The sequence below is a fragment of the Saezia sanguinis genome, assembly GCF_963921665.1.
Lineage (GTDB): Bacteria > Pseudomonadota > Gammaproteobacteria > Burkholderiales > Burkholderiaceae_C > Saezia > Saezia sanguinis.
The window spans coordinates 402,826-460,496 of sequence record NZ_CAWUGC010000001.1 but is presented as its reverse complement, the minus strand read 5'-3'; the positions used below and the strand labels follow the sequence as shown (position 1 = coordinate 460,496).

Here is a 57,671-nt window from a genome sequence, read left to right as displayed (position 1 = left end):
ACCATACAGGCCAACACTTGGAGCATTTGCACGAGCAGTTCCATCAGGGTAGCCTGAATTATGATGTCTTATGTTGCCTGTATAAATATATCCAGCCATAACGCCTGCGTAGTACTTATTATCATCGTTTCCATACACTTCCTTGTCATACCCTATTTCAACACCATATAGACTCATCCTTGAGTCAATTGTGTCATTGACTCTCAGACGTTTGCCATATGTACGAACCCAGAGTTCGTTGGGATGAAAAACATCATACTCACGGAGCTCCGTAATACGATGGCGGAATTCATTCAACCCTGTTTTAACAATAGAGAGGTGAATAGCAGGAATATTGATGATTGTTTTTGCTGTTGTTGTAGCCCGATAGTTGGTCTGTAAGTAATAGTTATCATCTACAGCCCTGTAAAGCTCATACTCATAGGCCCCGCTATCTACAACGCCACCAAATAAAGTGAAGTCGACAGACTTGTTTGTTGCATTATCAAGATTGACAACTTGTATACCATAGCCGTTTATCACACTCGTACCGGCCGCATATCCGGTTGAATAAACTTTGAGTATATTATTTGTGCCGGTTGCATCATCACCATCAACGATAATCTTATCCGTACTCAATCCTGGAAAATCAAAATAAGTATTGATAAGGTAAGTCGAATCGTTGGATGTCAGTCTGCTCAGAGTTAAAGTGTTATAGCCACTGTCACCGCGCATATCTATGATTGAGTCGCTTGTGGTCGTCAGGTTGGTAATATTACTGCTGCTTTTCATTACCCATGTTGAATCATCCAACGATACTGTTGACGTTATTCCTGCGCCAGTATCAGTGACAATAGCATTTTCCAGATACGAATCTGTTGCTTCCAGCACCCCGTTATGGGAATTAAAGTATGCCAGTTTGGTTCCATTACCAATAGCAACGGAATTATCTAAAATGAATTGACCGGTCTGGGTACTGCTATCACTCCAGGTATAAAACAAGGTATCCGTATCGGTAGTAATGGTGCTGTTTGCAAAACGAATAAGTCCATCGCGCTCTATTCCCACAAATGCATGGTCTAAAGAATCACCGGAAACAACCATTCCGGTTATATCCGCACTGCCGCCATCTTTGGCCAGTAAACCGTAACGGCCATTACCATCCAAATCCAGTTTATGTGTACCATCACCTTGTATATTAATATAACCGCCTTCAGACAGAACCCCATAAGAGCCATTATTTTTAGCCTCAATATCCAGCCCTATCAAATTTATGGTTGAAGCTGTTGGGGTAGCAGCCCCATCCGTCCCGAAAGCCCATATACCAGCACCTTCATTAAATTGGGCACCATGGTTGTCATTGTTGTTGGCCTTAAGCGTATTTGTACCAGCATTGCTGATAACGTTAACCAGACTGCCACCGCTTGCCTTGATACCGGCATCTGGGTTGCTGTCAATGACAATATTCATATCTACAATATCCAGCTGCGACCTGATCCCATTGGAAACATCCGCAACACTTATACCTATACCTTCATTATTAAGAGAGGTTTGGTTGCCGATAACGTCAAGTGTATGGGAACCGTCACCGGTGATGCTTATTAAGCCGCCATCGCGCACGTATATCCCGTACATACCATTATCATTGGCTTCAACGTTCATATTTTTGATGATAATAGAAGCTTGCTGACCAGGAGCGCTGGCAGAAATACCATGGGCGAGAAGCCCAGCACCATATGTCCAGTTGCCAGGAGTTGTTACCGTGTAGTTTCTGTTTTCGTTAGCGGTTAATTTGTTATTACCAGAGCTGCTTTCTATATAGATCACACCACTATCAGCAGCTACCAGTCCTTCAAGTTCGTTATCATTTGAAATGATATTCATATCCTTTATGACAACAGTGGCTACTGCTCCCGTACCACTGTCTGCTTCTTTCGCATGAATACCCTTTCCGAGATCTTGCCCTATATTTGTGGTCATTCTCGTGTTATAAATTTCCAGCGAATTTGTGCTACTGGTGCTGGTGATATTGACCAAACCACCATTGAGTGCAGCAATGCCCTGATACGCTTGATCTTCAACAAAAACATCCATATCTTGGATAATGACAGCTGATTTAGATCCATCTGAATCAACAAAATCTGCGACGATTCCATTGCCTGTGCTTCCATCAGAATTATTGTTCGCAGTAACTTCCAATTTGTTGTTATTGGTGCCGGCTATATTTATAACACCGCCTTCTGTAGCGCGTATGCCATGAAAATCATTTTCACTGACATTAATATTCATGCCTACTATGGTTATAGTACTTTTCATGGCTGGATTGGCACTGTTAGAACCATCAGCATATATGCCAGCACCATCAGCCCAAGGATTAGCCGTAGAGGTCACATTTCTAAGCGCTTCCAGTGTATAACTGCCATCACCAATGATATTGATAACACCGCCGTCCGTCGCTGACAAACCATACTGCCCATTGTCATTGGCTTCCACATTCATATTCTGAATGGTCATGGTCGATGCGGACGTACCAGAAACGCCCTGTGCAGCAAGGCCTGCACCTTCAGTCCAGGAAGTAGTATTGTTTTTGTTGCTGCTGGCAGATACAGTAAAAGTGTTCGGGTTGGAAACGTTACCAGCAATGATCGTCTTGCCGCCATTCTGAGTCAAAATACCATAAGCACCTGTGGAAGAACCATTATCATTGGCCTGTACATCCATGTTGATGATAGTCAGCACAGAATCCGTATCCATGCTCGCAAGTCCAGCGTATTGATTGTTATCGGCAGTTAAACTGTTCTGAACGCTGTTGCTACCTGTAATCGTCGCTACACCTGCTGTTGAAACCTGCAAGCCATACTTGCCGTTACCATCAATCTGTACTTCCATACCGCTTACACTCAGATCGCCTCCCAGTGCAACAATCACGCCGCCATCAGCGCTATTAACACCATTATTCGTTACAGCTAAATACTGAGTACCATCCCCTGCAATAGTTATATCGCCGCTCCGTACCATGATGCCGGCAAGTCCATTACTATCAACCTCTATTTTCATACCCTCTATATTGATTGTTGCGCCACCTTCTGACCAAATACCACCGCCCCAACTGCCAGATGAATTATTGCCGCTTACAGTTAAAAGAGGATTACCACTGCTACCAATAATGTTCAAGACACTATCATTATTGAACGCAGCAACACCATAATTGCCATTATCACTGGCATTTACCTCCATGTTAGTGATAGTCAGGGTCGAACCGCCAATACTCTCAAGACCCGTCCCAGCATTGTTATTAGCCGTTAAAATGTTCTGAACAGCATTGCTGCCTGTAATCGTCGCAACAGCGTTATCTGAAACCTGCACGCCATATGAGCCATTATTATTGGCCTGCACATCCATGTCGACGATAGTCAGCACCGAATCCGAATTCATACTCACAAGGCCAGCATATTCATTGCCATCAGCGGTCAAATTATTCTGACCGTTGCTGCTGCCTGTAATCGTTGCTACCCCTCCTACAGAAGCCTGCAAGCCATACCTGCCGTTACCATCAATCTGAACATTCATACCGCTTACATTCAGATGCCCACCTTGTGTAACAATCACGCCACCATCAAGGCTACCAACGCCGTTACCTGTCACAGTTAAAGTCTGATTGCCATCCCCCGTAATCGTCACATCGCCGTTGCGTGCCATGATGCCGGAAAGTCCGTTACCAATAACCTCCACGTTCATATTATCTATATGAATGGTTGCGTTATTTTCCGACCAAATACCGCCACCCCAGCCGCCTGATGGATTATTATCATTTGCCGTTAAAAGAGAACTGCCGCCGGTGCCGCCAATACTCACGCTACCGTTACTGGCAAAAATACCTTGAGAGCCATTGTTGTTAAACTCAACAGTAGTCGCGCCGATAATGTTTACCTCTCCGTCCTGAGCCCGTAAACCATTATTCGCATTATTATTGGCGCTGACATTCATGTCATTGATCGTTAGATCTGAGCCACTCTCAACCAGAAAACCTTCCCAGGTGTTGTTATTGACTGTAAAGTTTTTTGTCGGGTCTGAGCTATTAATGGTAACTGACGTTCCACCTGAGATAAATACACCACTCTCGTTAATGCTGGAATTAATGTTTCCATTCGTATTTATAATTCCCGTTATGCCGCCCTCACCACGAATCCCGCTATTAGGCCATCCAGACGAAACGCCAGTGATTGACACATCACCAGTCCAAGTAGTGGTGCCATTCACAACATTGTAGGTGGTTTGTGCCCATGCACTTCCGCCAACCACTGTTGAAAAGAGCACTTTTACCATAATTATTTTTTTATAGTCCATTCCGCTCTCGAATCAAAAACAATACAGTAAATGTAAAGTAATTTGGCTATGATTATTTGTTATAAATCTAAATGGTTTTCTTTCAATAAAGAAAAACAACAGCTTGGCGTGATATTTTTTTACTTTTGCCCATTTATTGATAAACAAGGTTTCAATATTCTGCTTTTTACCACGAATAACTTTGCACAATAAGCGTCATCCTGATAATTTGCACCTGAGCAAAAACTTGAATCCTTTGCTGCTGCACATCGGCACGTGTATGAATGATATCAAGCATCACCCTGCTGCTCAATTGCTTCCATTTCCAGCCGAGCACCCGTACATTTTGGGTACAGGAGAGCTTGTTACAATCACACTGCCCTGATGACTAGGGACTGGATTGTTGTGGAATTTGGACTGGAGAATAGAACGCGAAGCTACTTTTTCCTTTCTTGAGGAGGGTTGGTTTTTTATTGGAAAACCTTCCAACTTCAGAAAAATACTTTGGATTGCTTTGCCGTTTATGCTTGTTGCGTTCGACGCTATTATTTCTTTTATCTTACGATCTTGATTTGTAGAAATAACCGCATTAGCGATGGCCGACTTGCTTTGGGTGAACGTGCGTTCATGACACGCAGTCTCCAACATGAAAATATGTGAACTAATAAAGTCTGTAATAAAAATCCTTTCTATTCATTTTTACTTTTTATTGGTGTCTGTTTAGAGGAGACATCTGGCGAAGCACTTGGTTTGTCCACATGGGTACTGTTTACTTCCATTTGGAAATTAACATTAACGGCATCGATTGATAACGCAGGAATAGGAACAAGACCCAATACGGGGACTTTTAATGTTTGTTCTACTGCTGTCGTTGTTTCACCTTGCTGCACAGTGCGAGTAAACGTGAATTGTTGTGCATGAACTTCCCTGCCGTCTTTATCTTTATAAGTTACTTTTTGAATAAAATCCTGTGTGGCTGACACCAATTGCTGTTGTGCTTCAATAGCGGCATGCAGGGGTGCGCCAATGGGCTCACACATAGATAAACCTTTGAAACTATCGGCAATGCTCACATCAGACACATTTGAAACCGTTTGTTTCTCATCAATATCGGGATTTGTTTGTTGAGCAGGAGCGTCTTTTTTAGTAGTCACCGTAATTCTCCTTATCAAATTTCCCTGATCCTGAAACATCACAGCAAAACAAAGATTTTTAGGACGTTTCTAGGACGCGAAGCCAGAAACGACAAAGGCCAGTCATTGCTGAACTGGCCTAAGTGTTTGAATTTATTGGTCGGGGCGGCGGGATTCGAACTCGCGACCCCTTGCACCCCATGCAAGTATCGGTATATTTCAGTATCCATCTGTATCTATTATATATCATAACAAATCAATTAGTTACATAATTCATTTGTATCCTAATGTGTACCATAGTATACTTAAATCAACCCGTATTTAGGGCCTATTTAGGGCCTATTCTATCGAAGGATTTCTCAGCATGGCAACTCTAACTGCTCGCGCAATTGAAGCCGCGAAACCAAAACCAAAAAAATATAGGCTCACAGTGGATGTCGGTTTACAACTACGTGTCTATACAACCGGCCTCAAAAGGTGGGTAGTAAAGTATTCAGTTAATAACAAACAAATTGAAGCAACTTTACCTCGCCCATATGGAACCACTGGTAACGGCGACATGTCTTTGGCTGAGGCTCGGATAGAGAACGAACGTATTCAAAACCTCGCAAAAAACGGAATTGATTTTCAAGAAGCTGACCTGATACATCAAAAAGAAAACGCTGAGCGGGAAGCATTGGAATGTAAAACATTTAAAGAGATGTTTGATGAATGGATCGAAAATGGTGTATCCAGAAAAGACGACAATGCAGAACTTAAAAGAACATTTGAAAAAGATGTTCTGCCTACTCTCGGTAAAAAACGGGTAAAGGACATTACTGAAGCAGATATTCGCAATCTTCTTAAAAAAATTGTGAAAGAACGCGATGCCAACAGAATGGCTGTCGTGGTTCATAAAGATATTGTCCAGCTTTTTAAATGGGCAGAAGACCGACAACCCTGGAGGAAATTGTTGTCCGAAGGTAATCCGTCAAAACTCATAACCATCAAACACATCATCTCACCGGATTACGACAACATCTATGGGGAAAGACTCAGATATTTATACGATGATGAACTCCGTGAGTTACGAGATAAATTTGTTGCCATCGAGACCGAATACCAGAACGCTTCTTTCAAAGATAAACGTGCCTTGCCCTCCCCTATATCAAAAGAAGGTCAATTGGCTGTGTGGATTTGCCTATCAACGCTATGTCGCATCGGTGAACTTCTGATGGCTGAATGGAAACATGTTAATTTCAATACCGGAGAGTGGTTTATCCCCAAACAGAACGTGAAATCGACCAGAGGGCAGAAACAGGACCATCTGGTGTTTCTCTCCCCGTTTGCGTTGGGGCAATTCAAAGCCCTCCATAGCCTGACGGGAAAAACAAAATGGTGTTTCCCTAATGCTGATGGAACAAATCATCTTGATGAAAAATCTGTCACAAAGTCAATTAAAGACCGACAGGTCATGTTCTCGAAAAGAAAAAACGAAGGGTTGTCAAAACGTAAGAGCGATAATTCCCTGGTGCTTTCCGAAGGTACTAATGGCAAATGGACACCGCATGATATGCGGCGTACAGGTGCGACCAATATGCAAAAGCTGAAAATAGAAGCCCGCGTTATTGACCGTTGTCAGAACCATATGCCTGACAGCGGCAATAAGATCAGAAAGGTCTATCAGCTTTATGACTTCGCAGATGAAAAGAAAGAAGCATGGGAAAAATGGGGAACACGTCTGGAGGAGATATTGTCAAGGTGAATTGATGTCAAATTAATTCCTGCCTGCTAGGTTATTGGTGTTCTCAATATTCACCTAGATGCCATTAGATTCCCAATGATCGCTGCCATCCATGTGGTTGTCGATGCTTTGTATTTGTAGCTTCAGCTGCCATGCGACCTGGCTTTGGTTTTCCAAAGAGATTGTGGCTAGCTTCGTCCAACAAGGTTACGTCATTAGAGCTGTAGCTTTCCTTGCCGCTCAGCATTTCACCGCTGCTGGTATTGCTGCCCGGCGCGATGCTGCTTGGCACCGCTGTGACGATAACGGCGGCGAGTTTCAAGCGGTATTTATAATAATCCAACATTTTTTTGTGCACGTTTTTGCCAAGCAAAACACATAATCCAAAGCAAACGCCTTGAAAATAAAGTATCCGCAAATCAGCTGAAGCGCGCTAACATTGATTTTCACAACAAAGCAATCAAAGACAATATAAGTTAATAAAAATGGAAAGCTTATTTATAATTTTTTTATCCGTTTTCGGCTCATTTCAAAAGCTATGATCCTATAAAGATTCCCTGACCCTATTGCTTTTATATAATATTTATGAGATGGATTAAATGAATATAAATCAATCTGTCATTCATCTTTTTTTTGTGAATGACATTGGTTGTACAACAGTATTTCATGGAGATAAAACGGGTATTTCACTCCTTTTTCATTGTACAGCGGAATTTCGTCACGTTGACTTCTTTCGTGACGGTATCCTGGAGAGCTGATTTCTAGCCGTCCTGCAATACCCTCACGCCCTTGAGGAAGATCGTAGCAAAATCTAATATGCGTAGGCCCCATACATTCGTTAATAGCATCAATAAGACTTAGCTTTCTAAAAGTCTTTTGATCGATATCATTTATTCCAATTATGGTCTCGCCGGTATTTAAGAATTTATTTTTAGATAAAATAACGCCAAAACAAAAGAGATCGTGAAGCTTAATAAAGCAAATCAAACCCAACTCTGTATTGATTAGCACTAAGTAATGTTTTTTACTTGACAAGTCTAAGTAATCTGCAAAAGGTTGAAATATTTCTGCCTGAAGTCCAGATGTTCCGATCTTCACATATTCCTCTACCCCATCATAGTCTGCCCTTTTAAGTATTCCAGAAATTTTAATAGCATCAGCATCTTGAAAAAAATCATCTATCGAATCAACAGCAAATTCATATGCAATTTTTAGCATTCCTATTTTGAATTTCCAGAGATCTATTTCCCATTTTCCTCCTATACCTTCTGTCCTTACTTCGCGGCGTCTTTCCCCTTTAATAATTGCAGACTTAGGAATCCCATTGCGCTTCAAGATTTTCTGTAAAATTTCATCAATCTGGCTCTCATTTTTTGCGTCAACCGCAATCTCAATAGACTGAACAACTCCTGCATCCTCTTTTATTTTGATGACTGGATGGTATAAAACGTCTAATTTACCATCTTGGTTTAAGTTGACTCTAGCCTTAATCTCAGGATTATCTCTCCCTATAAAAATACCAGAAAAAGGATTTGGTATATGATCACGCTTCCCTTCGATCTCTCTGGAAAACCGATATAGTTCTGTTAATTTATGATTGATTAATGGAGAATCTACTTTCCCGCCCATTTCTGAATTACAGATCTTACATACACTATATATATGATAACCCCCCCCCTAATGCCTCAGGTATCACATGCTCATCGCTCATATTTTCTTTATCTTCTCGACAAATAATACATTGCATAATTTTTCTCAATATTTCTAAGTGACCCGGGCGTCGATTTTTATGCTCTAGGTAAAAGGGACTACCCTAGATGCAAATCATCCAAACGTTTTTTAAGCGCTGTTGCTTCTACTGGATGAAGCCTCTTTAACCTTCCCACTTTTCCAGCAGCCCGTCTTAAGTCTTTTTCAATTTCTGTTCCTGCCTCACCGCGTTTAACACGCTGTTCGAGCTGCAATACCTGTGCCCGAATAGCTGAACGCTCTTTTGATGGTAGTGTTGGGTACCTACGACTGTTCGCGTTAAGCCCCATGATAGTGATTGGACCTCGCGATGTTGCAGAAAAATGTTTATTACGTTTCGGTTTAAATCCTGCCCCACCTACCATTGCATAAACCTGAGCAATAATCCAGCGCTTGGTCTCTTCATCCATTTCACCTGGAGAAGACATACTCAAATCGTCGACATACCGACTATACCGGATACCCTTCTCCTTTAAACGCATAACCAAAGCAGGCTCTTTGTCCCAAAATGCTAAGTTAGCTAGATATGAGCTAGTGGGTGTTCCTTGAAATACATGACCATCTTTTGTTGTCAATCGAGTAAGAAGTTCAGATACCTCTTCGGAGAAATTAAAGAAGTGATGCCATATATGATATACATGAGAAGATGTTATGTGATCAAAAAATGTTGCGATATCCTCGGCAACGATCCTTTTTGCACCTTTGTGAATATCTACGTTCGCAACAAAATCGCGACCAACTAACGATCCGGTCAAATATGGCGGGAAATCGACATGACAAAAAATAACCCTGTTGATTGTCCTAAGAATTTGTTTCAGAGGTGGCTTCGTATCAAAAACATAACGAACCCCATTGTTTTTCTTTGGCCTCGGCATAGGACCGATATAAAGTCTATCGGCACGAGCAGCCACAGCCCTCAACATTGGCTCCTGAAGTCCCAAAGCCTTGCAAAGAGACTGAACATTATATATGGGTTTGTGAGTATAAGCTGGTCGATCCATACGTGTTGTTATGCGCGCACTACAGCAAGTGCCGCATCAGAAAGACGACGAATTGTTTCCTCATCAAGGCCTGATAACTCATCTTTCTCCGCAGCAAGAAACAACACGATAGGCAAAGGAATCTCAAGCCCTTTGGCAATCTTTTCAATACTCGGTAAAGTCGGCAATCTTTTACCCGATTCGATCATTGATAAATAAGATTGCGAGAGACTCACTCGTTCCGCCAGTTCATCCAGAGATATATTTCTGGCTGAACGGCAGACCTTAAGTGCATGTCCAATTTCCATAACCACCTTTCCAAAAGGTTGGGCTTCTTGCCCAGCAATACTCCTCACCGCAAGAGCGTCATCACGTTAGTGATTACACTAAGCAGAGTAGCCAGCATGTTAAGTGCGTCGTAACGCAGTTTCACCATCTGAGCACTATCTGCTTCATCCACAGCCTTTTTGAGGCTGTTGAGTTGCGCCTGGAATGCTTCCCGAGCAGGGGCATCAAGCGAACCACCTCGTTCAACTAGAACTCTTTCGAGTTCATCAACGAGTTTCTTTAAATCTTTGGACATAATCGTCTCCATTTAACCGGGCACATGCCCAGTCGCCAGATAGCAAGGCCGGATAGGAGTTGCTGATGCCCCGGAAGCCCACCACCGTCTACTCAGTTCGAACAGTCGCCCTTATACGCAACGTGCTTACTGCTATCGGCTTAGAGCGAAGAGCAACGTGCATGAATGTGCATCGTTACCGCAGCCTTGGGCCAATGAAAGCCGGATGTTGGCTGCATCCAGCGCCGGGTTACACTTACCCCGGCTACTGCAAACCAAGCTTTTCTGACTTGAGATATCCTTCGATTTAAAGAACGTGTGAGCGATAACGCTCACCCTTGAGTTTGAATATATCGTAACCGCCACGCCTTGTCAATAAATATCACTCAAAGTGATAATATTCTTGTGCGACAATTACAACAAAAGCTCCGGCGCCAATATATTGGCGAAGACAATCAATCGTTGGTATAAAGCTGAAGCTATCTCTTGCATGAACGATTTTTTGTCAGGAAACCATCCATAAGTTGTGAATGATCGAAGCAAAGTCCTGAAATATGTCAGGGACAAATACCAGACGCAGCCGGACTACCCATGGCGTCATCACCCCAACTATGCCGTTCTGCGACATGCTGGGCACAGGAAATGGTATGGTGTGGTAATGAAAGTTGCCAAAAGCAGCCTGGGATTACCGGGTGAGGGGCAGATTGAAGTGATGAATCTCAAGTGCAGACCTGAACTCATCGGAGCATTAAGGCTTACTCCAGGGTATTTACCGGCGTACCACATGAACAAGGAACACTGGCTTACCGTGGCTCTGGATGGTTCTGTTCCCGAAGAGGAGATTTTTGATCTGGTCGATCTGAGTTTTGCGCTGACAAAGTGATGGCAACCATATCTAATCATAATAATTATGACCAAAAAAATAATAATCAGCTGGTTTTGCATTTATTGAAGTCAAAGGGTAATCCCCCCATTTTTAGCGTGATTCAGAAGTAGGGACACTATGCGGCCATGGCCAACCGCTGTTTAGGGGTAAATCCACCCAAGGCCATATTGGGACGTTCATGATTGTAAGACCACATCCAGTCTGTAGCCATACGCTGGACATGATCCAGGTCTTGCCAGTGATATTGGGATAGCCATTCATAGTGCACCGTCCTGTTGAAGCGTTCGACATAGGCGTTTTGCTGCGGCTTGCCCGGCTGGATGTATTCAAGCTTGATGCCCCATCGAGTGGCCCATTGCGTGAGCGCAGTGCTAAGGTACTCCGGGCCGTTGTCGCAGCGTATCGCCAGGGGTCGGCCTCGCCAGCCGATGATCTGCTTGAGCGTACGAACAACGCGTTCGGATGGCAGCGAGAAGCCGATCTCGATGCCCAGAGCTTCGCGGTTGAAGTCATCAATCACGTTCAGCACACGAATGCTTCGCCCGTCAGCGAGTTGGTCATGCATAAAGTCCATTGACCACACCTGATTGACGCCAGCAGGCACCATCAGTGGCTCGGGCGCCTGCCTGACCAACCGTTTGCGTGGCTTGATACGCAGGTTCAGTTCAAGCTCGCGGTAGATCCGATACACACGCTTGTGATTCCAGGCGTAGCCCCTGACGTTGCGCAAGTACAGGAAGCACAACCCAAAGCCCCAGGTGCGGTGGTTGTCGGTCAAACGCAGCAGCCAATTGGCAATCTCCTCATTCTGGGTGCCTGTCCTGGCGACATAGCGGTAGCAGCTCAGGCTGACCTTGAAGGCCGCGCAGGCCAGTCTGATTGATACGCATCGGCTTTGCACGGCATGCTGGGCCATCTCGCGGCGCTGAGATGGCCTCACCACTTTTTTTCGAGTGCCTCAGACACAATCTGGGCCTTGAGCTTTTCCTCAACATACATTTTTCGCAACCGCGCGTTCTCTGCCTCCAGCTCCTTCATACGGGCCATCATCGAGACGTCCATGCCGCCGTACCTGGAGCGCCACTTGTAGAACGTCGCCGAGCTAATGCCCAACTCCCGGCACAACTCGGGCACCGCAAGTCCCGCCTCCACGCGCTTGATCGCCTCGATGATCTGGCTGTCTGTAAATCTTGATTTCTTCATGCTGTAGAACTCCTTTATAAGAAAATTCTACTTCTCAAGCCTACGCTTTTGCGGGGGGATTACCAAAGAGCAACGCAGACTTCATCATTGGCATCGCTATTTTAAATTAAAGCGCCAATGAAATGATCCCTATATCCAACAATCCCTTTGGCTCAATCTACCAAACATTGTTCACTGAAAGTCAGTCTCTTGAGGGATACACTCCCTGCAAGGCAATAACATACTGGAGTCCTTCTGGTGCTTTATCCTTTAAATCCGGTAAAGCAAAAGTTGCCATTCCATTGCCACCAAATTTGTTTCCAAGCAATGAAAATAAGGCTTGGTTGCTATTAATCGCCATCATTCGACCGTCACAAAGAGCAAATTCCCTTGGCGCAAAACCATAAGGAACAAGAATAATTTGGCCTAGAAAGACATCACACATTTTATTTCTCCTCAAATTATCATCATGTAAATAATACTATCATAATCAAAAAAGATTTCACTCTAGTTTGCGCCAAGCTGCATAAGTCACTAAAAGAATGACCAGTTTGCTCCATTATTGATTTATGTTTTTTTACAGAAAAAAATCTGCACCAACTCAAACCCTTTTCCTGAGTACATGAACCGGCAAGATCAACTTCAATCGATCCTATTAATTGCCACTTCATTCGCTCATGCGGCAGTATATCGCCCCACTCACCGTTGTCCTGAAGCATCGGCACGACAGAAATGTGCCGAGATCGGCAAACAGGTTTGCGGTTGCTGCATCAGCTACCTGTATGCGTCGTATTGAATTTTTCTTTTCCTGAATCAGTCCGTATTTTTCAATCATCGATGAGATACCTGCCATCTGGTAATACCAGATGGCAGGTCGGTTATTGAAGTTTCTGTTCTCTATCCCTTTACGATAAGCAAGGCTGAATCGGGTAAGTAAAGGATGTACGGATGAAACTTGCCAACAATTTGCTCAGATTCCTTGATCGCAACGGTCTGACAGTTCATTTCAATGGCTCCCGGATTGCAGTGCATGATCGGGAAGGAAAAGTAATATGCACGGGCGCGACGGTGCATACCGCTGTGAGAAAAGCCGTATGGCTTAATCCCTGCTCTTGCAAATGGATGGACAAATCCGGTTGACGCGGTTCGGACAGCCTACTGCTGATTTTGTGTACACCACATTGAATTCTTATGATGCCGAACCAAGCAGTGCTTTTATTGTCTGTGGCTTGCTACCGGGAAGTCCCGCTCACTCGAAAACAAAACACTGCTGAGAATGTGAATACCCTGGTATTCAACACGATATAATTAAATTTTCATGAAGACAGCACTATGGAATTTATCAAAAATCTTTTAATTAACATAATTTTCTGGCCTATATTTTTGGCTGCATTGTATTTTCTTCTACGCCACGTGTATCTGGTTGTTACACAATCCTGGCGTACTGAGCAATCAACACTGACATTAGAACAGTACTTGGAAAACTACCCTCATTGCGCCACAAAGCGTGGAATTTGCTGCGCTAACTGCAACTCTTCGAGCATTAAGAACTGGGGTTTTGATGGTGCGAATGATCACCGTCGCGTGTTTATCTGCAACCATTGCAATACGAGGTTATACCGCAATGACGACTGGTAGGATAGTATTTCTATGATGAAAATAACCAGCACTGATACTGTACCCTCCCCCAGCCACAGCGCACATTCACAAAGGACATTACACATCACTACCTGCTTACTCTTATCCCTTAACTGGGAAGACAAATGCTTCCAATATCATCTTATCCACGGTAGCATCAGAAAACATCCAATGCCCGCTGAAACGCTTCAGCAAAACAAGAATTCTCTCCATGTGTCAAGACCAGTTGTCTGGTTGCACGCGTCATGGCAACATAAAGCAACTGTGCTTCATCTTCTTGTGATTGCATATTGGAAAAAGGTTCTCCTGCCGCAGGTAAGCAGACAATGGGAAACTCCAGACCTTTACTGCCATGGATGGTAAATAAATGGACAGCATCATCTTCCGTAGAGCTATGCGTTGTTGGAATATGGCACTTTTTGAGATATTCTTTAACCTGATTTCCAATATATTTCCGACGGTAAATTACTGCCATTTCATCCCACGGGACACCAGCTTCATGCTTTTTTATCAATAAGTCAATGATACAACTCATCTCATCATATAAGGAATTTTTCTCGATGACTTGAGGTAATAGTCCATTCCTACCCGCACAGATCGGTTCAATAATCGGTACGTGGTCTTCGTCACACGTTTTGTTAGCGATCAGGTCGGCTGCAAATGCTTTTGCGAAAGTTAAGATTTCAACAGTATTGCGGTAATTTCTTCTGAGAATATTGGTTCGTCCACGCGCATTAATACCAACACTTGAAAAAGAAAATTGTTCTTTGTCTTTATCGTAAATAGCTTGTGCATCATCGTATAAAACTAATAAGTTGTTATTTAACGGGTGAAGCATCTGCACAATCAATTTAAACCAGTCTTTTTTGAAATCATGCCCTTCATCAATTAAGATGGTCTCATATTGGCCGCAGGGAATAAGTGTTTTCTCAAGGTTTTCAACGGCGTTTTTAAAACACGCCTGAGCAAACTGACCGCTATCTTCATCGCCTTCCGGTACCACACAATAGAACTGTTCAAGCTGATGCAGACACCATTGATGAAAAGTCATGACGGTTATTTTTTCTTCCAAACCCATGTCCGCAAAATTTTTATGCAATCTATTTCTCAAAGGCCGACCAAAGCAAAGCACCAAAACGGTTTTATTGGGGAAGGATGCTAAAAATTTAGCACGGTATTCCAAAATTTTTGTTTTTCCAGAACCTGCGGCACCATGAACAATGCGATGCCCGTCTCCCATTCCCCGGGCAAGTTGCTCTTGCTGTTCGTCCATAACATTCAAGATAGAGAAATCATCTACTTCATCAAAGAGGTTTTGTTGCGTACCAAGACAAATATCTGGAAAAATCGTTCCCCTGATCTGCGTTATCTGGCTTGCTGACAAAGCATGTTGAAACGGAACTCTAAACATTGACCATAATCGCGTTTGCAGTACTTCGGCATCCATGTTTGCCGACATCTCATCTTTACAGATAGTCAAATTTTCCGGGAAAACTTTATCAAACCCCTTATCAAAAAATTGTTTTCGGGTAATATTTGAAAATACGACCCCATAGGCATAAGGACATATCAGCTTTCCCTCATACTGATGCCCTTTGGGGTTTGTCAGCAGCGGATCGTCTTCCAACAAACGAACCAGCTTGAAAGCATTGTTTTGCGCTTGGGTTAAAGGATTTTTCTCTCTAGAAATTTCTCCATTTCTTTTACGGATACAAGCGTAGTCCATGCCAATTGACCATATAGTGTCCATCCTCCAGTCCTTAACCTCAATAACCAGCAGACCACGCTCAGGATGCAGGATGATAAAGTCAGACCTGAACTGCTCATCTCCAGCCGGGATGTCATACCAGCAAAGGTAACGGTCATTCAATTTTTTTAGTGCTGTAATGAAGCGTTTTTCACCTGGCTGGATATTATTTTCTTGTGTCGTTTGGGAGAAAAGTATCATGATTTTATTTCTATTTGGGAAAGATAGATGTACACAATGCCAGGCCTCATGACAAGCTTGTTATCCTGCAACGTCGGATTCGTAATTTAAAACATCAATGTGGGCAAAACCCGTTGTTTTTTTAAATATCATCTGATGCTTAAAGTTTTTTAATGCATCAGAAGGATCAATTGCCGAAAGGTTCAGTTTTTGGATGGTTTCTTCAGGTATCAAAACCGATAGGATAGCTTTGTCATCCAGATGTCCGGTAGATGAATCCAAAAGAACATCAAATACGGTAATGATCACTGTTTTAACAGGAAGGAATGCAAATACCTCCTTGGCTGTTCTGAGTGCCACACTGCACACGTGGTCCTGATACAGCTCATAGTATTTTGTCTTGGGCATTGCTTTGACAGATATATCACCTCTTTTTAAGAGACTTTTGTTTTCCGTAGGAATGGTTTTCTGTCCATTGATAAAAATAGAAACTGAAAGGACATTATTAGCGTCTAGATGTAGACTGGATTTTGATGAAAACGCCGAAAAAGCTTCTACTCTTCGAAGAATTTCTTCATAAGCTTTTTTATCCCCATGAATAACACGCTTGGCTAACTCAATATCCTGTTGCCATTCTTTCATATCTGCTTGGTATTGCTGCAAAGCTGATTCACGATTTTTTTCGTCTTTTGCCTGAGCAAGTTGGATTTCATATTTCAACGCTGCTTTAATTTGGGGAGTCTTTTTAAGCAGTCTTTGTAGAAAACTAGGTTTAAAGGTTTTATAGTGCTGAAGGGCAGCTTCTTTATTGGGGTAAATAATAGCAGGCTCATCAGGTGCAGGGGAGTCTTTTAACTCCAACCAATTGATCTTGGTGAGTTCTACCTGATGCAGCGAAATCAATTGCTGAATGTAAGCCTCAAATGCCTGTACTTCTTCCTGAGCGCTTAACAAGGTTTCTTGGCGTTCATAAGCGACTTGCATGATGAACTGTTGTTTTTCTTGTCTTTGTAGTTCTTTGAGCTGCGCTTTTTTTTCTCGCTGCGATTCACGCTCATAGCGTTTCAATGCCGCATTAAATGTTCTAAGCGTCCCTTTCCAGCCCATATATTCTCCTCATTACACGTTATTTGTCTTGTATTTCGCCAACATGTTAATGTACAGCAAAGGTGTAATGCAAGTTTCAACCTTTATCTAGATTATTATACAAACAATCGTAAGTTTACCCATTCAGAAAACAGTCTAAACTAGAGACTCTTATCTTCAGGCTTTGATTTGGGACTTTCTAGATCCAAAATCTTCACCCGCATACTCTGAGAGTTAATCTTTATTTCAAGCTGGTCAAGAGAACAAACACCTGCTTTACGTAAAAGTGTTATGAAGCCTGTAACGCGGCACGGTGCGGACGGAGTAGTTCCAAAAGAAAAACTGCCATTAATAAGCCCTTCTGCTTGATAAACACCCGCCGAAATTACTTTTGCGATACTAGAAGGAAAATCTATCACCCCTGTTCGCATATTGTATTCTTTCAGTTCCATCTTAAAACTGTGCCATCCTTCCGAATCAGCTTTACTGGGCGGGGCAATCGTATTACCAACATTTGCATAGGCATCGAATAACGCTTGATCGGACACGTCCACACCTCTGAGGCCGTAGACTCCAAAGCCAAGGATTTTAATGATCGGTGACGAGACTAAAACAATCTGTAAGTTGGGGGCAGAAAATATACCTGTTTCCACAAACTCGGTAATTAAGGTTTTTCTGGCAACCGCTCCACCACTTTGAATGATCAGTTTTGCAACAACCAATTCGCTGTTATTCAGGGCATCTTCCATGGGAATAGGCGCGGTCAACATAAAATCATTATGCTGAACTGCCGTCAGCCAAGACACGCGTGCATATATTTCTTGCAATACGTATTGAGGTGCCTCAACAGCAGGAGGGAGACTCTGGTTTTCAGGATGAAGTCGGTGACTGCGAGATACCGCCTGATGCAATTCTTCAATATACTCTTTTCTCTACCATCCATATCGCTGTCAATGTTATCTTTTATCTCAATTAATAAGCCCTGAGCCTAGGTTCGATAATTTCACGAATTCTAAAGCAGTTATCGTAGTCTGCAAAAGAGGTGGGCACGAATGTTGGGCATCCCTCTTCTGTTGGCAACTGTTTGCGGTAAGTCTTATCATGCTTTGCAACCGTATTTTCAGATTTGGGTTTTGGGGAATTCTATTGCATCTGGCGCTGGATATTTGTTGTACACGCATTGTTTATTGATCTGAGAGGGACAATATCAAGCAGCAATTGTGAACCGTCACAAAAATATTTAATCTCAGTGCCTCTGCGGGTCTGCCTGATTCTTAATCTTCGCACCCAGTTTACAACAGCCAGATTAGCGTGCTTTTTTTTCGCACCATAACTGTAATGCACTTTTGAGTCATGATTGACATATTAGCAGCTTGCATTGCTTGGAGCCTTAATCCCATTGAACCTGCACATTTCAAATTTGGAGTATAGTGGTGCGACTGTTCCAATCTCGCGGTATCTTCTGGATATATGTTCAAAGGAGTGAAAATGAAAGCAGCAGTAGTAAGCAAAAATAGTCCCAACCACGTAGAAGTTAAAGACGTAACCTTACGTGAAATTAAAGATCATGAAGCTCTGGTTGACGTGGAATGTTGTGGTGTTTGTCATACTGATCTGCACGTTTCCCATGGTGATTTTGGAGATGTTGAAGGCCGGGTACTGGGACACGAAGGCGTTGGTATCGTCAAAAAAATCGGTAAAGATGTGGAGAACCTGAAAATAGGTGATCGCGTTGCCATTGCCTGGTTTTATGAAGGGTGCGGTATGTGCGAATATTGCATCAGCGGCAGGGAAACATTCTGCTTGAATGTAAAAAATGCAGGTTACACTGTCGATGGTGCAATGGCTGAGCAGTGTATTGTCCCAGCCAAATATGCGGTCAAAGTACCGGACGGTCTGCCTTCTGCTGAGGCCAGTAGTGTCACCTGTGCTGGAGTGACCTGCTACAAAGCGATCAAAGTATCAAACGTGAAACCCGGTCAGTGGATTGCAATTTATGGTCTGGGCGGTTTGGGTAATCTGGCGGTACAGTATGCCAAGAATGTGTTCAATGCTAAAGTGATTGCAATTGACATTAATGATGACAAACTGAAGTTGGCTAAAGAAATTGGCGCGGATTTGACATTTAATTCAAAAACAGAAGATTCCGGTGCCTGGATTCAGAAAACCATCGGCGGAGCACATGCTGCAGTAGTAACTGCAGTATCAAAGGTAGCATTTAATCAGGCGGTTAACTGCGTACGCCGTGCATCACGTGTAGTAGCTGTTGGTCTACCATCTGAAACCATGGATCTATCAATTCCCAAAACCGTACTTGAAGGTATTCAGGTTGTTGGTTCGCTGGTGGGTACACGGGAAGATCTAACCGAAGCCTTACAGTTCGCTGCTGAAGGCAAGGTGAAGCCGATAGTGCATATGCGTTCGCTTGACGAAGTCAATGCTGTATTCACTGAGATGGAGAAAGGTCAAATTTTGGGGCGTATGGTACTGGACATAAAAAAAGGTTGTGGCTGCGGTTGTCACTAATTCCTGCTGCGATTTATTGTTAGAACGCGTACGGTATCGAGATCTGTATGCGTTTTTATTCATTGGGTCAAAAACAAATAACAGCGTAAGAGTGATAAAACCAACTATCAGATGCTTGCCTTATGTGTCTTACCTAAACTTGATCTGACAGACACTGATTTACAGCGGAGCTGTAATTTATTGCTCAACTGTAGGCATTGTCCGATTCAGTTTTGACATTGCCCGCGCCTTGATAGTATGAATCTCACGCTTCATGACTGAGCGCAAAACAAGAATACCGCTCATTACGTTACACTGTTAATTTGCAAGATATTTCAAAAATCCCCCGAATGAAAACTTTCACGCTTAAAAAAGATACGGTCACCGGAGAACTCCACCTGTTTGAGGGTAAAATTCCTGCCACACTAAAAGGCAAATGCATCGCAGCCAGTCATTCGATCTGCGGCAAGAGGGAAGATTCTGAACACGCGGAGAATATCTTCTCCTGCGCCAGCGCAAAGCTGGCACGGCAGGAATGTGCAGAGATCGGTGAACAGGTTTGCGGTCATTGTGTCAGTTATCTGTACGCGTTGTACTGAATTTCTTTAATTCCGAACCAAGTCTGATTTTCAGTTTCAGACATCCGCCGGAAAATTTTGCCATGCATATTTCGAGGTTGGCAATCTGGTATGACAAAATTGCCTTCGCAAAAACTCAGGATAATTCATCCTTAATTATTTTCATTCTGAAAAAAATCAGAAGCTGTATTTCAGTCCAAACAATGCTGTCGTGTCACGGTAAGAGTTGGAACCCATCTGATGTCCTACATTGAACCATAAAGTAGTGTTTCTGTTTATATTGGCTTCCATGCCGATTCTTACTTCTCCCACATCCTTGGCACCATCCGCCCGCATTTCTGTACTGCCCATATCAACATTGAAGCGTTTGGTATTGTGTATCCAGTTGAGTTCAAGATAGGGTTGCACCATATTCTGGTCTGTTCTGCTGCTATTGAGATTGCTCAGATAACCTCTGACACCTAGACGGGTTTGCACATTACTGTCATTGCTCGTGACAAAGGTGCCGTTATGCTCAATATGGTCGTCTGCTTTAGCCCCCATCCAGATCACCTGGGCCTGAGGCTGAATCCACACACCATAGTCTTCATTCATCTGGCCAATTTGGAATGCGTAGCCAGCCTCCAGCGAAGCGGATATTCCTTTGATGTCATAGCTTTCACCTGATACGCCGTCGCCATGAACTTTGGCGCTCATGTCGTTCCACAAAAGCCAACCGTCCACATAAAGGCCAGACTTATCTTCCTGATTAGCATACCAAGTACCATATACCCCGACGCTATAGCCATCCACTTTGCCCGAAGAGTGATAACCGCTCGTATCAGAGTCAGTATCACTGTCGGTACGGCCATAACCACCCATCACACCAATATGAAAACGATTGCGTTCGTTACTGCTCCACTGGGCGATATCACCGCCAATTTGGACTATGCTACGATCTGACTTGGTTGACAGCTGACCACTGCCGTCTTCAAACCGGTTATGTCCGTAGTGGTAGCGTATCCACAAACTGGTGGCTTTATCCTGCCCACTCAACAAATCAGTATATTGCGGCTCGCTTATACGGTCATGCAAGCGAGTGCTGAACATGGTATTGGCTGCAGACAGATTCGCAATATATGAACCGCCTTCGGGGCGCATGACGTGAATACCCGTATGATCTGTGCCACCACCTGGCTCCTTCAAAAGATATTCACTGGTTAAATACCAACTTTGTGGGTTAAGGCCGTTGGCGCTACCCTTGACCAAGCTATATTCATACGCACCAGCAACAATACGGCCGCTTTGTACAAATGCGGTATCAGTTGAAGTGCCAATGACATCAATGATCTGGATGCCTTCAACTGTCTGCCCACCTAGCCCCCCCATACTATTGACATTAACGTAGGTGGTTCCAGATGCATTACCGTTAATCACCAATTTGTCAGTTATTGAAGTGGTATCACCTGCCAAAACGGCGTTCAGACTCAATACACCGCTGTTACCAACATAGCCGCCGCCTATATTCAATATATCTCCCGCAACAGCGCCATGGCCTATTGTCAATGTACCAGCATTGTGTACGCTACCACCAAACGCGTAGGCGCGTGTGGTTGCAGCACCATCGTCAAACACTGCAGCTGCACCGCTATTCACAACCAGTTCACCACTGAAAGCGGGCTGATTGTTGGTAACATACAATGTGCCGCCTTGCAAATGGATCTGTCCAGCCCCCTGTAAGGTACCAGCCAGCATTCCACCATGGTCTACATTCAGAATACCGCTGCTATTAATTTCTAACGAGCCTGGCAATTGGAGGTTTAGAACTCCTGTATTACTATTGGCATTACCAACTGCCACCAGCCCGTTGGCAATATCCATCTGTTCAAACTGAATCGGGTTATTAAACGTCACCGAACCTGATCCATCTTTGGACAATGCGCCCTGGGCACCTGTGAGAGTAGTTCCATAGGCACTGGCAGAATCTCCAGTAATAGAACCGCCACTAAACACATAGTTCAGTGAGCCGTCTACCACCATGTCAGAAACTTTGACCCCGGAACTGTTCACTGCGATGTTGGTATTGGCATTACCTGTATCATCGAAAACAACTTTGTCTCCAGTAGCAAACTGGCGAGTGGCTACTCGCCCATAGTTTGTATAGGCATTATCAGGCGCAATGATTGCACTACCATCGGTCCAGTTACGATTGTGATAACCCCATTCAGCAGGATTACTTGTGCCACCATCATTCACACCTTCCCAGGTCAGTTCCTGACTGTCCATTTGCTCGACTGTCAGTATGTAGTTCCCAGTAGAGCCAGAAACGAAGTGAGAACCTACGACTGTATAAGACGCACCGGTCGCTAGCACATACACAAAACCAGCATCACGGATATCGCCCGTCCAATATCTGCCCGTATCATCGTCCCCAATCAATACATTAGTCAATGAGGATGCAGGGTTAAAACTGTCCGCATACAAATACATGGTTGGATCGCTCATAGCGCCGGTGACCCCAACCCTTGTCATCAAAAATTTGTAACGCCCGCCTTCAGTTGAGCTGATATTATGGCTGTTATAGTAAAAGCCCGCCCCCCGATCGGTTGTTGGGTTAAAGCTGTTATTGGGCTCCCTCCAAGTCGGGCTGGATGTGGTTACACCAGATTCAACCGAGAGAAGCGAGGTCTGGGCTGATGCAGTAGCAGCCAACCCAGATAATCCAAACAAGGCTAAAGAGATTGTAGAGAGTTTCAGGAGAGGCGGCCTAACAGCAAATGCATGAGTCTGACTCATTATCTCGCGCTTTTTTTGCATGAATGCTTTAGAGAGCAGGTTATCGTAAATCATAATCCATCCTTTGAAAAACACAACAAATGCCCTGACCTCGTTTGAGGCACAAAAATGCACCAGAATGCACCGGAATTGGTATGGCCTTGCTTTGTCGTTTCAGGTACTCACAAAACATCAAATTAATGCGCTTGTGGTTACTTGATGGCTTTCAGGTCGTTCTTGCTTCCGCTTCCAATACCCATTTCATGGGTAAAGTTATTATAATAATCAGGAGTCGTACTCAACGCGATAATGAGGTTGTATAAACTTCTCCATTTTTTGCGAATTAATTTGTAAAAATATAACCTGTCATTCGAAAATAAAAAATCCTATTCAAAATAAATTGTATTAAAAACATTTTTCTTGCAAAAAAACGGGACGGTAGGTTGTTAGACGAATTCCATATATCGTGTTATTTAGCGGCACATGACATGAACCACCTAGCTGTCGGTTGAAAGATACGCTTAAGAATGTACTGAATTTGATCAACAAACTTAAGCTCGATAATGAAAACAAAGCTCAAAAACCAGCTCCCAAAATGATCAAGCATGACTTGGTTATCTTGGATAAGCTGGGCTATCACTGCGATATTGTCAAACAACTGATAAATCTTATCTCTTTAAACATCGACCTTAAAGTGGCGTACTTTTAGTGCACAACCATGGTGCACTATCCTAAAAATTATTTGACAAGCAGGAAACAGTAAATACCAAAATTAATTTATGTGCCCACATAAATTAAAAATATAAAAGCAATTCTGCTGCACATCTCATCTACAATGTAATGCTGGCTGCTTTGGGCCAAGTAAATACTCATATCAGTCTGGGTTCAGCTAAAAGTCACCATTTAGATTTTTATAGATTATCTGATATGAAAAACTTAAATACGCACTCAAAATAGACTGCATTACAGAGACGTTACGAACCTGGGGCTGGCAAGCAGAGCGGGATCAGGGGTTGCGTGCTAGTGTCTGACTAACTGATAAACGCAAGCGGATGAAGTGCTAGAACGTGAAAATCGTAAACTGCCCCGGTAAAAACTCGTTCGATGGTTGATCGAATGATCCCTCGCCACTCCCTCAATTTCCCTGCGTCAACTCCCACGCATAGCCCTGCACCACCAGCGTCAAGCGTGCCGACTGCCACTTTGCCTGTGCCTGTATGCGCTGCAGACTCGCCTCCACCAGGTTATTCTGCGCCTGAATCAGTTGTGTGATATCTGCTGCCCCTTTGTCAAACTGGCGCTGGGCAGATGCAATCGCTTTATCGGACGCGACATAAAGCGTCTGTGCCGCATCCAGGTTCTGCCAGGCAGCCTGTGCGTCTGCATGTGCACGGACCAACTCCAGCAGAGTCTGCTGCTCTACTAGCTCCATTTGTGATCTTTGCTGTTGCGCTTGTGCCTGTGCTGCACGTACCCGGTAAGTATGGTCAAAGCCGCTGAACAAGGGGATGTTCAGTGTGATGCCGATGTTACGCTCTGAGCTGCGCGTGCTGCTGACGGCATCTGTCGGACGTCCATTGCGATAGTAGTGTGCTGAAAGGTCTACAGTGGGCATACTCTGGGCGCGTACCGCTTGGACGTTGGCTTCCCCAGCCTGCCATTGTGCCCGTGCTGATGCAATAGCAGGGTGATGCTGTTTAGCCTGTTCCAGCCAGTCCTGCAAAGCTTTTTCCACTAAAGCACGCTGTTTCGCCCGGTTTTGTGGGTCGGATATTTCACCCATATCCTGCTCCAGCGTGCTGGCTAGAACTAATGGGGTATTGGCAGGCAAGCCCACCAGATAGGTCAAGGTCGCCATGGCCTTGCGATATTCTCCTTGGCTTTGGGTTTCTTCCAGGCGGGCACGCGCCAACGCTGCGGTGGCCTGTAATACGTCGTTTTGTTCTCCTGCCCCGCGTTCTACCCGCCGTTGGGCTGACGCCAGTGTCTGCTCAGACAGCTGCGTCATCTGCCTTCGTGCCTGCCAGGTGGCTTTAGCGGTTTGCGCATCATAATAGGCCTGCACAATATCAATAATGGCCTGTTGCAAGGTTGCACTCTGGTTATAAACAGCCGCAGCCAGTTGGAAGTTGGCTGATTCCAATGTTGCACTGCGCGCCCCAAAGTCCAGCAAACGCCAGCTCATACTGATGTAGCCGCTGGTGTTTCTGGCGGTTGTGTCGCCTGAGTTGATATAGCTGGTTTCGCTGCTCTGGCGGGTTATCGCCGCACTCAATGTGGGCAAATAGGCTGCACGGGCCTGTCCTACATTGCTGGCCTGCAAGCGGATCTCACTCCAGGTGCCGCGCACCTGCGGGTTGTGGCACAATCCCAGATCGAGCGCTAAAAGCAGGGATATCTCGGGTGCATTCTGTTGACCCGTATGGTCTTGTGCGCTTTTCTCCTGGCTTACTTGCGTACTCTCATATAAACGCTGTGCAGCCAGTTCAGGGCTACGCGGCTGCGCAGCATAGTCTGCCGTTGCGCAAACCGCTGCGGCTCCTGAATATACATTCGCAGGATATTGCATCGCATGGCTCAATACAGCAGGCTGCGCCGACAATGGGTCTTCAATCGGAGCGTCCCAGGTTGTCAACTGTGGCGGTGGTGGTATAGGTGGTGACATGCCCTGCGCCTGAACCGTACAAACGCCCCAGCAACCCAGCAACCCGACTGCAATGCATTTCTTCAGATCAGCGCTCATTGAGTGCCTCTCTGGAGTGTCGCAACAAGGGGCTGAGCACGTATTCAATGATCCGGCGGTCTCCGGTTTTGATTTCGACATTGACCGACATGCCCGGAGTAACTGGCATGGGCTTGCCATCGACATCCAGTGTGGTTTCTCTCAAGCGTACCCGCACGGCATAGATCAACCCGCGTTTTTCGTCTTCAATGGCATCATCCGATACATGCACCACTTCCCCGGGCAATGTGCCGTATTTGGTGTACTGAAAGGTGTCCACCTTGACCGCGGCTGCCTGTCCCACATGGACAAAGCCCCGGTCTTTGTTTTCGATAAAGGCTTCGACTTCAACCGGCCCGCTGGTGGGCACAATCTGCATCAAAGGCTGTGCCGCTGGCACTACGCCGCCAATGGTATGGATCGTCAGCTGCTGCACGGTGCCGTCAATCGGGGAACGTAAAACGTACAGTCCCATCATGGCGTTATAGCGTTCAACATCCTGGCGAGCCGTACTGACACCCCGGCGGGCCTGGGCCATTTCGTCGTATGCGGTTTTCTGGGTTTCTGCAATCAAGGCAGCGCGCTGGCTTTGTGCCACCTGCAACTGCCCGACCATCTGTACACGTGCCTGTTCTTTTTCCAGATAGGTGTTGCGCGGTACATCACTGGTCGCAGCCAGTGCCCGGTAGTTTGCAGCCTGCTGACTCAATAAAGGCAATGTTTTTTCGTAACTGGCAATTTCGTCATTCAGCCGTGTCAGCTTGGCCCGGTAGTCCTGGTATTGTCCCTGCACATGCAACACTGCGGCCTGCCATTTGGCCGGGTCGATTGAGATTTTGTATTGTTCATTAAGGAGAGTCAATTCCGGCAGCTCTGGTGGCTGCTGCTTTTCAATGGCCAACAGCAATGCCTGGTTGCGCTCAAGCTGCAGGGCTGATTCTGCCAGTTCGCCGAGTGCCTTGTCCCGTTCGGCTTCAGTGGCGTCATCATTGAGTTCAACCAGGATATCTCCTGCCCTGACGGTTTTACCTTCGTGTACATACAATGCCACCACACTGGCCGTATCAACCGATGCAATGGTTTTGGTGTATTCGCTGGGAATGACTTTGCCTGCGGCGTTCACCACAATATCCATACGCCCGAATATGGCCCAGCAAAAGGCTATCACAATCATGGCAATCAATACCCAGGCAATGACCCGCGCTGTTTTGGAGGGCGGACGCTCCTGCACCGCCAGCGCAGCCGGCAGGAACTGGGCTTCATCTTCGGTAAACATGCCAGTGCGCATTTCATGGCGATGGCCCCAGTAGTAGCTGAACGCCTGGCGGTAGCGGCTCCATAGCTCCTTATAGGCCTGCCAGCGGTAGTTGGCGCTCATGTCTTTTCTCCTTCATCTGAAGGAGGGTTTGAAGCTGCCTGATCAGGTTGTTGTTCCGGCTTTCGCATGGTTGGCGATGATAACGAAGTCATCGTATAGCGTACTGAAGGTAATGCTGTACGCCATTTTTGTCCTTGTGTTCCAAAATCCCCAGAGGGCGACTCAGGTGCAGTGCCACCACCAGCACCTTTGCCTGCCTGTGGCTGTGCAGCAGGAGGTAAACGCCGCTGTGTTTTTTGTTGCGTGTCGGCAGAAGAAGGCGGAAATGTCTGCCCGACCTGCAAGCGGTACAGTTGTGCGTATATGCCCTCCTGATTTTTGAGCAGTTCATCATGGGAGCCCACTTCAGCAATCTGGCCACGCTCCATGACCACAATGCGGTTGGCATCACGTACCGCAGAGAGCCGGTGCGCAATGATCAGCACCGTGCGTCCCTGGCAGATATGGCGCATGTTATCCTGGATGATTTTTTCTGACTCATAGTCCAATGCGCTGGTGGCTTCGTCAAAGATCAGGATGCGCGGGTTGGTCAGCAGTGCCCGCGCAATCGCCACCCGCTGGCGCTGCCCGCCTGAAAGGCCTGTGCCGTGTTCGCCGACCATGGTGTCATAGCCTTCAGGCATTTCGCAGATGAAGTCATGCGCCCCGGCCAGTTTGGCTACCTGAATGATTTGCTCAAACGAGGCGGTGGGGTTAGATAGCGCAATGTTGTCGCGGATGGAGCGGTTAAACAGCATGTTTTCCTGCAACACCACACCGATCTGGTGCCGCAATGATGCAGTGTCAATGATGGCGATGTCCTGCCCGTCAATCAGTACCCGGCCCCGGTCCGGCACATACAGGCGCTGCACCAGTTTGGTCAGCGTGCTTTTGCCGGACCCCGAACGTCCGACAATACCGATGATTTCTCCAGGCTTGATTGCCAGTTGTACACTACGGATCACATCCGGCGCATCCGGCCGGTAACGAAATGAGACCTGGTCAAATTCGATGGCCCCGGCCAAGCGGGGAATTCTGGTTTTATTGCCCGCCACTTCGGTTTTGGCATTCAGGATATCACCCAGGCGGCTCATGGATATGCCCACCTGCTGGAAGTCATTCCACAGCTGCGCCAGGCGTACAATCGGTCCTGCGATCTGTCCGGCCAGCATGTTAAAGGCAATCAGCTGGCCTACCGTGAGTTTGCTTTCAATAACCAGCGTGGCACCCATCCACATGATGCCCACCGTGACCAGTTTGCTCACCAGGGTAACCCCGGCATTGGCTGCGGTGGAGATGTTGGTGGTGGAAAGGCTTGCGGATACGTAGCCGGCCAACTGTTTTTCCCACTTCTGCTGCCAGCGTGGCTCCACTGCCATGGCTTTCACGGTGTCTACCCCGGTAATGCTTTCCACCAGAAATGCCTGGTTTTCTGCGCCACGGTTGAATTTTTCGTTGAGCCGGGCACGTAATACGGGTGTAAAGAACAGTGACAGTAAAAAGTAGACCGGGATGGAGGCCAGCACGATCAGCGTCAACGATACGCTGTACCACAGCATAACGATGAGAAATACGACCGAGAACAACAGGTCCAGCACCACCGTCATGGCGTTGCCGGTCAGGAAGGATCGAATGTTTTCCAGTTCACGTACCCGCGCCACCGAGTCCCCGACCCGGCGACTTTGAAAGTAGGCTATGGGCAGGGCCATCAGGTGTTTAAATAGTCTTGCGCCCAATTCAACGTCTATTTTGCTGCTGGTGTGGGCAAATACGTAGGTGCGGATTGCGGTGAGGATGACTTCAAATACGGTGGCGCACAGCAGGCCAATGGCAATGACGTTGAGGGTCTGCATGGCATGGTTAACGAGTACTTTGTCCATGACCACCTGAAAGAACAGGGGTGTGATCAGCGCAACCAGTTGCAGTACAAAGGAAACGATCAGCACTTCGCCCAGCAGTTTGCGGTATTTGACAACCGCCGGTATAAACCAGGTAAAGTCAAATTTGGCGGTATCGCGTGCAAATGTGGCTTTGCTGGTAAAGAACAGCATCTCTCCTGCCCAGTGCGCCATAAAGGTCTGCCATGAGAGTACCTGCGGCGCCTCGCCCGGACGCTGTATCAGCAGGCGGGTTTTGTCGGGGTCTGGTTGCGATGTTTCCTGAGACTGCGTATGTTGTGCAACATCGCGACCTGCATCAACTTTAGCCAGAATGTAGTAGCGCCCCTCCTGGTCAACGGCAATACAGGGCAAGGGGGCTGTGGCCAAGCGCGCAGGGTCTTGTCTGGCAACTCTGGCGGTCATGCCAAGCGACTTGGCTGCGAGCATTATGGTGGTGTTGTCAAATGGTTCTTCGCCGAACTCATGCTGAAGTTTAGCCGGGTCTGCCACGATGTCATGAAACTGGGCCATCATCAGCAAACAGGCCAATCCGCTGTCTATACGATCTATGGCTGGTGTTTGTGAATCGGGTGTGTCTGACGATGTATTTGAGTCTGCGGTTGGAGGAACGTTTGGCGTTGCGGGTGCCGCCTGCGGCTCACTTGACGTACTGCTTGTCATTTGGTGGTTTCAATGGAAGGATATGAGAAGGAAGGGAAGGTGTTTTTCCTTCCCTTCTGTTTCTTAATGTTCCTGGCTGTCGCTTTGTTTACTGCCAGTTGGCTGCGATGACAGGTGCCAGTGCAGCCTGCTGCTCTGGCGTCAGGCTGGTCTGCCCGGCTGCCGGAGGCGCAAAAGCGGCCATGGCTGATACCAGTGCATCAATCTGGCTGTGCGCCAGAGTCTGTCCACTGCTGGTCTGCATCTGCTCTATGTGATAGGCATCTCCGCTATACCACGAGGATATGGTGATCTTATCGTCCGTACCAATCAGGCTGATTTCCAGGTTGCTGCCACTGCGCTTGAACCATAGCTGGTCTGCTGCGATGCCTTCTCCAAACACAAACTTGTCATTCCCGCCATCATCAAGCACGATGTCATAGCCATCCCCTTGACGGAAAAGATAGGTGTCGTCATTATTACCTGTACTTCTCATATCATCGTTACCAGTACCGCCATCAATGATGGAATTGTTTGTGCTTAGCAATGTATTTACATCGCTCCTGACAGTAATGATGTCATCTCCGCTGCCGCCACGAATCGTATTGCGTTCCCCTCCAGCATAGATATTGATCAGATCATTGCCTTCACCACCATCAAATAGATTGTCGCTATTTGATTGCCCTCCACTAATGGGCATTCCATTAAAAAAGATCTGATCATTACCATCCTCACCCATGACGGTAAGATTTTTGATGGAAAAGCCATTTATCTGGAATTGATCAACTCCGTCACCACCATACAGTTTTGATGATTCAAAAACATTTGAAAAGGGACTTTGTGCATACACAAAACGATCATTCCCTGCGCCTCCAAAAAATGTATTGAAGCTGCCGTTAGACATGATTTGATCATCACCGTCACCTGCGTCAATCGTCACGTAATTGCATTCCGCATCTGTAGGCACCCTGCGGAAACTCTCAATATAGTCATTCCCATCACCGCTAACAAAGGTGTTATGGCTTGCATAATTTCGAATACTATTGGGCGTACTGCCAGTGACAATGTAGTTATGCTCCGCTCCTGGGCGAATTTGAATCTGAGCTACACTGTCTTCGTAATAGATCGCGTTATAGCTTGTGGTGATGGTACTGGCCGTTGATCCAGTAAGTACCTGTTCTTTGACATTAATGATCAATGCGCTTGAAACTTCATGCCCATTACCATCATTGGCTGTGATGATGACTTCCAGGTCCTGTAAAACATCTGGTTGGCCCTGGAAAGTGCCGGTAGCCGGATCAAAGGATAACCAGTCAGGCAGTTCACCCCCATTGGCTAAACGGGCGCTGTAGGTCAATGTGTCTTCATCAGGATCGGTAAATGTTCCCGCAGGAATTGTGAAGTTAAACTGTTGCTCTCGTGCGATATACAGGTCTGATAGCGGAGTTTGAACTACGGGTGCTGTGTTGGCATTTTCTTCAACGGCAATATCAAGGTTTGCATTAGCTGTCGCCCCTGACAAGTCTGTCGCAATAATTTGAAGCGCTAAATGACCATTTGCCCCACTGGGAGGAGTGCCGGACAGTAAGCCGGTTTGAAGATCAAATGTTAACCACGATGGTAAAGCCGAATCATCAGCCATTGTGATGTGATAACTTAGAACATCGCCTTCATCAATGTCTGCAAACAGACCTGCAGGCAAAGTCCAGCGAAATACATTCCCTTCTTTGGCATTAACTGCATCAACGACGCCAGTCACATATGGAGCGTCATTCACGTTTTCGATATGGAGGGTAAAGTCTTGACTAGTCGACAGTCCACTTGGATCTGTTGCCGTCACTTTAAGGCTGAAGTTGCCTACATCGCCATTGCCCGGTGTCCCGGATAGAGTTCGTGTCGCTGCATCATATGTCAGCCAGCCTGGCAAGGCGCTGCCATCTGCCTGTGTGATGCTGTAAGTCAAAGCATCGCCATCCGGGTCGGTAAATAAGCTAGCTGGCAGTACCAGGGTAAAGGGCTCTCCCTGCCTGCCTTGCTGGTTAGTCACTGTTTCTCCGGTCACTGGTGCCTGGTTAGTTTGCCCGCCTCCTTCTACCATATTTCTGATCGTCTGCTGATCCCAGGCTGTTCCGTCTGCAAACTGGATGGCATTGATGCTGTCATCCGGGTCCATCCATTCGCCAAAAAAGCCGCTGACCATGATCAGGTCTGTGCTGTCTTTACGCCGTATCACGAGGTCGTCGTTCCAGCGGCTCAGGTCAATGTCTCCTGAACTGATGTCTTGTGCAAAGCGGATGGTGTCAAACCCTGCATCGCTGTTGTTGATGTAGTCCTGACCCCAACCGCTTTCAAAGTGATAGATATCATTTCCGGCTCCGCCGTCAAGCGTGTCGTTTCCTGTACCTCCTACCAGCAGGTCATTACCATCGCCTCCCATGAGGGAGTCGTCTCCAGCCCCACCATAGATGTTGTCGGCCATGGAAGATCCATTCAGATAGTCCCCTTCTTCCGTGCCGTGTATGGTAAGTGCACTTCCTGCAATGGTAGTTTGTGTCCACACCGTTCCATCGGCAAAGCGGATCTGATCCACTTTGCTGGATTCATCCCATGAGTTGAAGTAGTTTTCGATGGTGATCTGGTCTGTGCTGCCCTTTAGGCGCAGTATCAAATGGCCTCCAGCACCATCCCCTCCCATCCCTTCATAAAGGGTTTCTATGTCTTGTGCACTGATGCCTGCTCCAAACTGAATAACGTCAAGTTTGTTTTGCCCGTTATCCCAGTTGTTGATGACATCCTGACCCCAGCCGCGCTCAAAGTAATAGGTGTCAGATCCGGCTCCACCTTCAAGAATATCATTACCTGCGCCTCCTGCCAGGTAATCGTCACCATCTCCACCAATCAAAACGTCATCACCTGCATCACCAAACAGCCTGTCGTTGCCTGCGCCGCCATGGATTTCATCATTACCTGCCAGGCCATGCAACTCATCATCGGCCGAAGTACCCATGATGACATCATCTCCCTGCGTACTTTGGGGTATCAGCTGCCGAATAGTTTCTGTACTCCATATCGTTCCATCAGCAAACCGGATTTCATCAATCTGGTAGCGTCCAGCTTCGTCATCTCTGAAGTAGTTTCTGACGGTAATCTGGTCATCACTGCCTTCCAGTTGAATAATCAGGTCATAGTAATTCTGACTAAGCCGGAGATCGTTTACGCCAATACCTTCTGAGAACCGGATAATATCTGTGCTATTGCCTGAATCGTCATTACTGATGACGTCCTGGCCCCAGCCACGTTCAAAGTAATAGGTGTCCGAGCCCGCACCTCCAACCAGTATATCGTTGCCTGCTCCGCCGTTTAAAACGTCATCCCCAGCGCTGCCAAGTACAATGTCATCCCCAGCAGTGCTGTGCGATGCCATCTGGCTGATCATCCCCACATCCCATGCTGTACCATCAGCAAAACGGATCACATCAATCTGGTGCTCTGTAGAGCTAAAGTACGGATCAATGAACGATCTGAAATGCCCTTCTACGGTAATTGTATCGCCCGTCACATGATGACGAATCAACAAGTCGCCATTAGTTTGTGCCGTCAGAGTCAAATCCTGCGCAGTAATGCCTGCGCCAAACTGAACCGTATCCATACTTTGATCTGCCAGATAATCCTGGTTACGGATAATGTCATGCCCCCATCCGGACTCAAAATAATAGGTATCCGAACCGGCACCTCCTCGCAATTCATCATCACCTGCCCCACCTATTAGGACATCATCCCCTGCATCTCCTGAAAGTGAATCATTACCTTCTTCTCCATAGATAATGTCATTGCCATTGCCTCCTTGCAAACCGTCATCACCGCCCCGACCATACATCAGGTCGTCCCCTGTTGTTCCCCAACTGATATCCCCTTCCTCTGTACCGATGAATGGTACAGTCCCTTGGGCCAGTTGCTCTGCCGTCCAGACGGTGCCATCAGCAAACTGAATCTCTTCAAGTTTATAGCTACTGCTGGCGTAATCAAAAAACCGGGTTACACGAACCTGGTCTTGCGCCCCTTTGAGCATCAGCACCAGGTCCACCCCGTCCCGGCTGATCTCAATGTCTGCTGCCGCAATGCCTGCACCAAACCGGATCACGTCTTTCTTATTGGCACTGATATCGTAGTTATTGACCGTATCCTGGCCCCAGCCGCGCTCAAAATAGTAGGTATCCGATCCGGCACCGCCGCTCAGCCAATCATTGCCTTCTGCCCCAACCAGCAGATCGTCTCCTGCCTCGCCAAACAGCACATCATCACCCTGGCCGCCATACAGCACATCCTGCCCCTGCGCGCCATACAACGCATCAGCCGCCGCTGTGCCATGCAGTTCGTCATTGGCGTTATGCCCATAGATGTTGCTCTGTGCCGTATGCAAAGCTCTTTGGGAAATCATTTCGTAATCCCACACCGTACCATCCGCAAACTGGATCTGCTCCACAGCACCATAACCTTTAATCCGACTTCCTGTCTTAAAGTGGGCCTTCACATTAATGCTGTCGTTTGAGTCCTGATAGAAAATTCGCAGAACATTGTCTAAGGTGTAGTCACCCTCAAGCCACGCCAACCCGATATCCCACGAATAAATACCATCTCCAAAGCGGATAATGTCTATACTCTGATCTGCATAAGAAGAGTCTCCCCCATCATAAATCGTGTCGCTCCCCCAGCCTTTCTCAAAATAATAAAGGTCTGAACCATCGCCACCTTCCAGGTAGTCATTGCCCGTACCACCAACCAATACATCGTTGCCATTGCCCCCGTAAAGCTCATCATCCTGTGTGCCTCCATACAGCACATCATCCCCGTCTTCGCCGTAAAGCTTGTCGTAGCCGCCATCACCATACAGCACATCGTTGCTTAATCCACCGTACAGCCGGTCATCCCCCCAGCCTCCGTGCTTCACATCAGGGAAAATAGTACCGTACCAGGTATCGTTTTGCGCCCAGGTAGCCTTGCTGTCAATTTCAAGCCTGGACCAGACGACATCTCCTTCAAAGCGTATCTGCTGCAGGTTCCACCGGGTTCCATCTTCTGTTGTCGAAAAGTAATCCTTGACCGTAATGCTGCCGCTTTCATTTTTGGCGTATATCACCAGGTCCTTGTCGCGCCGCTCCAGCGAGATATCGTCCGGCGTAAAGTGTTGCGTGAATTTGATGAAGTCCACCGCACTTTGTGTATCAACACTGCTGCCATCAACCATCGCATCTCCCCAGCCAGGGCCTATGCTGTTGGCCGTATCTGCACCATTGCCAAAAACCTCATCTGCAGGCGATGAGTCCTTATCCAGTGTTTCTTCTGCATACTTTTCATCAATATGCAATACAAAATACTCATCCGTATCCTCCTTATAAGTAATCTTATACTTCCCTGCTGTAATCTCACTGACCACAAAAGGCATGGCATTAATTTCTTCTGGTTCATCACGGTTCTCACGATCTAACCATGCCATGTTAAATTGGATAGGAGCCATCCATGGACGTGATTTGGGTCGATAATAAATTACTGAATTTATATCAGCCTCACCAATAAAATCACCAAGCGTCACATGATAGGTATCTACACCTGCCCCACCGTTAAGGGTACTGCGTCCCCCATACGAATAAACGGTGTCATTGCCTTCTCCGCCCGAGAATTGATTACCTAGTCCGTAAAGATAGACGGTATCCTGACCCTGCCCACCATAAACATGGTTTTCGGCTCTATCCCTGAGGCCAAAACGAAGTTTTTCTTCTCCGATACGAATCGTATCGTTGCCATCACCACCATATATTTCATTATTAGTTCCCAGAACGGTGATGGTATCGTCACCCGTGCCGCCATATATCCGGTTATTACTGGCTTCACTCAGAATCTGGTCTTTGGTCCCTATATAAATCTCATCGTCACCTTCGTTGCCCGAAATGTCGTTATCAACACCTTTAATGAGGTAGATCTTATCCTTCTCACTCCCGCCATTGACGGTATTCTGGCTTGAAGTTTCCTGCCCCCATTGTTGAGACCCGGCCACTTCCTGCGAAAACTTTGCGCCAACGGTAATCTGGTTTTCGCCATTGCCTGCGTTGATCACCACATGGCTGCCATTGGTCGTGATCTCGTCGCCCAGGTCTCCACCGATAATCGTCGTATAGTTGCCAACAGCCTCAATCAGGTTTTTACCACCCGTACCATCAATCGTAACGTGATGGCCCCATGAATAGATATCGTTTTCGCCCAGGCCACCATACATCTGCACATAATCACCACGGTTCATCATGAGGTCATCCCCATCTTCACCATGCATTTCGGTTTTTTCTTCCGGCTCTTCGGTATACGTAACCTCTGCAGCCCAGTTCACCAGAACATCTGAATCTGCCCCGCCATACAGCTTGTTATTCTCGCCATACGTCACCAGATAATCGCTGCCGGCACCACCATACAACTGATACCCACCCCAGCGCCCGCCAATGATGGTGTCGTTTCCGTCCCCTGTGTTATGCAAACCAAAGCCACCACCATAATAGCTCCAGACAAAATCATCCACCGCATTTTGCTCATTGGTATAAAACCCGCCACTGTGTTCCACATAATCGCTGACGGTAATCATCGTGGAATTTTCCAGGCGCTCCAAAATAGGTTCGATCAAATCCGGCATATCGACAAATGTGGACAGCCTCTGGCGTAGTTCACGTATACCAAAACTGTCCCTGATTGCAGATTTCACCAAATCCGTTCCCCTGTGGTCCGAATCTGACGCAAATTGAGTCAGATCCAATTGCACCCCATTGGGAAGTGCTGTAAAAGCAGACTCTAAGTTACTGGCAGGGTTTGAATACCAATACTCCGTCAGTGCCGTAATCAGAGCATTTTCCTGAGCCTGAATATCCTTCTTATAAGCCGCCATATAGTGATCATAAGCAATCCGGTAATCGCCGCCTTTGGACGTGATATAGCTAAACTCCGAAGTTGAAACATCTTGCCACACACCAATGCTGTTCAGATCTGCTGCGATCAAATCCAGCCATTTGTCACCCTGAACATTGTTGTTGATGTTTTCTACATGTGTCTTCAGAATGTGGCTCAGAAAATCTTTTTCGTCATCTGTATTAAGATCCTCAACCCCATACAGTTGGGGATCAAAAAACACATCTAGTGCATGGTTATGTTCAAAAAGTGCTTGCTGAAATTTGCGGGATTCCAACACAGCACTCAGTAACACAATTGAATGTAACTGCGTCCCGCGAATAAGCTGCTCAGTAACAGAAAGATAAGTATTCAAAACATCTATCGCCTCTACCTGATTACCAATTGTCCCAACACCTATCGGAACATTCCCTCCTAATTCTGCAAGCACATTTTGTATACTTGAATACAACTCTCGATAATCAGAATGAATATAAAGACCTCCTACAGCCAATGCATCCAACAGCGAATCTACAACATCAATTACAGTTCCCTTAAGCCCGGGGCCAATATTGCGCAAAAGTTCTAAAATTTCTCCTCTTACATAGTAATTGCTAACCTGGTCAAACCTTTGCTCATACATTGATGGTTTATAGTATTCGTTTTTCCATGAATAAAGCTGCTGATCCTCCCCCATATAAATTCCATCAGCAACACGATGATAATCAAGAATATCATCGCCATAGGCACTATTAATCCGTGTGATAGCCAGATCTTTTTGAACCTGCATTTCGTTCATGTAATTAACGAAACCCGTAGGCAAATCACTTGTTATCAGACCATCACGTATCCAGCCTTGCACATCGTCCCAGTATTCACATACAGCCCCCAGCCTTTGGGCGCTCATGGCAAATGGCGCTTCGTCAAACACAACGGCTTCCTTGCCAAAAAACATCGCCATTAATGATGCCAGCCCGCCGCCCAGCGAATGCCCTGTAAACGTGATATTGTCCTCACCATATTTTTGTATGGTTTGCAGAGTCAGCAAAAGCGCACGGCGCACCTGCTCTGTGGGAACACCCAGCCCCGCCGGTATGTTGGTATTCAAATGCTCATCCAGCGTCGTATTGGTTCCGGTAAACGCAATGACGATCTCAGTGCCCTTGGTATACACCCCAGCTGAGAAATGCCCAGAATCGGCTCCTGAATACTCTAAAACACCATCTGGGGACGATGCCCCTATATCTTTGAGATGGTCGGAGATGATTTTGACTGCTGTCCAACCTTTAGCCTCTGCTTCTATTTGATTAATTTGTTGCCTCCGATAAGCTGCTGCTGAGAGCCATGCATAATCTGTTAATTCAGCCATTTTTATCTCCTTGGTGCGTAATCCCGACAACTATTCCAACTACCATCAATTTTTTTGTAAACATCTCCAGACCTCAGTGCCATCCTCTTTCGCTCAGCAGCTGTCAACCGGGATGATTGATTACGTACGATTGCAGAAGTCAAATTCGACTCACGCCCGATCAACTTGTCATCCAGCGGCACCACCACCCACTGACCGTTCTGTACCTCATACTGGCGGTACGGCGGCATCGGCCACCCCCATTGCACCCAGATGCCACACATATAAAACGTCGCTACCACATACCAGGTCTGTTTTTCTTCGTTGTAATCCATCAGAATCGGCACCGCATCCTCAAAACGCCATACCGGTGGCGGTAGCGCTACCGGGTTGTCTTTCGGCACAGTAATCGTCGTTATAACGCCATCTATTGTGCCGCCGCCCGTGCCGGACATGTCTCCCATCCCGGTCACAAAGCTCGCGGTACGGTGCACCCAGATCACCGTACCATTGCCCATAACAAGTTCTTCATCCCATTCGCGCTTGCCCGGGCCTGCCTTGTCGCAGCCTGCTAGTACCAACAGCATGGCTATTAGCAGTGCCAGGCCGATGTACCGGATAAGGTTTTGATCTGGATCTCTGGTTTGCTGATAATGGGTTTTGTTCTGAATCGCTGTCATTCGTTGTCCCCGTGTTTCAAATATCACAAAACAGGTATTTTTTACTGCTTCCTGAAATGCCTGTTGTCTGAGATCTGACAAAAAGTTTTTTACTCTATCTTTTTTTCTACCGACTGTATTTAACTGATGTATTTTGTATGCTTTACAGAGCCAGCAAATGTACACGGCGCACCTGCTCTGTAGGCACACCCACCCCAGCTGGCATATTGGTATGCAGATGTTCATCCAGCGTCGTATTGGTTCCGGTAAACGCAATGACGATTTCATTGCCCTTGCAGAATACCCCGGCTGAAAAATGCCCCGAATCATCGCCTGAATAGGTCGCAACATCATTGGGATTATCGGAGATGTACTGGACAACATCCCAGCCTTTAACTGTGGGATCTATCTGATTTATATTTTGACGGCGATAAACTGCGGCTGACAGCCATGAATAATCTGTTAAGTTTGCCATTGTTAAATCCTTATCGATAATTTCCACAAGAGTTATTCCATTTGCTAACAACTCGGCGATACATATCCCCAGCTGTGAATGCCATCCTCTTGCGCTCAGCAGCAGTCAGCCTTGGTAACTGATTGCTCACCATACCAGCTGTCAGATTCGCCTCGCGTCCGATCAACTCTTCATCCAGCGGCACCACCACCCACTGACCATTCTCTACCTCATACTGGCGGTACGGCGGCATTGGCCATCCCCATTGCACCCAAATACCACACATATAAAAGGTCGCCACCACATACCAGGTCTGTTTTTCTTCGTTGTAATCCATCAGAATCGGTGCAGCACCCTCAAAACGCCATTCCGGCGGCGGTGGTGCTACCGGGTTGTCTTTCGGTACAGTGATCGTCGTTATAACGCCATCTATTGTGCCGCCGCCCGTGCCGGACATGTCTCCCATCCCGGTCACAAAGCTCGCGGTACGGTGCACCCAGATCACCGTACCATTGCCCATAACAAGTTCCTCATCCCATTCGCGTTTGCCCGGACCCGTCTTATCACAGCCTGCCAGTACCAGCAGCATGGCTATTAGCAGTGCCAGGCCGATGTACCGGATAAGGTTTTGATTTGAGTCTCTGGTTTGCTGATAATGGGTTTTGTTCTGAGTCGCTGTCATTCATTGTCCCCAGTGGTCTCATTTTTACAGTTAATGCCTTTAGAGCTTTTAGACCATTTACCAGTATAACGATGCCATCCATTGAATCTGGTATGACCAGATTTTCAATCAGGTACTTCATCTCTAGGCAATTTTGCACTTTGGGTCACCCGCCTGGATACGGATTTCGCCGCCTGCAATGAGTTGGGCATTCTGGTTGGTCAGCATCTGCGCGGTGATACCCAGGTTACCACCCGCCTGTGTGGTCGCGCGGTTGTTGAAGGTGTCTGCTGCAATCGCAGTATGGCCTGCACTGAGTATTTCACCCTGATTGGTCAAGGTCTGCGCGGCCTGCACATCCAGATTGCCGCTGCCGGTAAACTGGCCGTTGTTGTCCATGCCTGCGGCAATCAGTCCATCCGTGGTGTTCTGGATGTTCTGCGCATTTAGGCTGACATTGCCAAGAGCCGCAAGAGTCCCCTGGTTGGAAAGTGTGCCGTCACTGTTGAGGACAAGTTGCCCTTGTGTATATAAATTTCCGGTGTTTTGCACACCACCCACAGCAGCAACCATATGACTGCTGTTGATGGTGCCGCTGTTAACCAGCATACCATCTGCGGTGACGGTGACCTGCCCGGCGCTGGCACCGATGTGTCCGGCGTTACGTACGCCCACACCGTACTCATTGCCTATGATGAATATTTTATTTGCATACATCCCGCCAATTTGGGCCACGTCAATGGCAAACAAAGGCCGTCCGCTGGCGTCTTCTTCAGTGGGTTGAAGGGGGGTGCCCTCCGGTGCAAAGCTGCCGGTGCCCGCAGCCAGCGTGAGGTCGTTGGCCCACAGGCCTGAGTTGATTTCAACGGCACGCGAGATGATGCGGGTGTAGTCGGCGCTGGAGGTATCCAGCCCCGCCCCATTGATGGCAATTCTGCCCCCTCCCAACGCTGCAACGCGATAGGATTCGAGATTGCCGCTGTTGTTAAAGACCGGGGTGCCAGTGGTCAGCGTCACGCCTGCGGCGTTGATGAAACCGGCACCATCAACTGAAATTCCGGCCGGATTGGCAATAATCACTTCGGCCCGCTGCCCACCGACTTCTATGTAGCCTTGCAGCAGTGAGGGGTTGCCCGAGGTGACTTCGTTCAAGATGACACGCGCTGCGCCATAAGGCAGGTTCGGATTTCCCTGAACCCATCCGCCCAACTGCGTCTGGGTATTGACAGCGCTGTTATTAAGAATGACGCCCTGTTGCTGGACATTAAACTGGTGATACTAGTTGCGACTCACACCTGCTGCACTTGGCGTGGTGATGTTGACAACCGGCACACCATTACCGGCACTGGTCTGACCAGGACGGTACTGCCCGGCATTCGGGTCAGGCACCACTTGCGCAAAAGCGGTACTCAGAGGCGTAATAGCAACAGCGATGGATAAAGCAAGGCAGCCTAATTGTTTAAAAGGATGGTACTTAACCAACTGACTACCGTAAATGGTGTTGCCCAAAAAAAAGGAACGAATTGGATGTTTCATAGAGAAATAGCTCTGATGGACGCATTGACCGGCTTGTTTTTGTTTGCGCCGGTTCAATAGCAGCGTCCTATTGGCTGGAGAGTTTGCAGGCAATATAAAGTGTTTTTATTGTTTTATTCCTAATAACCAACCTGCACTCTGGTATTACCAGATTTACAAATCATCATATGTTTATTAACATACATCGTGAGATTTCACTTTTGTACCCATAAACTGAACCAGCAAAGAGTCCTGCAACTCATTTGCCCGCTCCTCCTAACCCCCTTACTGACATGCTTATGCATAACTAAAAAGAAAACATGGTGGTAAAACAACCAACACGATGTGAAATGTAAAAATGGCATCGCGCGTACTACTTTTACTGATTTATTTCAATGAATCAATAAATATTCTATATTTCTTTTTGATCTAATGAAAATTACCTGTATTTAAAATACAGCCACACAATAACATATTGATTTATATCAATATTGTTGAGTCATTAACAATTGATCAAGAATTGCTCACAATATCAAAAGCCCCTTTGTACAATTCATTAATTGCAGGGGGTATTCATGACAGATCAGAATATCAGAGGTATAGAAATACGGCATATTCGGGCATTCGATGCAATAGTTAAAACCGGCAGTTTTAGCGAAGCAGCAAAAATACTCAATACAGTCCAACCCGCCTTAAGTCGATGCGTTAAAGAACTTGAAAATGTTTTGGGCGCAATACTGATCGACAGAACAACCAGACCTATCAGATTATCCTTGGCTGGAGAATCGTTTCACAAACATGCCAAAGCAATAATCCATCGTCTAAGGATCTCCATTCAAGATATTCAAGAGATTTCCAAAGGTCATCATGGAACGATAAAGATTGCCTTGTCTGATGACATCAATATGTCGTTAATCTCAGACTTATTGGCACAGTTTCGTGAAGACTCACCAGGCGTAGAAATTCAATTTTTAGAGGTTGATTTGTCAACCTTGCTAACCGGGCTCAGAAAAGGAGACTTTGATTTAGGCTTTTGCCGTTGCCCAGTCGCTGACGATCCGGTGATTAAATCCATATGTACTTATCAGGAAGAATTTTTTGCTGTCCTTCCTAAACGGCATCCACTTCTTAAAAATAAAGCTATCGAGTTAGACCAGTTTCTAAGCCAACCCCTGATTTTTTACCATCCTCAGCAACTCCAGGGAAGCTATCAACAAGTCAGCAAAAAAATCAATCTCTGCGAAACTCAACCAATGATTGTTCAATACGCCAAGTCTTTTGAACTTATGCTATCTTTGGTTGCAGCAGGATTTGGAATCAGTTTGATTGGTAGCAGCCGTAAAGAAATAGCGCACTCTGTTAATGTAGCAACGCGCCCATTTGCCACTCGTTTGACGTTGGAAACGTATCTTTTACACGCAAGCGCTTCTTCAAGCGCACTGAGATCGTTCATTCATCGTACCCATACATTACAAAACAACATAAATACAACAAATTGAATTAATATTTCATTATATTAATATATTCATGACATATATCAATATTAATATAATAGAATATGGTAAAGGGGTCCTGCGCATTTATACAATCCTATTCTTCAAATAATATAACAAAATTGTTATAAAAAGAGTGTGAAGCAAGGCTTTCTACTCCAGGATTCATTCGCTATATTTTGTGATATTCGAAAACAAATACGACCAAATCCGTATTTGTTCCATATTGTTTTTACTTTTTTTCTATTATTTTAAAAAATAGTTTTGAAAGTTCTGCATCATGGGGCCTCGTTATTATGTATGGACATAGCCATCAATGTCGTTTAGTACAGCGAATTTATTACCGCCCCATCGAGGCAGCAATTTTATCGTCCGGGCTAATTGATAAAGAAGCGGATATTCTTTTAAAGATTAATTATCAATCAAGACCAACATATGACGAGCTCTGCGAGTGGCCATCTGTCTTTAACTATAACGAGAGAATTTATGATGCCATCATTAATAAAGAACTGCCAAGTGGCAGAAAAGGTGTGACCTGCGATATCGATCCCGCTGACCAGGAATTAACGGTTCGACATATCGATCTGAAACGCTGGATATCAGACAACTACCCTTTTGAAAAGCCTGCCTTCTTGTTCAATGAAGAAGAAAGAAGAATGCATGTTGGCATTGACATTCACGCCTTGCAGTTAATGTTAACAAATAACAGCCTCCTGAATCAAAGTATTGATCACAAAAACCAGGCGATCGCAGACCTTGAAACAAAATGCAAAGCGATCATGGAAAATCCCCCCGTACTCAAGGAAAGAAGCGAAAACACTTATCTTTGCATCATCGGAGCGATGTTGGATATATTGGTTAACGACATCCATGCAAATTTTCCAAGTCAGGAATCCATCATTGACGCTTTGTTAACTCAGTACCCCGGCCACCCGGGTCTTTCCGAGCGAACGCTGAAAAGCAAATTTGCTGCTGCAAAACGCAAGATATCTACCAAATCTTTTTAGGTTTGTCAGTGCAATTGCACTTTGCTGATATGCAATTGCACTGACATAAGATGAAATAAACGTTTAAATCAAAGCACTCTCTTTTTTACACCTTAGTAACTGTCAGGAGTGTTTTGATGAACAAACAGCATATCTCTCATGGACCAGCCAATCCCGTCACAGTGCAGGCAGTTCCCGAAAAAACGCCAAAACGCTTTTTAAGAATCCATGAAGTCGAAGCACTTGTGGGCTTTAAAAGCGCATATATCTACCGGCTCATCCGGCAAAAGAAATTCCCGCAACGTATCCGTATTGGTATTCGTGCTGTCGGATGGGATTCAGAAGCGGTCAACGCCTGGATCGAAGAGCGAATGAAATCCTCCGTTTTGTGATTTTTCTTTTTCTCATGAAATATCGCAAAGGAGAACGCCATGCTAGTCGCATCTGTTATCAGTACCAAAGGTGGTGTCGGTAAAACCACCATCGCAGCCAATTTGGGTGGGTTTATTGCTGATGCAGGGCTACGTGTCCTGCTGGTTGATCTGGACATACAACCTACATTATCAAGCTATTTCAAACTCAAAAATATCTCACCCTTTGGCACTTATGAGCTGATTGCCTTTAATGAATACGATATACATAAAGTCATCAGCCGTACCTCTGTCAATCACCTCGATCTGGTTTATTCAAACGATGACCGGGGTCAGCTTAACACGCTGCTCTTACATGCGCCGGACGGACGGTTCAGGTTGCGCAATATTCAAAAAGCTTTCAATGACCACTATGACTTGATGCTGATCGACACGCAGGGAGCAAGAAGCGTCCTGCTGGAAATGGCAGTCATTGCCTCCAGGATGGTTATTTCTCCAGTAACGCCAGAAGTACTGGCAGCACGGGAATTCAGGCGTGGCACGTTGCAGCTGATGGAAGATATCGCGCCATACGCACATCTTGGCATTACGCCTGCTCCGCTGCACATGCTGGTCAACCGTGTTCCGACCGTTTCCAGCAGTGCCCGCATCGTACACAAGTCGCTGAAGGAGGTTTTCTGCGACCAGCAAGAAATTCAAATTATGGAGACGGCCATCCCTCAAATAGAAGCCTATACGCGGGCTGCAGCCCTGGCCCAGCCTGTGCATCGTATCGAGCGTATCAAGCCTTATGGCCGCATAACACCTTCGGCACTTGACACCATGAGGAAATTGGCGATTGAACTTTTTCCGCAATGGCAGGAGAAATTTGATCTCGTCACCGGCAAGGCAGGACATTGAAATGCGGATACAAAAAATGCATCGGCGACATAAGCGGCTGCAATTTCTGATTGTCTACCTGCTGCGCCATGGCTGGATTGTCAAACTGCACGCCAACGGATGTTTGCGTTTCAAGCAACCTGGTAAAAGATCAATTTATTTAAGTTCGCTTAGATACCAAGGAAATCGAAGGAAATAAGAATGACAGAAAAACAAAACGATATTTCAAACTCCTTACTGGCAGGAAATTTCGAGCGCCGCAGCCCTGACGCTAAAGCGCTCAGCGACCCAATCGTCGATACACCGATGGTGCTGACACTTGATCAGCTACGCCCCTATGAGCTCAACCCGCGTCTGACACGCAACCCTCTGTATGACGAAATAAAGACATCCATCCTGCAACGTGGCCTGGACACCCCCCCTTCTGTCACCAGACGCCCTGGCCAGGAACATTACATCATTCACAATGGTGGTAACACACGGTTAAAAATTCTCGGTGAACTCTGGTCTGAAACCAAAAATGAGCAGTTTTTCAAAATCCTGTGCATTTTCAAACCATGGAAAAGCGAGATCGTTGCCTTAACCGGCCACCTGGCTGAAAACGAACTGCACGGTAAGCTCACTTTTATTGAACGAGCCCTTGGCGTGGGCGAAGCACAAAAAATCTATGAACAGGAAAGCCAGTCGTCTATTAACCAATCTGAACTCGCAAAACGGCTAACACAAGATGGATACCCTTGTGAGCAGTCTCAAATCAGCCGTATGCAAGACACAGTCAATTTTTTATTGCCTGCAATACCGAATGCTCTTTATAGTGGATTAAACAGCCGTCAAATCAGAAGGTTGCTCTCACTGCGGCTATCAGCTTTTCGATTTTGGGAGCAGCATAATTCACACCCTGATAGTAAAGAATATTTTTTATCAATATTTCAGGAAACATTATCATCTTTTGATGCAGAACCTACAGAATTTGACTTTGAGCGCTTTCAGGATGAATTAGTTGGTCAACTCGCGCAAAATACAGGTCTTGGCTATGATCTGGCCGCTGCCGAAATAGTGTATGGCAACAAACGTCAAAACAAGACAGAACCGGTTGATGCCGAACCAGTGCCCCTCAGCGAGCTAAGCAATTCTGATCAACAAATCCCCAAAGACTTCATAAAGCCCGATCTGAGCGACGTACTGGCACAGGCCCAAAGTCATACCAGTAAATTTGTCATCCCCAAAAGGGGAAATGCAACAACCGGCAATACCGCCCCTCTCAAACAGCCTGCTTGTGACAATGAAAGTTCTCCTCCTGTGAGCACCAATGGAAAAACGCTCATTGAAGCACATATCGTCTCTCCTGATGAAACTTCTGAAAGGGTGCAAAACATACAACGGATGGTGGCTCACCATGTGGGCGAAGAAATTAACGATTTCAGTGAAAACGTACTCAAAGCCATTCCCGTGCAAGCTGGTGGTCTGTACCCGATTTCAGATGTGTGGTATATCGAACCCGCCATTGATATCCCAGAAGTGCTACGCACCCATATTGAGCAGCTTGCAGTAGAAATTGCAGATGGGGTTGGTTGCAAAGACCAGATTGAGCAAGATGAAGAAGGCATTGGTTTTACCTGTGTTGGTGATAGCGAGAACGCTATTTTGGCTTTACTTGGCGCAATCAGCCAAACACCTGCTGTTGAAAGCACTTGCGCATTGTCACTGTATACACAACTTCCCTGTTTGCTACTTGGCCCTTCTACCACAGAGCGGTTAAGCGATGAATCGCTTGTCAAGCTGTTTCGCCTAATCCGCCTGGCACGCAGACTGATTGAGTTGACGGTGGATGAAACTCAAATGTAATTACTAATAGAAAGGAGACGCGATGTCACTGAACCAGTCAATCATCACAGAGGTGCTCAATGAGCTTAAAAATGGCAAATTACGTAGATGCCTGGATATGGGTTTTACACATGAGGATCTGGTAGCACTCAAAAACCCTGAAATTCTAACACTGCTTGTCAATACATCTGTGCCCTGGAGCCGCATTATTGTCAACCCACCTCTTTTGCGAGGGCTCATTAATTCTTCCGGATCGTTGTTGCAGGAAGCCTTTTTGATTAACAGGATGCTCAGACTGTGCGCCAGCAGCAAAATGATTTGTGAAGTCTTTGGTCTGACACAGCGTGAGGTAGCGTTCAGGCGCTCCTTATTAGGGATGGAAAAACGCCAGGGTCGTTGGACAGAGCTCACTGAAGAGCAGGAAAACGAACTGTGGCGTTACTGGCTCACCCTCATTGACAAATACCATTTTGATGTACATAACGAACATGATCTGGCCAAATCCTGCATGTGGCTGGCTGAAGAAAAAAATCTGACAATGGCACAACTGTGGATGGCCATTCAAAAATGGGTAAAAGAAGGGTTGCACTCATGACGCATGCTCAATCGATACACTCAAAGGCATCCCCCACTCTTGCCGATCTGTTTGAACAGGCTCATGCGCTTTCTGCGGCTCCGCCAACGGACGATGTTTTTCTCTTTGCCGGGAACCGTCAGGAAAGCGTCCCCAGGACGCTTTTTTTTGATCGTCGCTTAACCCCCATAGAGCGCAACACATGGCAGATCATCAAGATGCTCATGGAAAGCGGCAGCAAGACCTCAATGCCCACTTATGATCAGCTGCGTCCCTTTCTGACAGCAGTGCCATGCGCAACACAGGCTTCCTACGAAACTGTCGCCAAAGCCATTACCCTGTTGCGGCTCACCCGCTGGATGACGTTGGTACGTCGCCGCCGCTTGCCCAATGGACAAGTGCAGAGCAATATCTATGTATTGCATGATGAACCGCTCTGCCCGCACGAAACGATACAACTTGACCGTGACTATTTTGCACTGGTCAGCAAAGCAATGGATCATTCCAGCAAGGCTATTCGTCGAATTGGTGAGCTGTGCTTTTCAGAAATTGTCAATGATCCAACGATGGGCACAAAATCCCTGCCAACGCGCCTGTCTGTTCTGACTAAGCGTATTACAGAGACCATGGAGCCTGAAAACCAAAAGTTATCCACAGAAAACCCGGCTTCGGAATCCGAAGACAGCAAAATGGTCTCACTTCGGAATCGCTACGGGCTGACTTCGGAATCCGAATCACGTGGGAAACCCGCTCAAAGTCAGACTTTCACAAATCCGAAGTCAGTACGTAGTAGTAGTATTTTTAATAAAAAGACTACTACAGAACAAAAGCGTGTGCATATTCAGCTACCAGAGCGTTTTAAACGGTTGTCACCCAAACAGCAAAACCTGGCGCTTACTGCTGTACAGCACCTGGATATCGGTATACAGCAACAAATTTTCATTGAATGGGATCGTCGTTGCGAAACCATGATTATCCGCAAACCACCGGCTTATCTACTCGGAATTATTCAAAAAGCACTGCAAGGTGAACTCAATGCGCTTAATGAATCCCCGCTAACCGAGCTACAACCATTGCTTAAAAAAAGTGAAGTTAAGCAAGAAGCCAAACCGCCACAAGAAACACCACAAGAAAAAGAAAAATCGTTGATGTATATCCAGCAGCTTCGAGAAATTGTCAGCAAATCAAAGAACACTTCATTCAACGGAGGAAAACAGGTTTAATTATTCTGTGAATCAGTGCCAGTCAGTAGCCCTCAGTAATTATCAGTTTATGTCCGTATTTTTTTATGGCCGCGGCCATAAAAAAATACAGACGAGTACTGAAGAATCCTATAAATAAAACCTCTTAACAGCAAAATCGCATTACTGGCAGTGATTTGGACCGTTTGCCTTGACGATCTGATTTCCAAAACATCAGGAATCATCTATGGCAAATGTTGAAAATACTTTTCTCAATTTAGGTTCATTACGAAGTCAGATGCGTCTGACACTTCATACTCATCACGCTGCTCGTATGTGGAGAGGCCGTCCACCGAAGGATGATGTACCGGGCATTATCGGACTGAACGGTTTTTTAGCCATTACCAACAAAATGGCGCGTTATGCGTCGCAGGACGATCCGTACTCTGACTGGTGGCTCATTCGCATTGAAGAAAAACTCAGCGATGTCAAAGCACGCCTTGCTGAGGTCAAGGAGCAGTTAGAGGCAATCTATGTCAACGTCCCTGCGGCAATGTCTCTTGGTGAAAACCTCAACCTGCAACCAGCCAATATCGCCATCTTTGCAAATTCACCGCTTGGGTTCCTGGCGATTTTTCTATTGGCAGAATTTGACGAAATATCACGCCAGCTGGTGCTGGCGCACCATACTGCACTGATTGACCGCAATACACTGGATCGCTATCTGGACGATTGTTCGCACCACCTCAGAAGCCTGTTTACCCTGGTCCAGCGCTATCGTCACTCAGAAGTCACTCGCGAAGATTTTGCTGCAGGCAATACTGCAGCGAGCACTGCTATCGAAAAATTCGGGGAAATCCCTGCAGACATCCTCAATGGCACACGCCGCTCGCGCTTTGCCCCGCCGATTTATCGACGACAGGAAAGCGTTCTTGGTGAACCATCACCAGATCATTTACCAGACCAGCCACCTGAACCTTCTGACGCTGATTTGAATGGTGATCCGGATAGATATGCGCTGGGCAATGACGAACCGGTTGACCAGTAAATATGACTACACAGCACTTCAAACCTCTGGAGCACACAGCCTTCCAACGCCTGGATCATGCCGCCTTTCTAAAAGGATTCCTTTTTCCTTTTAAGGGTAAAGGACCGTTTGAGGCATGTTCGAACCGACACGAACAGTTGCGCGACAGCTTGATCAGTTTAGCCCGGCATGAACTGTTGCCGCAAAGCCGAACCTTTCCGCTGGCGCTGCTGCCAATCCATTTCGGTATGCAATCGACTGGCGCAGGCACATCCTTTTTACGCTGGCGCAATCTGGATCGATCTGCCATGGGGGTGTCTCTTTGGGCCGATGTGATCCAGCATCCTGCCACCCCTGCACATCTGATCGCTGACCTTTATGCAATGGAGCTCCAGCGCATTGCCATCAACATGCAGATCAGTCTGGTTCATTTGATTTCAAAACAGGCCCGTGAATGTGCGCACAAAGCTGAATGGGCCCAGGCGATTTATCAGCAGCGCATCCACTCTTAACTTAAACTATGAGGAAACCAACTATGAGTACTCTTTTTATTGGCGAAGGTAATATCGGTTCCGAGCCGCAGTTTCACGAATTCCCGAATGGCAATGATGAGCCACGTCGGTTGTTGAAACTCAATGTCCGCTTCGACAACCCTGTTCCTGTGAAAGGCAAGGATGAATATCAGGATCGGGGAGGCTTTTGGGCGCCTGTGGAAATCTGGCATGCCAATGCTGAGCATTGGGCCGATCTGTATCAGAAAGGCATGCGCGTGATTGTACACGGGCGAATGATTTGCCAGGAATGGGAAAACGCTGAAGGCGAAAAACAAGTCACCTTTAAGGTCGAAGCCCGCAATATCGGCATCCTGCCGCATCGCGTACTGAGTATAGCCATCGAACCTAAAGGAGGTGAAAACCTGCCTGAACCACCAGTGGAAGAATAATCCACCATAACCGGCAATTCACTGCCAGCACAAGCGGATGTGTCATTAGTACATCCGCTTTTTTATTTTATTATCACTCCATGTTGCAGTGGCTACAACCATCGTTGGCAATACATTCAGTTCTATCTGATCATCAAAAATTTATGGTATACTCATAAAAGGTGCTTCTAGCAGAAGCCTGCTACCCGTCATTGCAAAGCTGTTGACAGCACTGCTAATTCAAACTTTCTCTTTTCGCACATGTCATGTTCTAGTTCGAGAAGCGGTAGACGGGTGACGTTTCGTCATGAACAAGGAGAACAGTCATGTTGACTAAAGTCATTAAACCGTCTACCTTGGACGGCATTAAACGCCTAGCCAGATCGCTCAAAGTCGAGCGGAATATCCAACACACCTTAGCTTTAGATCTCGCTGCACAGGCAGCTGGATTCCAGAATTTTCGCCATGCGAAAAATGAACTGCGCACAGAACCTAAAACTAAACATCCTCCTTTTGGCCACTGCATATTTTTGACCGCTTATTGGAAGGACCGTGAGGAAAGTGGTCGTGAGACGCTGGCTATCTGGCTGTCCGCTCCATGGAGTGATTTGATAACGCCTCATCAGCTCCAGAACCATCGCGCATTGAAAAATTTCCTCGCAGAGGGGCCAGACCATCTTGCACGCCAATATGTACACAGTACGCAAACTGAAGCCCGTCGCTCGGTGTGCTCCGCTGCGCGTACCATGCAATTTATGGATGCAACAAAACTGCGTCCATCTAAAAGCCATAGCCGCGCTTATCCCAAAGGCCGTTCGATCAACGCCATCCCTGGTTGTGATCACTACAGTATCTGGTATGACCGCGAGACGAAGCGCTATCTGTTCGCGGATGAGCCTTATGAAAAAGCCGCCAATAGCAGGATTATTAAACGTGAACAATGGGCTCAGCAACATGGTTTCGTCATTGTTAAGCCCAAATGGGCTGGTATGTACGCACCAGATATCGGCTCACGTCTTTATCTGATTGCTGACAGCATAAAGGGAATTCCGCTGCAACCCATCGCTGCCGCGCTGGATAAATTACCTACGCCCATAGTGGAAAGTACATGGAGCGGCGAATCCGCACCTATGCTTCCACTCTATGTGAGCCCCGGCACCCTCGCGAAAGCTGTAGTTGCAAAGAATGAACCCAAAACGCCAAGAAGATCGAATAGTGAGCGCAATTCGGTCGGTTATGTGCGAGCTTTTGTCGGCCCGCAGCACCGTCCAAAGGCTCGTATGTCAATCGAGATGCACGCAGAAGTTGGTCGACTGCTGAAATCTGTATTGTTGGACACCTATCATCGCAAGGGAGTCTACAACCGTGTAGATGCAATTCGAAGTGAACTCGACGAATGGATACAGCGGGAATACAGTCCTGCTGAACTGCCGAACGAACAGTTTTTCGAGTTGTACTATCGCGATTCTGGCTCGACATTCTCACGTTCACTGACTGAAACCAAGCGTAAGCAGCATATGGAAAGTCTTGCGCAGGTGAGGAAAATCTTGAGTGAACACTATCCTGATTGCCCACCGTTACGGATGCTTCTGAAGAAGACGGATGCCGCTGTCAAGTCGTTGCAAAACTGGAGGTGATGGATTGGTAGCGACGCGCATGCGCGTCGCTCAATGAAACTGAAAAAACATGAGCAACAATAATAATCTTATTTTTATCGCAAAACCATTTTCCTACTTTGACCGCAAAGGTGAATGCAGTTTTCCTAGCCCAGATTTCATTCATTCCAATGCAAAGCAAGGCATTGATACCACTCTGGTTTTAGATGCAAATATTTGCCTGAGCCTTTCCAACTACGCACGAGGTCAAAAAGACCCTATCAAGGAATCTATATCCCGTCAATTCTTGTTGGCAGTCGAGTTGACCAAAGTGAGTGTCGTTCCGTACTTTGGTTGCCTAGAATTGGCATCATCCCGCGGCAGCGATCAACTCAATACAATCAAGCTCTCAAGCATTGCATCGAATGTTGCACGTGCATTGACACAAAGTGAAGAATCGCTGGCATTGGGCTGTAAGGCATCTACTCGAATTGCTGACGAGTTGGAGATGACTGACAAGTCTTTATCAGTATTATTTCCAATACTGTGTTATGCGTACTGTTGTTTTTTGAAGATCTTTGAGATTCGCTCACGAGGGTTCTTAAAAGATCGTGCAGTAAAACATTTCATCGAATTTTTCGATTGGTGCGAAAACATGGAGTGTCATATAGCCCTGATTTCACAAGCAGCGTTCGCTTTGTTCGGCGGGACCAAAGAAGCTGATAAACTTCTGAGTTTGCGAGAAGGCAAGACACCACTCGATGCAGCGTGGGGTGCTGCCTGGGATATCTTTCATTGTTGGATGGTGCAAAACTATTTGCCAACACTGCCAGTGAACGGGTTCCAACAGCATTCCATTTTTGTCACTGATGACACTGCAGCAGCCTATGTTGCTGGCCAGTGCTTGCCCCATGCAATGTTTCTCAATGGTGGCGAGCCTTTTTTATCTGCATCAGCTACGAGCTACAACTTCCCATTCTATATAGACAAACAAGAACGCCTTAATCAACTTTTAAAGGAGAGAAATTCGAGGCAATTCAATCGCATACTTTCCAACGTATTTAACGCCAGCAAAATTAATCACACTCGTGTCCAAACTGAAATCGAGCTATTGGAGAACACGATCATGTCTACTTGGGAAGGCTCCGTACCAGCATAGTAATACAAGTTCACTCATTAAGGGACGTCTAAGTAAATCCTGCATAAACAACAAGCTCTCAACCAATTGCTCTCGCACAGCAACGATCCATGCCTCCCGGCACAATACACACTCATTGTTGACACAGGTCACAACGCATAAAGCTAATTGCCTAAGCACAAGCAGCCATACCGAAAACTGCTTGTGCTCATTTCGGTTAATTTCGCTATCTAATTGAACACACTGCGATCCTTGGGTTTTAGCGAACTCGATAAGGAAAAGCCAGTGCGTTTATTTTTATGTGAAAAACCCTCTCAAGGCAAAGATATTGCAAAAGTCATCGGTGCCACTCAACGGGGTGAGGGGTTCATTGCTGGTCATGGCGTTACGGTCACCTGGTGTATTGGACACCTGCTTGAAACAGCACCACCCGAATCCTACGATCCGGCATTCAAAAAATGGGCACTGGAACATTTGCCCATCCTTCCTGCTACATGGAAGGTTGAAGTCAAGCCTGCTGTTTCCAAACAGTTTCATGTCATCAAAAAATTGCTACAAAAAACCACGGAACTGGTGATTGCAACCGACGCTGATCGCGAGGGGGAAATGATCGGGCGTGAAATTGTCGACTTCTGTGGCTACCGTGGCCCCATAAAGCGCCTGTGGCTGTCGGCACTTAATGATGCGTCGATCCGTAAGGCACTTGGACAATTAAAGTCTGCAGAAGAAACGTTACCACTGTACCACGCTGCTCTCACCCGCTCCAGAGCTGACTGGTTGATCGGCATGAATCTGAGCCGTCTGTTTACGCTGCTTGGCAAAAATGCTGGTTATCATGGTGTATTATCAGTGGGTCGCGTGCAGACTCCGACCCTGGCTTTAGTCGTTCGGCGCGACCGCGAGATCAGCAATTTCGTACCGGTTCCATTCTGGAGCATTGAAGCCAAACTGTCAGCCAATAACCAGCGTTTCACCGCACAGTGGATCGCTCCGGCTGATTCGACGGATGATGCAGGCCGATGTATCCAGCAGACCGTTGCACAGGCAGCCCACCATACCATCAAATCTGCTTCGCATGCTGTTGTAAAGAAGGTGCAAACCGAACGGTTGCGTGAAGGTCCACCACTGCTGTTTGACCTTGGTACACTGCAGGAAATCTGCTCGAGACAACTCGGACTGGATGTGCAGGAGACGCTCGATATTGCCCAGGCTCTGTATGAAAAATATAAAGTCACCACCTATCCACGTACCGACTGTGGCTATCTGCCGCAATCCATGCTTGCCGAGGTGCCTGCTGTCATGCAGGCCATATCCAGAACCGACCCATCCATTCAGCCGCTTCTGGACAAGCTGGATCTGTCACTGCGCTCCCGCGCATGGAACGATGAGAAGATCACAGCGCACCATGGTATTATTCCGACAATGGAACCGGTCAACCTGTCGGCGATGAATGACAAAGAACTGGCTGTCTACAAACTGATTCGCACTTATTACCTGGCGCAGTTTCTACCAAACCATGAATATGACCACACTGTTGCTGAATTTGATTGTGCGCAACATTCTTTACGTGCCAGCGGCAAACAGATTGTAATCATGGGCTGGCGTAGCGTTTTGGTAGATCAGGACAATGAAGAACACTCTCCAGCATCCCAGATATTACCGCCATTGTCGGATGGCATGCAATGCACAGTCACCGACACTGAACTCAAGTCGCTCAAAACCATGCCGCCCAAGCCTTTCACGCAAGGAGAACTGGTTAAGGCAATGAAAGGTGTAGCGAAGTACGTGAGTGATCCGCGTTTGAAGCAAATACTGAAAGAAACTACCGGAATCGGCACAGAAGCCACGCGTGCAGGCATCATCAAGGGTCTGCTGGCCCGAGGCTATTTGGTCGCCAAGGGACGCTCTGTACGGGCCTCGGATGCGGCATTTACATTGATTGATGCGATCCCTCAAGCCATTGCCGATCCCGGTCTGACTGCCGTGTGGGAACAAGCGCTTGGCAGCATCGAACAAGGCCAGATGACCTCAGAAGCCTTCATTGCCAAACAAAGCGCATGGATTGACCAACTGGTCAAACAATATGCTGCCTCCAGCCTGTCAATCAAACTGCCCGATAGTCCAGCCTGCCCGTTGTGCAAATCCGCGATGCGCAGGAGAAAAGGCAGGAACGGCGATTTTTACTCATGCACGCAATATCCTAATTGTTCTGGCTCAATGCCCATTAATGGTCAAAAATCAGGCAAGCGTCAAAAGAGTCCGAGTCGTTTCCCAAAAACTACTGACTCATAAGATTTTGCCCCCCATTGGGGACATGCCAGCGCACCTCCACCCTCCGCATTGGTGCGCGACTGCCTATACCAACATGGCAGCAGGAAGGATTTTAATTCACTGCTGAAAAGCATTTATTTTTTAATTGTGCGCCCTTGACGGGTTTCCTGGTGCTTTACTGTCCAGTGAGGTACCCGGAAACCCGTCAGGGTTGCAAGTAATCAGGGCCAGTACCCGCTGGCGAAACAATCGGGTTCCATTTGTGAGCGGATGCCCGCCTGCAGTTACAGGCTTAAACCACGATAAAAGCCTGATGAGAGCTGAATGAGGATAGGTTCTACCGACGAGCGATTCCATCAAACGGTCCATGTGTGGTTAATTGTTCAAAGCCGGGTTTCCCCGGCTTTTTTTCGTCCCGGTACTGATATCTGCCGCAGCCAAAATCACTGTCACTACTATAACGATAACGGCATATTTTATCAATGCATTAAGAATTGATTCTGCTTTTATGGCCTATACACCAGCAACATTCATAAAAATACAACCATGCTCTGCTGGTTGTTGACCAGCGACATCCCAGGCAGCCAAGACCTTTAAGGCTGCGGTCCGAAACATTCGGGTTGCTCATTTTTTATCAATCACTGCAAAAGCACCAATCCGCAAGGGCTGGTGAGTCAGCACTCATTTTAGGAGCTAATATGGCAAATTATTACATCACAGGACATGGCGTTATTGTTCTAAATAAAGTTACGCCGGTTATCAATGCACTCTTCAAAACATACAGGATCGGCCCTTTTGATGAGTCGGAAAGTGCTGCTTGCATCACATTTATTTCCGATGAGCATCTGCCGGATTGGGATGAGGTTCTGGCAGGTTTAAAAGCGTTAGCTGAGGATCGTCATGTGGATATGTCACAAAACACTGATAACTCAACTAGCGGCTTTCTGACATCCCTTACCAGGCATTTTAATAAAACCGACAACGACCCAGGTGTGCAAAAACTTAAAACCTATTCGTTCAGCGGTACACCAGAACTCGATATTTTATTCAGGCTTGCTTCACTTTTTGATGACGGCCACAACATTGAAAGTATCCAATATCATGAATACTGGTTCAGCGACAAAGTTCGGGCTGGTGAATTCAATGGCATGGGTAAATTCATCAGCCACGAACTCACTTGTGAATTTGACACACAACAGGTGGTAGATCTTGGTACATGCCTGCACACAGCCGTTTGTCAAAACAAGCCGGAAAGCGCAGCACAGAAACTCTTTAACGAAATCCAGGGTATTTTGCGCGGCATTCACAACTCGGAAAATCGCACGCTTATTCAAAAGAGTCTGGCAGACCTTTTACAAGCTGATGAAAAAAGCAACGGCAATAAAAGCCATCAAACATAAGTCTGTAATGCACTTCTGCACTCCACTTGACAGTGTTTGGCTGCTTACTAATCCATGGCTCCTTTTTGGGAGCCATTTTTCACAATATTTTTAATCTTTAACCTAACAGAAGAATTTAAATGATCAATATCAATGATATTAAATCCATCGCTAAATATACCCACCATACCTCGGAATTTGAGCAAGACGGTAGATCTTACCTTCTCAACAAATCCTTGACTATGGCCATCAATTTGACAGCAGGCACTTTTTTTGAAGCACTCCCAGGCTCCTTTGCCGAAGTTTTAAAAATTAAATACAACACTGAGAAAAACAACTTTCTGTTTCTTATCTTGATCAAGGAAAAATCAGGCAAAAGATACTTGCTTACCAGGAGGATGTATGGATCGCCTGGATAGATGAGGTGTAATACAAACATATCACCAAGCCCTTCTTTTGAAGGGCTTTTTCTGTTCCTGAAAACTGCACCGCTGCATTTTGCTTATTGCTCCAAATCCAGACTCAATTACATGAAGATGGAGCCAGTTGTGCTGACCGTGGTTGGCAACACTCCCAGGCAGTCGAGATCATCAGGACTGCGATCAGCAGCAAGTTGATTGATCATTTTCTATCAAACAATTTTTTAACCCTTTGGGGCAAAGCCCCGATAGGTGCTGCGCTCCATTAATTTTTAGGAGATTTCATGGATTCAATTGAAATGAACGTAGACGTTTATATAGACGTTGGCGAATTTTTTAATAAACTTGATGATGAACCGCTCATTGAGGAAATCAGAAACCGGGGCTATCAGGTTATTGCTGATAGCCCAAAACCCGATGATCC

Annotated in this window: 43 protein-coding genes and 1 pseudogene (2 of these 44 only partly in view); 20 read left to right on the top strand and 24 right to left on the bottom strand. The window is 46.4% G+C overall.

What is annotated here, in order from left to right; translation table 11 throughout:
• Both AACY98_RS02055 and AACY98_RS02050 read right to left on the bottom strand, forming a co-directional pair.
• Positions 1-4,326 carry the 5' portion of an autotransporter outer membrane beta-barrel domain-containing protein gene (locus AACY98_RS02055; RefSeq protein WP_339800920.1) on the bottom strand. It extends 579 nt beyond the left edge of the window, so only the first 4,326 of its 4,905 coding nucleotides appear in the window; its start codon is at positions 4,324-4,326; its stop codon lies off the left edge, out of view.
• A gap of 668 nt (positions 4,327-4,994) precedes the next feature.
• Positions 4,995-5,459 carry a DUF2589 domain-containing protein gene (locus AACY98_RS02050; RefSeq protein WP_339800917.1) on the bottom strand — a complete coding sequence of 155 codons (465 nt, stop codon included), beginning with the start codon at positions 5,457-5,459 and terminating at the stop codon, positions 4,995-4,997.
• Positions 5,460-5,802: 343 nt separating this feature from the next.
• Between AACY98_RS02050 and AACY98_RS02045 the strand changes: the two genes are divergently transcribed.
• Positions 5,803-7,182, top strand: a complete 1,380-nt coding sequence (locus tag AACY98_RS02045; RefSeq protein ID WP_339800914.1) for a tyrosine-type recombinase/integrase — start codon at positions 5,803-5,805, stop codon at positions 7,180-7,182.
• Between the two features lie 64 nt (positions 7,183-7,246).
• On the opposite strand, the gene AACY98_RS14995 is transcribed toward AACY98_RS02045, so the two are convergent.
• From AACY98_RS14995 to AACY98_RS02020, 6 genes are all read right to left on the bottom strand, one after another.
• Positions 7,247-7,534, bottom strand: a complete 288-nt coding sequence (locus AACY98_RS14995) for a hypothetical protein (protein WP_423817503.1) — start codon at positions 7,532-7,534, stop codon at positions 7,247-7,249.
• Positions 7,535-7,779: 245 nt separating this feature from the next.
• Complete coding sequence (locus AACY98_RS02035) at positions 7,780-8,790, bottom strand: hypothetical protein (protein ID WP_339800911.1); 1,011 nt, start codon at positions 8,788-8,790, stop codon at positions 7,780-7,782.
• A 25-nt stretch (positions 8,791-8,815) separates the two neighbouring features.
• Positions 8,816-8,908 carry an HNH endonuclease gene (locus AACY98_RS14990; protein WP_423817502.1) on the bottom strand — a complete coding sequence of 31 codons (93 nt, stop codon included), beginning with the start codon at positions 8,906-8,908 and terminating at the stop codon, positions 8,816-8,818.
• Between the two features lie 61 nt (positions 8,909-8,969).
• Entirely contained in the window at positions 8,970-9,911 is a 942-nt protein-coding gene (locus AACY98_RS02030) for a reverse transcriptase family protein (RefSeq protein ID WP_339800908.1), read from the bottom strand.
• Positions 9,912-9,919: 8 nt separating this feature from the next.
• On the bottom strand, positions 9,920-10,198 hold the full coding sequence (locus AACY98_RS02025) for a helix-turn-helix domain-containing protein (protein WP_339800905.1): 279 nt from the start codon (positions 10,196-10,198) through the stop codon (positions 9,920-9,922).
• A 44-nt stretch (positions 10,199-10,242) separates the two neighbouring features.
• The gene (locus AACY98_RS02020) at positions 10,243-10,473 is read right to left on the bottom strand and encodes a hypothetical protein (protein ID WP_339800902.1); all 231 of its coding nucleotides are present in this window, start codon (positions 10,471-10,473) and stop codon (positions 10,243-10,245) included.
• A gap of 505 nt (positions 10,474-10,978) precedes the next feature.
• Between AACY98_RS02020 and AACY98_RS02015 the strand changes: the two genes are divergently transcribed.
• Positions 10,979-11,335, top strand: coding sequence for an MmcQ/YjbR family DNA-binding protein (locus tag AACY98_RS02015; RefSeq protein ID WP_339800899.1), 357 nt, complete (start codon positions 10,979-10,981; stop codon positions 11,333-11,335).
• Positions 11,336-11,453: 118 nt separating this feature from the next.
• On the opposite strand, the gene AACY98_RS02010 is transcribed toward AACY98_RS02015, so the two are convergent.
• From AACY98_RS02010 to AACY98_RS01990, 5 genes are all read right to left on the bottom strand, one after another.
• Positions 11,454-12,541 (bottom strand): IS3 family transposase gene (locus tag AACY98_RS02010; protein WP_339800896.1). Its coding sequence is split into 2 segments (ribosomal slippage): positions 11,454-12,289 and positions 12,289-12,541, totalling 1,089 coding nucleotides; the frame shifts between segments, so codons are not numbered across the junction.
• A gap of 181 nt (positions 12,542-12,722) precedes the next feature.
• The gene (locus tag AACY98_RS02005) at positions 12,723-12,965 is read right to left on the bottom strand and encodes a phage tail protein (protein WP_339800894.1); all 243 of its coding nucleotides are present in this window, start codon (positions 12,963-12,965) and stop codon (positions 12,723-12,725) included.
• A gap of 1,350 nt (positions 12,966-14,315) precedes the next feature.
• A complete protein-coding gene (locus AACY98_RS02000; protein ID WP_339800891.1) occupies positions 14,316-16,106 on the bottom strand; it encodes a 3'-5' exonuclease in 1,791 nt (596 codons plus the stop codon).
• A gap of 60 nt (positions 16,107-16,166) precedes the next feature.
• Positions 16,167-17,192, bottom strand: coding sequence for a hypothetical protein (locus tag AACY98_RS01995; protein WP_339800888.1), 1,026 nt, complete (start codon positions 17,190-17,192; stop codon positions 16,167-16,169).
• A 140-nt stretch (positions 17,193-17,332) separates the two neighbouring features.
• Entirely contained in the window at positions 17,333-17,977 is a 645-nt protein-coding gene (locus AACY98_RS01990) for a hypothetical protein (RefSeq protein ID WP_339800885.1), read from the bottom strand.
• Between the two features lie 682 nt (positions 17,978-18,659).
• Between AACY98_RS01990 and adhP the strand changes: the two genes are divergently transcribed.
• The gene (gene adhP / locus AACY98_RS01985) at positions 18,660-19,697 is read left to right on the top strand and encodes an alcohol dehydrogenase AdhP (protein ID WP_339800882.1); all 1,038 of its coding nucleotides are present in this window, start codon (positions 18,660-18,662) and stop codon (positions 19,695-19,697) included.
• A 329-nt stretch (positions 19,698-20,026) separates the two neighbouring features.
• Entirely contained in the window at positions 20,027-20,275 is a 249-nt protein-coding gene (locus AACY98_RS01980; RefSeq protein WP_339800878.1) for a hypothetical protein, read from the top strand.
• Positions 20,276-20,431: 156 nt separating this feature from the next.
• On the opposite strand, the gene AACY98_RS01975 is transcribed toward AACY98_RS01980, so the two are convergent.
• The 11 genes and pseudogenes from AACY98_RS01975 to AACY98_RS01925 form a co-directional block, all read right to left on the bottom strand.
• Complete coding sequence (locus AACY98_RS01975; protein ID WP_339800875.1) at positions 20,432-23,083, bottom strand: autotransporter outer membrane beta-barrel domain-containing protein; 2,652 nt, start codon at positions 23,081-23,083, stop codon at positions 20,432-20,434.
• Positions 23,084-24,143: 1,060 nt separating this feature from the next.
• On the bottom strand, positions 24,144-25,751 hold the full coding sequence (locus tag AACY98_RS01970) for a TolC family protein (RefSeq protein WP_339800872.1): 1,608 nt from the start codon (positions 25,749-25,751) through the stop codon (positions 24,144-24,146).
• A complete protein-coding gene (locus AACY98_RS01965) occupies positions 25,741-27,108 on the bottom strand; it encodes an HlyD family type I secretion periplasmic adaptor subunit (RefSeq protein ID WP_339800869.1) in 1,368 nt (455 codons plus the stop codon). The genes AACY98_RS01970 and AACY98_RS01965 overlap by 11 nt, the downstream gene beginning before the upstream one ends.
• Positions 27,105-29,648, bottom strand: coding sequence for a type I secretion system permease/ATPase (locus tag AACY98_RS01960; protein WP_339800865.1), 2,544 nt, complete (start codon positions 29,646-29,648; stop codon positions 27,105-27,107). Before AACY98_RS01960 ends, AACY98_RS01965 begins: the two co-directional genes overlap by 4 nt.
• Positions 29,649-29,736: 88 nt before the next feature.
• Positions 29,737-37,920, bottom strand: a complete 8,184-nt coding sequence (locus AACY98_RS01955; RefSeq protein ID WP_339800863.1) for a calcium-binding protein — start codon at positions 37,918-37,920, stop codon at positions 29,737-29,739.
• A gap of 2 nt (positions 37,921-37,922) precedes the next feature.
• Positions 37,923-38,579 carry a hypothetical protein gene (locus AACY98_RS01950; RefSeq protein ID WP_339800861.1) on the bottom strand — a complete coding sequence of 219 codons (657 nt, stop codon included), beginning with the start codon at positions 38,577-38,579 and terminating at the stop codon, positions 37,923-37,925.
• 142 nt (positions 38,580-38,721) lie between these two features.
• Positions 38,722-39,060 (bottom strand): hypothetical protein, encoded by a 339-nt coding sequence (locus AACY98_RS01945; protein ID WP_339800859.1) that lies wholly within the window; start codon positions 39,058-39,060, stop codon positions 38,722-38,724.
• A complete protein-coding gene (locus tag AACY98_RS01940) occupies positions 39,044-39,694 on the bottom strand; it encodes a hypothetical protein (protein WP_339800856.1) in 651 nt (216 codons plus the stop codon). The genes AACY98_RS01945 and AACY98_RS01940 overlap by 17 nt, the downstream gene beginning before the upstream one ends.
• Positions 39,695-39,817: 123 nt before the next feature.
• Entirely contained in the window at positions 39,818-40,072 is a 255-nt protein-coding gene (locus AACY98_RS01935) for a hypothetical protein (RefSeq protein WP_339800978.1), read from the bottom strand.
• 216 nt (positions 40,073-40,288) lie between these two features.
• Positions 40,289-40,939 (bottom strand): annotated as a pseudogene (locus AACY98_RS01930) (filamentous hemagglutinin N-terminal domain-containing protein); the annotation flags it as partial.
• 12 nt (positions 40,940-40,951) lie between these two features.
• The gene (locus AACY98_RS01925) at positions 40,952-41,209 is read right to left on the bottom strand and encodes a hypothetical protein (protein WP_339800854.1); all 258 of its coding nucleotides are present in this window, start codon (positions 41,207-41,209) and stop codon (positions 40,952-40,954) included.
• Between the two features lie 554 nt (positions 41,210-41,763).
• On the opposite strand from AACY98_RS01925, the gene AACY98_RS01920 reads away from it, so the two are divergent.
• The 16 genes from AACY98_RS01920 to AACY98_RS01845 all read left to right on the top strand — a co-directional run.
• A complete protein-coding gene (locus AACY98_RS01920; protein ID WP_339800851.1) occupies positions 41,764-42,687 on the top strand; it encodes a LysR family transcriptional regulator in 924 nt (307 codons plus the stop codon).
• A gap of 290 nt (positions 42,688-42,977) precedes the next feature.
• A complete protein-coding gene (locus tag AACY98_RS01915; protein ID WP_339800848.1) occupies positions 42,978-43,688 on the top strand; it encodes a hypothetical protein in 711 nt (236 codons plus the stop codon).
• Between the two features lie 116 nt (positions 43,689-43,804).
• Positions 43,805-44,059, top strand: coding sequence for a helix-turn-helix transcriptional regulator (locus AACY98_RS01910; protein ID WP_339800846.1), 255 nt, complete (start codon positions 43,805-43,807; stop codon positions 44,057-44,059).
• Positions 44,060-44,098: 39 nt separating this feature from the next.
• Positions 44,099-44,938, top strand: a complete 840-nt coding sequence (locus AACY98_RS01905) for a ParA family protein (protein ID WP_339800843.1) — start codon at positions 44,099-44,101, stop codon at positions 44,936-44,938.
• A 180-nt stretch (positions 44,939-45,118) separates the two neighbouring features.
• The gene (locus AACY98_RS01900) at positions 45,119-46,762 is read left to right on the top strand and encodes a ParB family protein (RefSeq protein WP_339800840.1); all 1,644 of its coding nucleotides are present in this window, start codon (positions 45,119-45,121) and stop codon (positions 46,760-46,762) included.
• Between the two features lie 22 nt (positions 46,763-46,784).
• Positions 46,785-47,336 (top strand): STY4526/YPO1902 family pathogenicity island replication protein, encoded by a 552-nt coding sequence (locus AACY98_RS01895; RefSeq protein WP_339800837.1) that lies wholly within the window; start codon positions 46,785-46,787, stop codon positions 47,334-47,336.
• On the top strand, positions 47,333-48,538 hold the full coding sequence (locus tag AACY98_RS01890; RefSeq protein WP_339800834.1) for an STY4528 family pathogenicity island replication protein: 1,206 nt from the start codon (positions 47,333-47,335) through the stop codon (positions 48,536-48,538). Before AACY98_RS01895 ends, AACY98_RS01890 begins: the two co-directional genes overlap by 4 nt.
• Positions 48,539-48,743: 205 nt before the next feature.
• Positions 48,744-49,544, top strand: a complete 801-nt coding sequence (locus AACY98_RS01885) for a PFL_4669 family integrating conjugative element protein (RefSeq protein ID WP_339800831.1) — start codon at positions 48,744-48,746, stop codon at positions 49,542-49,544.
• A 2-nt stretch (positions 49,545-49,546) separates the two neighbouring features.
• Positions 49,547-50,035, top strand: coding sequence for a DUF3158 family protein (locus tag AACY98_RS01880; protein ID WP_339800827.1), 489 nt, complete (start codon positions 49,547-49,549; stop codon positions 50,033-50,035).
• 23 nt (positions 50,036-50,058) lie between these two features.
• Positions 50,059-50,466 (top strand): single-stranded DNA-binding protein, encoded by a 408-nt coding sequence (locus AACY98_RS01875; protein WP_339800824.1) that lies wholly within the window; start codon positions 50,059-50,061, stop codon positions 50,464-50,466.
• Positions 50,467-50,771: 305 nt separating this feature from the next.
• Positions 50,772-52,082, top strand: a complete 1,311-nt coding sequence (locus AACY98_RS01870; RefSeq protein WP_339800821.1) for a DUF5623 domain-containing protein — start codon at positions 50,772-50,774, stop codon at positions 52,080-52,082.
• A 49-nt stretch (positions 52,083-52,131) separates the two neighbouring features.
• A complete protein-coding gene (locus AACY98_RS01865) occupies positions 52,132-53,199 on the top strand; it encodes a hypothetical protein (protein WP_339800818.1) in 1,068 nt (355 codons plus the stop codon).
• Between the two features lie 264 nt (positions 53,200-53,463).
• Complete coding sequence (locus AACY98_RS01860) at positions 53,464-55,470, top strand: DNA topoisomerase III (RefSeq protein ID WP_339800816.1); 2,007 nt, start codon at positions 53,464-53,466, stop codon at positions 55,468-55,470.
• Positions 55,471-56,147: 677 nt separating this feature from the next.
• Positions 56,148-56,849, top strand: coding sequence for a hypothetical protein (locus tag AACY98_RS01855; protein ID WP_339800814.1), 702 nt, complete (start codon positions 56,148-56,150; stop codon positions 56,847-56,849).
• Between the two features lie 119 nt (positions 56,850-56,968).
• On the top strand, positions 56,969-57,247 hold the full coding sequence (locus AACY98_RS01850; RefSeq protein WP_339800813.1) for a hypothetical protein: 279 nt from the start codon (positions 56,969-56,971) through the stop codon (positions 57,245-57,247).
• A 284-nt stretch (positions 57,248-57,531) separates the two neighbouring features.
• A protein-coding gene (locus tag AACY98_RS01845; protein WP_339800812.1) for a hypothetical protein crosses the window boundary here: on the top strand, positions 57,532-57,671 show its 5' portion. Its footprint extends 127 nt past the window's final position; 140 of the gene's 267 nt are visible here — the first part of the coding sequence; it begins with the start codon at positions 57,532-57,534; its stop codon lies beyond the right edge, outside the window.

What these genes read in the sequence shown, in the direction of transcription:
- AACY98_RS01920 (WP_339800851.1), top strand. Translation starts at nt 41,764, where the DNA reads ATGACAGATCAGAATATCAGAGGTATAGAAATACGGCATATTCGGGCA.
- AACY98_RS01980 (WP_339800878.1), top strand. Translation starts at nt 20,027, where the DNA reads ATGAAAACTTTCACGCTTAAAAAAGATACGGTCACCGGAGAACTCCAC.
- AACY98_RS02035 (WP_339800911.1), bottom strand. Translation starts at nt 8,790, where the DNA reads ATGGGCGGGAAAGTAGATTCTCCATTAATCAATCATAAATTAACAGAA.
- AACY98_RS02005 (WP_339800894.1), bottom strand. Translation starts at nt 12,965, where the DNA reads ATGTGTGATGTCTTTCTAGGCCAAATTATTCTTGTTCCTTATGGTTTT.
- AACY98_RS01885 (WP_339800831.1), top strand. Translation starts at nt 48,744, where the DNA reads ATGGCAAATGTTGAAAATACTTTTCTCAATTTAGGTTCATTACGAAGT.
- AACY98_RS01935 (WP_339800978.1), bottom strand. Translation starts at nt 40,072, where the DNA reads ATGGACAACAACGGCCAGTTTACCGGCAGCGGCAATCTGGATGTGCAG.
- AACY98_RS02025 (WP_339800905.1), bottom strand. Translation starts at nt 10,198, where the DNA reads ATGGAAATTGGACATGCACTTAAGGTCTGCCGTTCAGCCAGAAATATA.
- AACY98_RS01855 (WP_339800814.1), top strand. Translation starts at nt 56,148, where the DNA reads ATGGCAAATTATTACATCACAGGACATGGCGTTATTGTTCTAAATAAA.
- AACY98_RS01940 (WP_339800856.1), bottom strand. Translation starts at nt 39,694, where the DNA reads ATGACAGCGACTCAGAACAAAACCCATTATCAGCAAACCAGAGACTCA.
- AACY98_RS01875 (WP_339800824.1), top strand. Translation starts at nt 50,059, where the DNA reads ATGAGTACTCTTTTTATTGGCGAAGGTAATATCGGTTCCGAGCCGCAG.
- AACY98_RS02045 (WP_339800914.1), top strand. Translation starts at nt 5,803, where the DNA reads ATGGCAACTCTAACTGCTCGCGCAATTGAAGCCGCGAAACCAAAACCA.
- AACY98_RS01895 (WP_339800837.1), top strand. Translation starts at nt 46,785, where the DNA reads ATGTCACTGAACCAGTCAATCATCACAGAGGTGCTCAATGAGCTTAAA.
- AACY98_RS01865 (WP_339800818.1), top strand. Translation starts at nt 52,132, where the DNA reads ATGAGCAACAATAATAATCTTATTTTTATCGCAAAACCATTTTCCTAC.
- AACY98_RS01915 (WP_339800848.1), top strand. Translation starts at nt 42,978, where the DNA reads ATGTATGGACATAGCCATCAATGTCGTTTAGTACAGCGAATTTATTAC.
- AACY98_RS01880 (WP_339800827.1), top strand. Translation starts at nt 49,547, where the DNA reads ATGACTACACAGCACTTCAAACCTCTGGAGCACACAGCCTTCCAACGC.
- AACY98_RS01995 (WP_339800888.1), bottom strand. Translation starts at nt 17,192, where the DNA reads ATGGGCTGGAAAGGGACGCTTAGAACATTTAATGCGGCATTGAAACGC.
- AACY98_RS01955 (WP_339800863.1), bottom strand. Translation starts at nt 37,920, where the DNA reads ATGGCTGAATTAACAGATTATGCATGGCTCTCAGCAGCAGCTTATCGG.
- AACY98_RS01970 (WP_339800872.1), bottom strand. Translation starts at nt 25,751, where the DNA reads ATGAGCGCTGATCTGAAGAAATGCATTGCAGTCGGGTTGCTGGGTTGC.
- AACY98_RS02000 (WP_339800891.1), bottom strand. Translation starts at nt 16,106, where the DNA reads ATGATACTTTTCTCCCAAACGACACAAGAAAATAATATCCAGCCAGGT.
- AACY98_RS14990 (WP_423817502.1), bottom strand. Translation starts at nt 8,908, where the DNA reads ATGCAATGTATTATTTGTCGAGAAGATAAAGAAAATATGAGCGATGAG.
- AACY98_RS01890 (WP_339800834.1), top strand. Translation starts at nt 47,333, where the DNA reads ATGACGCATGCTCAATCGATACACTCAAAGGCATCCCCCACTCTTGCC.
- AACY98_RS01960 (WP_339800865.1), bottom strand. Translation starts at nt 29,648, where the DNA reads ATGACAAGCAGTACGTCAAGTGAGCCGCAGGCGGCACCCGCAACGCCA.
- AACY98_RS01870 (WP_339800821.1), top strand. Translation starts at nt 50,772, where the DNA reads ATGTTGACTAAAGTCATTAAACCGTCTACCTTGGACGGCATTAAACGC.
- AACY98_RS01975 (WP_339800875.1), bottom strand. Translation starts at nt 23,083, where the DNA reads ATGATTTACGATAACCTGCTCTCTAAAGCATTCATGCAAAAAAAGCGC.
- AACY98_RS01950 (WP_339800861.1), bottom strand. Translation starts at nt 38,579, where the DNA reads ATGACAGCGATTCAGAACAAAACCCATTATCAGCAAACCAGAGATCCA.
- AACY98_RS01850 (WP_339800813.1), top strand. Translation starts at nt 56,969, where the DNA reads ATGATCAATATCAATGATATTAAATCCATCGCTAAATATACCCACCAT.
- AACY98_RS02030 (WP_339800908.1), bottom strand. Translation starts at nt 9,911, where the DNA reads ATGGATCGACCAGCTTATACTCACAAACCCATATATAATGTTCAGTCT.
- AACY98_RS01965 (WP_339800869.1), bottom strand. Translation starts at nt 27,108, where the DNA reads ATGAGCGCCAACTACCGCTGGCAGGCCTATAAGGAGCTATGGAGCCGC.
- adhP (WP_339800882.1), top strand. Translation starts at nt 18,660, where the DNA reads ATGAAAGCAGCAGTAGTAAGCAAAAATAGTCCCAACCACGTAGAAGTT.
- AACY98_RS01925 (WP_339800854.1), bottom strand. Translation starts at nt 41,209, where the DNA reads ATGAAACATCCAATTCGTTCCTTTTTTTTGGGCAACACCATTTACGGT.
- AACY98_RS02020 (WP_339800902.1), bottom strand. Translation starts at nt 10,473, where the DNA reads ATGTCCAAAGATTTAAAGAAACTCGTTGATGAACTCGAAAGAGTTCTA.
- AACY98_RS01910 (WP_339800846.1), top strand. Translation starts at nt 43,805, where the DNA reads ATGAACAAACAGCATATCTCTCATGGACCAGCCAATCCCGTCACAGTG.
- AACY98_RS01905 (WP_339800843.1), top strand. Translation starts at nt 44,099, where the DNA reads ATGCTAGTCGCATCTGTTATCAGTACCAAAGGTGGTGTCGGTAAAACC.
- AACY98_RS01900 (WP_339800840.1), top strand. Translation starts at nt 45,119, where the DNA reads ATGACAGAAAAACAAAACGATATTTCAAACTCCTTACTGGCAGGAAAT.